Source organism: Stenotrophomonas sp. YJH_SMC_94-11 (assembly GCF_059370435.1).
Genome location: NZ_JCAFTR010000002.1, coordinates 167,170 through 222,533 on the forward strand (window position 1 = coordinate 167,170; position 55,364 = coordinate 222,533).

Below are 55,364 nucleotides of genomic sequence, written 5' to 3' on the forward strand. Positions count from 1 at the left end.
TTCAACAACCGCAAGCTGGCCGACCGCCTGATCCTGTGGCCGCCGGCCGTCGACCGCCATCGCCAGTACGACCGGCTGGTGACCTATGGCTTCATCCACGCCGACTGGTCGCACCTGATCTTCAACATGATCACCCTGTTCTTCTTCGGGGGATTCATCGAGAGCGTGATGGTGCAGTTGACCGGCAGCTACCTGACCTACCCGGCGTTCTACATCGGCGCGCTGCTGGTCTCGATCCTGCCCAGCTACCTGAAGAACCAGAAGAATCCGAACTACCTCAGCCTCGGGGCATCCGGTGCGGTGTCGGCGGTGCTGTTCGCCTTCATCCTGATCAAGCCGTGGTCGATCATCCTGGTGTTCTTCATCCCGGCACCGGCGATCATCTATGCCGCGTTCTACGTCGGCTACAGCATCTGGATGGACAAGCGCGGCGGCGATCGCATCAACCACAGCGCGCACCTGGCAGGTGCGGCGTTCGGCGTGATCTTCATGCTGGCCATGCAGCCGAGCATCTTCAACCACTTCCTGCGCGAACTCTCCAACCCGACCTTCCGCCTGGGCGGCTGAAGCGTGCCGGGGTCGGATCCTGCGGATCCGACCCCGGCGTATCCGGTTTCAGGCCTGGGTCGTGTGGCCGTAGGTATCCAGCAGGCGGGCGAATACTTCCTCGCCGATGCGCTGGAAATCCTGATCCTCGGTCTGCCCTTCCACCGCCAGTTGCAGCAGGCCCTCCAGCAGGGCGCGGTCGGTATCGGAATGGGAATCGCTGGCGTGCATGGGAGCCTCCACGGTGGTGCGCATGATCAATGGTCGCAAGGGTCGTGCCAGCCTGGCCGTACCCCGCCATAGGCGATAGCGGCCGGCGCCCCTCCAGCTTGAGGGCGAAAACTGACGTGAATGGACTGGACTTGCCCCTGTTCAGGCTTCACGCGATCATGGCGCCCGGCTGCGCACCATCCACGCAGTCGCCGCAGGAGACAGTTCCATGGCTTCGGTCACGCCCCCCGGTCTGGCCTACGAGGTCGAACACGATCTGGCCAACCACCGCTTCACCGCCCGTGTGCGAGGACAGCTGGCGGTGCTGGACTACCAGATCAAGCGCAAGCGCATGGTCATCACCCACACCGAGGTGCCCGAGCCGATCGCCGGCCGTGGCATCGCCGGTGAGCTGACCCGCGTGGCACTGCGTTTCGCCCGCGAGCAGAAGTACAAGGTGGTGCCGGCATGTTCCTACGCCGAGGCTTTCCTGCAGCGGCACGAGGAGTACCACGACCTGCTCGTTGGCTGAGTGCCAGCGGGCCACGCTTCAGCCATGGCAGGCGATGATGTACAAACATGAACAGGGGATCCCGATGAAGATTGGAAACAACCGGCCACTGCACGGCAGCGTGCTGGCCGGCGTGGTGGGCGTGCTGTTGCTGGCCGGTTGCCAGCGTGAAAGCGAGCCGGCGCCGGTAACCGACGCGGCGCCCGCCGCCGAAGCCACCGCCGCCGGCGAGACGCCGGCCACGGAAGCGCCGCTGGACCTGCGCGACGTGATCGAAAACAACGAGCGCGAAGTGGTGGGAATCAGCTACCCGGCCGGTATCGACCGCTACCCCGGCCTGGCGCGCGCGCTGCAGAGCTACGCGACGAGTGCACGCAGTGACCTGCAGCAGGCGCTGGACGGGCTGGGCAATGACAAGCCGACCATGCCCTACGAGCTGTCGCTGAGCTTCGAGAAGCTGCTGGAAACCCCGCAGCTGGTGGTGGTCAGTGCCGATGGCAGCCGCTACACCGGTGGCGCCCATGGCGAACCGCTGGTGGCGCGCTTCGTATGGCTGCCGCAGCAGCAGCAGATGCTCAGTGCCGACAAGCTGGTGACCGATGCCAAGGGCTGGAAGGCAATCAGCGATTTCGTCTCCGACCAGCTGCGCGAACGCGTGGCCACGCGGCTCAGCGGCGAGGACATGGACCCGGCCCAACTGCAGGAATCGCTGCGCAACGCATCGCGCATGATCGCCGACGGTACTGGCCCGCAGGCCGACAATTTCAGCCAGTTCCAGCCACTGACCGACGACAAGGGGCAGATCACCGCGCTGCGGTTTGTTTTCCCTCCGTACCAGGTGGGTCCATACTCGGACGGCACCCAGACCGCCGATGTACCGGCGGCGGTGCTGTTGCCGCACGTGGCCAAGGACTACGTGGAGCTGTTCGCACGCGGTTGACCGCAGTCGAGGAGGTGGCGTGGATACAGGGTTGCAGGAGCGGGTCGCCGGCCTGCTCCACGAAGCCGGGGTCCGCATCGGCGGTACCCAGCCACAGGACATCCAGGTGCATGACCCGCGCTTTTTCGCGCGGGTCATGGGCCACGGCTCGCTCGGCCTGGGCGAGAGCTACATGGAAGGGTGGTGGGATGCGAACGTCCTGGATGAATTCCTCGTCCACCTGATGCAGGCGCACCTGGATGAACGGGTGCACGGCTGGCGCGAAGTGGCCGATGCGCTGAAGGCGCGCCTGTTCAACCTGCAGGCGGGGCAGGGCAGCTACGAGGTCGGGCGCCGTCATTACGACCTGGGCAACGATCTCTACCAGGCCATGCTCGGCCAGCGCCTGGTCTACAGCTGTGGCTATTGGCGCAACGCCGATGATCTCGACGCCGCACAGGAAGCCAAGCTCGACCTGGTCTGCCGCAAGCTGGGCCTGCGCCCGGGCCAGCGCGTGCTGGACATCGGCTGCGGTTGGGGCGAAGCACTGAAGTTCGCCGTTGAGCGCTACGGTGTCAGCGGCGTCGGCGTGACGATTTCGCAGGAGCAGGCCGAGTTCGCGCGGAACCTGTGCGCGGGCCTGCCGATCGAGATCCGACTGCAGGACTACCGCGAGCTGGACGAACCGTTCGATGCGATTTTCTCGATCGGCATGTTCGAGCACGTCGGGGACAAGAATTACGCAAGCTTCTTCGAGGTGGCCAAACGCTGCCTGTCACCGCGTGGCCTGCTGCTGTTGCACAGCATCGGCACCAACATCTCCCGGCATCGCACCGATCCGTGGATCGCGCGCTACATCTTCCCCAACTCGATGCTGCCGTCGGCGGTGCAGATCACCCGGGCGTTCGAAGGCCGTTTCGTACTGGAGGACTGGCACAACTTCGGCACCGACTACGACCTGACCCTGCAGGCCTGGCGGCGCAACGTAGAGGCGGCGTGGCCACGGCTGGATGCGCGCTACGACGAGCACTTCCGCCGCATGTGGCGCTTCTACCTGGCCGGGTCGATGGCCACCTTCCGCTGCCGGCACGCGCAGCTGTGGCAGCTGGTGCTATCGCCGGAAGGCGTGCCGGGTGGGTACGTGGCGCCACGGTAGTGTTGCGTCGGGAGAGAGGGATAGATCAGGCCTGATACGACACTCATTGACGTTGACTACGGGTATTGCACGGTCTGCTCTCCGTAAGGGTGCCGACGACGCTAAGCTGTTGGGTCGGCGGCATTACCGCATTCCTGAAGGCGTTGCAGCATGGGTTGGGACATCACCTACCATCCAGTCGCGGACTCGGAAATCCGTGGCCTCTATTTCCGTGCGCTGGAGGACGCGACGCTGGTTGAGCCGCTGCAGCAGCAATTCCGGATCGAGCCGTTCTACATGGAGCAGCTGCAGGAACGCATCGACGAGGCTCGCTCGATCAGCGCAGACGTGCCCTTCGAGAAGGGGCATGCTTTGTACCTGGCGATCGTGGCCGGTCACCTGCGCCGGTATCACTATCTTCGCGGGAGCGCCCTTTCGTTCTTCATCGACGATCCGGTGGTTGCCCGCTATTTCGCGGACTGGCGGCAACTGGTGCTGCCACAGTGGGCGGACGCCGCTGCAGGCAACCACCTGCGCGAAAACTACGGTGGTGGTGTGTTCATCACGCATGACCGGCTGAAGCAGATGCGCGCGGACTACGCCGCGGACAATGACCTGCGCGCGCGTCTGCACGAGCTGTTCTCTGATGGTCGACTGGCCGTGTTCTGGAGCGTTGTCGATGATGCCATCGGCAAGGGATGCGGATTGCTGGAAGCAAGCGAGGTGGTCGAGCCGAATCCGATGGACCTCAACGCATCGACCAGCATGAGCAATCTGCTCAACTGCGCCCCCGATGGCGCGTTGCTGTACGCAGAGGCCGTCGCGGCGCAGCTGGCGCAGTTCGTGCCGGAAACCCTGGATACGGATACGGATACGGATACGGCTCCGGCGGCAACCACGCAGAAACGATGGTGGGAACGATTGTTCCGGCGATGACCTCAACGAAAAAACCGCCCGGTCTCCCGGGCGGTTTTCGTTTCACGCTACCGCGCAGGCGATCAGTTGCCGGCGCCGGTCAGGCCACGCTTTTCCAGCAGCGGTTCGATCTGCGGCTCGTGGCCGGCGAAATCGCGGAACAGCTGCATCGCGTCGACGCTGCCGCCCTTGGACAGCAGGGTGGCACGGAAGTGGTCGCCGTTCTTGCGGCTCAGGCCGCCATTGTCCTTGAACCACTTCTGGGTGTTGGCATCGAGCACTTCCGACCAGATGTAGGCGTAGTAGCCGGCCGAATAGCCGCCCATGATGTGGCTGAAGTACGGGGTCTTGTAACGCGGCGGAACCGGCGCGTAGTAGATGCCGTCCTTTTCCAGCGCGGCGCGCTCGAAGGCCATCACGTCCTTGGCCGCCGGCACCTGGTCCGGGCCGATCTGGTGCCAGTTCTGGTCCAGCATCGCCGCGCCCAGGTATTCGGTGGTGGCGAAGCCCTGGTTGAACTTGGCCGCCGCCAGCACCTTGTCCAGCAGCGCCTGCGGCATCGCCGAACCGTTCTGGTAGTGCTTGGCGTAGTTCTTCAGGATGACCGGGTTGTCCGACCACATCTCGTTGACCTGGGAGGGGAACTCGACGAAGTCACGCGGCACCGAGGTGCCCGAGAAGTACGGGTACTTCACGTTGGAGAACATGCCGTGCAGGGCGTGGCCGAACTCGTGGAAGGTGGTGTTCACCTCGTCCCAGGTCAGCAGGGTCGGCTGGCCGGCCGGCGGCTTCGGAATGTTCAGGTGGTTGGCGACCACCGGCTTGAAGCCGGTCAGCTTGGACTGCGAGACGTAGGAGTTCATCCACGCACCACCGCGCTTGGAGGCGCGTGCATACGGGTCGAAGATGAAGATCGCCAGCTGGCTGCCGTCGGCGTCGAACACGTCGTAGACGGTGACGTCATCGTGGTAGACCGGCAGGTCGGTGCGCTGCTTGAAGGTCAGGCCGAATTCCTGGCCCGCGGCGTAGAACACGCCGTTCTCCAGCACGTTCTTCATTTCGAAGTACGGCTTCAGCTGCGACTCGTCGAAGTTGTACTTGGCCTGGCGCACCTTCTCGCTGTAGAAGGCCCAGTCCCACGGTTCCAGCTTGAACGTCGGCTTGCCGGCGGCCTTCTGTTCCTGGTCGATCATCGCCTGCAGGTCGGCAGCTTCACGCTTGGCGTTGGCCACCGCGGCCGGGGCCAGCTTGCCCAGCATTGCGTTGACCGCTTCGGGGGTCTTGGCGGTCTGGTTGGTCAGGTTGTAGGCGGCGAAGTTCGGGAAGCCCATCAGCTTGGCCTTGTCGGCACGCAGCTGCATGATGCGCGAGACCAGCGCGGTGTTGTCGAACTCACCGCCACGGCTGCCACGGCTGACCGACGCTTCGTAGATCTTCTGGCGCAGGGCGCGGTTGGCCAGGTTGGTCAGCGGCGGCTGGCCGGTGGTGTTGAGCAGGGTGATCACGTACTTGCCGTCCTGGCCGCGGGCTTTGGCGGCTTCGGCGGCGGCGGCGATCTGCTCCTTGGACAGGCCGTCCAGCGCCTTGACGTCGTCGACGGTGATTGCCGAAGCGTTCACTTCCGACTGCACGTTCTGGCTGAACTTGGTGCCGAGGTTGGCCAGCTCGGCGTTCATCTCCTTCAGCTTGGCCTTGTCGGCCTCGGACAGCTTGGCGCCTGCGCGCACGTAGTTGTCGTAGTACTTCTCGACCAGGCGCACGCCTTCGGCGTCCAGGCCCAGCTGGCTGCGGGTGTCATACAGCGCCTGGATGCGGGCGAACAGCTTGCCGTTCAGCGCGATCGCATCGCTGTGCGCGGCGAATTTCGCCGAGTAGTCGGCCTGCAGCTTCTTGCGGGTGTCGTTGGTATCGGCGCCGACCAGGCTGAAGAACACGGTGGTCGCGCGGTCGAGGATGTCACCGCTCTTTTCCAGGGCGATGATGGTGTTGTCGAAGGTCGGCTTGGCCTTGTTGTTGGCGATAGCCTCCACTTCCTTCAGCTGCTGCGCCATGCCGGCGTCGAAGGCCGGGGCGAAGTCGCTGTCCTTGATCCTGTCGAACTGCGGATAATGCAGGGGCAGCGGGCTTTCGGCGAAGAACGGATTGGCCTGCTGGGCATGGGTGCTGGCAGACGGGGTGACGGCGCTGGCCGAGAAGGCGGGCAGGGCAAGGCCAAGGGACATGGCCACGGCAAGGGCAAGGCGGGTGGTCAAGGCAGGGACTCCGGTAAGGCAAACAAGGGCCCGAGGGTAACCCGGCCGGCGGCGCCCGCACTTGTGTCAAAAGGCATGTTGCCGGCTCCGGGCGCGGGTACCATGCATTCACCGCCCACGGCCCGCCCTCATGACCAGCGCTTACGATTTCAGTTTCCGTGACCTCGACGGCCAGCCGCATGCGTTGGCCCGTTATCAGGGCCACCCGTTGCTGCTGGTGAACGTTGCCAGCCGCTGTGGGTTCACCCCGCAGTACACCGGGCTGGAACAGCTGTGGCAGGACTACCGCGAACGCGGCCTGGTGGTGATCGGCTTCCCGTGCAACCAGTTCGGCGCGCAGGAGCCGGGGGACGCGGCGCAGATCCGCCAGTTCTGTTCGCTGGACTATCCGGTCAGCTTTCCGCTGTCGGAGAAGATCGAGGTCAACGGCGAGGGCGCTGATCCGTTGTGGGCCTGGATGACGCACGAAAAGCGTGGCCTGCTCGGCAGTGCCCGCATCAAGTGGAATTTCAGCAAGTTCCTGGTCGATCGCCAGGGGCAGGTGGTGTCGCGGCATGCGCCCACCACCCGGCCGGAGCAGTTGCGCAGCGCGATCGAAGCGCTGCTGTGAGGTAGTGCCGGCCGCTGGCCGGCAACCCCGTGGTGCCAGGAAGAGCCGGCCAGCGGCCGGCACTACCGGTACAGCATCATTTCTCGACGAACGCGCGCTCGAACACGTAGTGGCCCGGTTGGCCGATGCGCGGCGAAACCTGGAAACCCCGGGCATCGAGCACGGTGCGAAGGTCGGCCAGCATCTGCGGGCTGCCGCAGATCATCGCGCGGTCGTTTTCCGGGCTCAGTTCCGGCAGGCCGAGGGTGCGCTGCATCTCGCCGCTCTCCATCAGCTGGGTCAGGCGGCCCTGGTTGGCGAACGGCTCGCGGGTGACGGCCGGGTAGTACAGCAGCTTGTCGCCGATCATCTCGCCGAGGAACTCGTGCTCACGCAGTTCCCTCTCGAAGTAATCGCGGTAGGCCAGGTCCCTTTCGTAGCGCACGCCGTGGCACAGGATCACCTTCTCGAAGCGCTCGTAGGTTTCCGGGTCCTTGATGACCGACAGCCACGGCGCCAGGCCGGTGCCGGTGCCCAGCAGGTACAGGTTCCTGCCGGGATGCAGGTCGCTGATCAGCAGGGTGCCGGTGGGCTTCTTGCCGACCAGTACCTTGTCGCCCGGCTTGATGTGCTGCAGGCGCGAGGTCAGCGGGCCGTCCTGCACCTTGATGCTGAAGAACTCCAGCTGTTCTTCCCAGTTGGCACTGGCAATGGAATAGGCGCGCAGCAGCGGTCGCGCCTCGGTTTCCAGGCCGATCATCACGAACTGGCCGTTCTCGAAGCGGAAGCCGCTGTCGCGGGTGGTGGTGAAGCTGAAGTAGGCATCGGTCCAGTGACGGACCTCAAGCACCGTTTCGGCGCCGAAAGCGGAGGACATGGGCGTATCTATCGAAAGTCGTCGGGGGTAATTCTATCTCAAATGAGACAAGTTCTCATTGGGCGGAACGAGAGGCGTTCTCAGCGGTAACCCGCCGCCTGCAGCTCGAACAGCTCGGCATAGCGGCCGCCCTGCGCCATCAGCTGCGCATGGGTGCCGCTGGCCTCGATCCGGCCATCGGCCAGCACCAGGATGCGGTCGGCCATGCGTACCGAGGAAAAGCGGTGGGAAATCAGTACTGCGGTGCGATTATCCGCCAGTTCCCTGAACCGCTGGAACACCTCGAACTCACTGCGGGCATCCAGCGCTGCCGTTGGCTCATCCAGGATCATCACCTGCGCATTGCGCATCCATGCGCGGGCAATGGCGATCTTCTGCCACTGGCCACCGGACAGGTCCACGCCCTGCTTGAAGCGGCGGCCGATCTGCTGGTCGTAGCCGCCGGGCAGGTCGTCGATGACTTCCTCGGCCATGCCGCGTCGCGCCGCATCAGCGATGCGTGCCTGGTCGTCCATCGCCTCGACCTGGCCGACGCCGATGTTTTCGCCGGCGCTGAGGTTGTAGCGCACGAAGTCCTGGAAGATCACCCCGAGGTTGGCGCGCAGGTCATCCAGGTCGTAATCGCGCAGGTCGCGGCCATCGAGCAGGATGCGGCCTTCGTCCGGTTCGTACAGCCGCGCCAGCAGCTTCACCAGGGTGGTCTTGCCGGCGCCGTTCTCGCCGACCAAGGCCAGCACTTCGCCGGCGTGCAGCTGGAAATCCAGGTGACGCACCGCCCACTGTTCGGCATCGGGGTAGCGGAAGCCGACGTTCTCGAATACGAAGCCCTGGCGGATCGGTTGCGGCACGCGCACGGCCCCATCGCGCGAGTGGATTTCCGGCTGGATCTGGAAGAACGAGAACAGGTCATCCAGGTACAGCGCCTGGCTGGCCACCTGCGAGAAGCCGATCAGCAGGCCTTCCAGCAGCTGGCGCAGGCGCAGGAAGCTGCCGGCGAGGAAGGTCAGGTCGCCGATCGAGAAGTCCCCACGCACCGTGCGCCATGCGATGTAGGCGTAGGCGGTGTAATACCCCAGCGTGCCCAGCGCAGCCAGCAGCGTGCCCCAGAACGCGCGGCGCCGTGCCAGGGCGCGGTTGGCCTGGAACAATGCCACCGACAGGCGCCGGTAGCGCTCCACCAGGAAGCGGTGCAGGTTGTAGATCTTCACTTCCTTGGCCGTTTCCACGCTGGCGCCCAGCTGGCGCAGGTAGTCGAGCTGGCGGCGCTCGGGCGTCCACTGGAAGTTGAGGCTGTAGCCGGCCGCGTTGAAGTGCGATTCGCCGATGAAGGCCGGCACCAGTGCCAGCGCCAGCAGCAGGATCAGCCACGGCGCGTAGACCAGCAGGCCGACGGCGAGGCTGGCCACGGTGATCGCGTCCTGCACCTGGCCGAACAGCTGGCTCATCAGGTTCATCCTGCCCATGGTCTGGCGGCGCGCACGGTCCAGCTTGTCCTGCAGGTCCGGGTCTTCGAAATCCTCCAGGTCCAGCGTCGCGGCGTGTTCCATCAGACGGATGCTGGTGGCGTTGGCGAACAGTTCGGAAAGCAGAACGTCGGCATAGCTGACCAGCCGGCCGAGCAGGTCTGAGGCGATGGCCAGGCCGAATTCCAGTGCCAGCAGGCCCAGCAGTGGATTGAGCAGGCCGCTGGACAGCGCCTCGCCCAGCGGCGGGAAGCCGGCATCGTGCTGGCTCAGGTGCAGGGCGCTGTCGATGATCAGCTTGCCGACGTAGAGCATCGCCACCGGCAGCAGCGCACGGATCAGGCGCAGCCCCAGGCTGGCCAGGGTCAGCGCCGGACTGGTCTTCCAGATCATGCGCAGGAAGGGGGGCAGATTGCGCATCGCCCTGAAGCGCTGGCGCAGGCTGGGTTTCTTCGCGGCGGCAGTAGGCATGCCGCCATTGTGCGCGCGCACGGCGTGCAGATGGGGTCAGATGGGGTCAGATCCCTTTGCAGCGCAAAGGGCTCTGACCCCGCCACCGCGCCTCGGAGTCAGAGCCCTTCGCCATGCGAAGGGATCCGACCCCGCTCTCCGTTACGGCAGCGGTGGCAGCAGTCCCGCACCCAGCCGGTTCCAGGCATTGATCACCGCAATGCCCATGCTCAGGTCGCTGATGCCCTTCGCATCGAAGTGCGGTTCCAGTGCATCGAACGCCGCTTGCGACGGCGCTCCGTCGGTCAAGCGGGTCAGCGCCTCGGCCCAGCCCAGTGCTGCGCGTTCGCGCGCATCGAAGAAGCGGCTTTCGTGCCAGGCGGGCAGGGTGTCCAGCTTGCGCGGCTCGATGCCACCCTTGCGCAGCGCGGTGCCGTGCATGTCCATGCAGTAGCCGCAGCCGTTGAGCTGCGACACGCGCAGGAACACCAGTTCCATCAGGGTCGGGTCGATCGAGCTGTCATGCACCGCCTGGCTGGTGGCCAGCAGGCCCTTGAAGGCCTCGGCGGCCAGGCGGGTGTAGGGGACGCGGGGGAAGGTGTGATCGGACATCGTGGGCTCCACGGCGGCCACGATGGCCGCCTTTCATCACAAGGACGCCGCAGCGTCGCGGTGCGTGACAACCTTCGGCAATTTTTCTGGATTCAGCACGCTGTACACGTTGGCGATGCGACCATCGACCACTTCGATGGTGGTGATCGAGTGCAGGCGGTCACCCTGGAAGCGCAGGATCGCCGGTTCGCCGTTGACGTAGCCCAGCTGCGCCGGGTGCGCCGCGCCGCGGCGGGCGATGGCCCAGAACAGGCGGCCGATGCGTTCGGCGCCCAGCAGGGGCCGTACCGCCGCAGTGACTACGCCACCGCCGTCGGAGACCAGTACCGCATTGGCGTGCAGCAGGGCCTGGATCGCTTCGCTGTCGCCGCGCTGCGAGGCATCCATGAAGCGCGTCAGCAACTGCCGGTGCTGGATGGCATCGGCGTTGAAGCGCTGCCGTCCGGCCTGCAGGCGCTGCCGGGCACGGTGCACCAGCTGCCGGCAGTTGGCTTCGCTGTGGCCGATCAGGTCGGCGATCTCACGGTAGTCGTGGTCGAAGGCCTCCTTCAGCAGGAAGGCGGCGCGTTCTTCGGGGCCGAGCTGTTCGAGCAGGGTCAGGAAGGCGACCGAGACCTCGTCGGCCAGCGCATGCAGCTGGGCCGGGCCGGGCGAGGGGTCAGGCTCCAGGGTGACCGCCAGCGGTTCGGCCAGCCATGGGCCGACATAGTGGACACGCTCGCGCTTGGCCGCTCGCAGGCGGTCCAGGCCGAGCCGGGTGGTGGTGGTGACCAGCCAGGCCTCTGCATCGCGGACGCTGGCGGGATCGGCGCCGGACCAGCGCAGCCAGGCGTCCTGGACCACGTCTTCGGCGTCGGCGCGGCTGCCGAGCAGGCGATAGGCCAGCGCCATCAGGCGCGGGCGGTGGGTCTGGAAAACGGTTTCGGCGTTCATGTGTGCAAGGACGCCGCAGTGGCGCGTGGCGTGACAGAGCGTCGGGGGGAATCTTGCCGGCCAGCGGCCGGCACTACCACCCCGGGACCGGGGGAGGGGGTAAAATGGGCGGATTACCCCCGCCAGCCTCGAGCAAGCGAGCAAGCCGTGACATCGATCAAGCAGGAAGACCTCATCCAGTCCATCGCCGACGCGCTGCAGTACATCTCGTACTACCACCCGGTCGACTACATCAAGAACCTCGCCGCCGCGTACGAGCGCGAGGAGTCGCCGGCCGCGAAGGAAGCGATGGCCCAGATCCTGATCAATTCGCGGATGTGCGCCGAAGGCCACCGTCCGATCTGCCAGGACACCGGCATCGTCACCGTGTTCCTGGAAATCGGCATGGACGTGCGTTGGGATGACGCCACCATGGGCGTGGAAGACATGGCCAATGAAGGCGTTCGCCGCGCCTACATGCATCCGGACAACAAGCTGCGCGCCTCGGTGCTGGCTGATCCGGCCGGCAAGCGGATCAATACCAAGGACAATACCCCGGGCGTGGTCAACGTCAAGGTGGTGCCGGGCAACAAGGTCGACGTCATCGTTGCCGCCAAGGGCGGTGGTTCGGAAGCGAAGACCAAGTTCGCCATGCTCAACCCGTCCGACTCCATCGTCGACTGGGTGCTGAAGACCGTGCCGACCATGGGCGCCGGCTGGTGCCCGCCGGGCATGCTCGGCATCGGCATCGGTGGCACTGCCGAGAAGGCGATGCTGCTGGCCAAGGAGGCGCTGATGGAACCGATCGACATCACCGAGCTGCAGGCCCGTGGTGCCTCCAACCGCATCGAGGAGCTGCGCCTGGAGCTGTATGAGAAGGTCAATGCATTGGGCATCGGTGCGCAGGGCCTGGGCGGCCTGACCACTGTGCTGGACATCAAGATCAACGACTATCCGACCCATGCGGCCAACCTGCCGGTGGCGATGATCCCGAACTGCGCCGCCACCCGCCATGCGCACTTCACCCTGGATGGCAGTGGCCCGGTGATGCTGGACCCGCCGTCGCTGGAAGACTGGCCGAAGCTGACCTATGACGCGTCCAGGGGCACCCGCGTGGACCTGGACACGATCACCCCGGAAGACGTGGCCAGCTGGAAGCCGGGCCAGACCCTGCTGCTCAACGGCAAGCTGCTGACGGGTCGCGATGCCGCGCACAAGCGCATGGTCGACATGCTCAACAAGGGCGAGGAACTGCCGGTCGACCTGAAGGGCCGCTTCATCTATTACGTCGGCCCGGTCGATCCGGTGCGCGACGAAGTGGTGGGCCCGGCCGGCCCGACCACGGCGACCCGCATGGACAAGTTCACCGAGCAGGTGCTGGCGCAGACCGGTCTGCTGGGCATGGTCGGCAAGGCCGAGCGCGGCCCGGCCGCCATCGAGGCGATCAGGAAGCACAAGTCGGCCTACCTGATGGCCGTTGGTGGTTCGGCCTACCTGGTGTCCAAGGCCATCAAAGCCGCCAAGGTGGTCGGTTTCGCCGACCTGGGCATGGAGGCGATCTACGAGTTCACCGTGCAGGACATGCCGGTGACCGTGGCGGTGGATTCCACCGGCGAATCGGTGCACAAGACCGGCCCGCGCGAATGGCAGGCCCGCATCGGCAAGATTCCGGTGGTTGTGGAGTAAGCCCTCCATCCCGGACCAGACAACGGCGCCCCTGTGGCGCCGTTGTTGTGTGGGCAGAAGGATTAACGCGCCTGTAGCCTCTGCTCTGCTACGGTCGGTACACCCTCGCACAGGACGTGTCCATGGCCCTGCATCGGTTCATCGTGGTAGGCGTGCTGCTGGCCCTGGCCGGTTGCAGCACCCCGGCGTCATACGAAGGCGCGGATTTCCCAGCATCCGCGCAATGCCGCGTGCAGTGCCAGGCCGGCTATCGCAGCTGCATGGCGCAGAATGACTCCCTCGGCAGCCGCCAGAGCAACTGCGAGCAGCAGGTGGTGCCGGCGCCGGACAAACGCTGCAAGGACGTGGACAATCCGGACCTGCGCCGTGCCTGCGAACTGAAGACGCACGACTGCGCGATGCGCGCGCCGATGATGTCCTGTGGCGAGCGCCGGGATTCCTGCATGAGCAGCTGCGGCTGAGCAACGATCGCGCGCGTGGGCGCATAATCGGCTGATCCCCCTGCACAGGATCTTCCGCATGAGCACCATGCTGTATGGTTCGACCAGTACCGCCGCGCTGGTCGTGCACTGGCTGCTGATCGAGCTCGGCATCGAGCATGAACTGGTGCTGCTGGATTTCGACGCGCGCGAGCACAAGTCGGCGCAGTACCTGGCGCTCAATCCGGCCGGTGTGGTGCCGACACTGTTGATCGATGGCCTGGTACTGACCGAAGCGGCGGCCATCGCCCTGTACCTGGCCGATCGCCACCCGGAGGCCGGCCTGCTCCCGGTACCGGGCACGCCGCAGCGTGGCGATGCCTATCGCTGGATGTTCTGGTGTGCCAATACGCTGCAGCCGGCCTATCGGGCCTGGTTCTATCCGCATGAAATGGCCGGCCAGGCGAACGTCGAGGCCAGCCGCGAGAGGGCGCGTCAGCGGCTCGAAGCGGCCTGGCAGCACGTTGCCGCTCACCTGCAGGCGCACGGCCCGTACCTGCTGGGCGCCACGCCCTGCGTGGTCGACTACATGCTGGTGATGTTGATGCGCTGGTCGCGCAACATGCCCAGGCCCAGTGACACCTGGCCAGTGCTCAAGGCGCATGCCACCTCGATGAAGGCGCGCCCGGCGTTCGCCGAGGTCTACCGCCGCGAAGGCATCACCGATTGGCGGTAACCAAAAAAGGGGACGGAGGGAATTAAGTCGTTTGTGCACAAACGACTTAATTCCCTCCGTCCCCTTTTTCGGGTTACAGGATCTCCAGCACTGTTTCCGGTGGGCGGCACAGCCGCGTGCCCTTGGTCGTGCGCACCACGGGGCGATTGATCAAGCGGGGATGTTCGCTCATCGCCGCCAGCAGCGTGGCGTCGTCGGCGCCGTCCAGGCCCAGTTCGGCGAACAGCGCCTCCTTGCTGCGTACCAGTTCCTGTGCGTGCAGCCGGGATTCGGCCAGTACCTGGCGCAGCGTGGCTGCGTCCGGCGGGTTGCCCAGGTAGTCGATCACCACCGGCTCGAAGCCCGCATCGCGGATCAGTTTCAGTGCGCCGCGCGAGTTGCTGCAGGCCGGGTTGTGCCAGATCGTCACGTCCATCAGAACCACTCCAGCAGAGACACGCCCACACCCACGTAGGTGGCCTTGTGGTTGTAGTCGATCAGGCTTTCGCCGTAGCCGTCGAAGACCTGCACATGGCCACGCAGCAGGTTGCTGATCGGGAAGCCGTAGTCCAGCTGCAGCGCACCGTGCGAACGGCTTCCGGTGCGCAGTGAATGGCGCGCCATCAGCGAGACCTCATGCCCATTGCGGTTCCAGGTCAGGGTGGCGTCGCCGCGGCCCATGTAATCCTCGATGTCCGGATTGTTGTCTTCGCTGCGGCTTTCCGGAATGCGGTACCAGGGACGCAGCACCAGCGCCCAGTTCTCGCGGTCCAGGCCGATGTTGAGCATGACCCGGTTCCAGCTGCGTGACAGCGGGTCGGCGCGGCCATTGGACTGGTGGTTCAGCGCGATGCCGGTCATGCGCCCGCGCCAGCCACCGATCGAGTAGCCGTTGCGGAACACCATCATCACTTCCGGCTCGTAATTGGTTTCGCGGAACGGGCGCGAATCCTCGCTGTTGTAGGCCTGCCAGCGCGAACTCTGGGTGTAGCCGGCCCAGATGTCGCCGTTGTCGCCGAACAGGTTCTCGACGATCTTGGTCTTGAAGCTGATCTGGAACTTCAGCTCGGCACTGTCGAGTACCTGCGGGGTGGTTACGCTGTTGGCCGGGTTCGGCGAGTGCGGCATGGTGTTGCGATCGCTGGTCCAGAAGGCGGGCAGCAGGTACACCGGCTTGTAGGCGCGCAGTTGGAACGGCCCCAGCTTGGAGTCCTCGGCCAGTTCCCAGCGGCTGTCCAGCAGTGAACCGCGGCCGGCGTTGGCCAGCGCGCTGTCCGGCGTCGCCGGGCGGAACAGGTCGCTCACCCGCTCGCGCAGCTTTTCCTCGCCCTGGCTCACGCGCGCGGTCTGCCGTTCTTCGCGGCGGGCCTGTGCAGCCGCTTCGGCGGCAGCATCAGCGGCGGCGGTAGCCTCCGGGGTATGCCCGAACAGGCGGTCATAGCAGGCCAGCCGGGCCGCGTCGGTGGTAATTGCCGCGCAGGCGGCCGGTGAGGTATCGGCGGTAGGCGCGAACTCCTGCGCAGCCAGCGGTGCACTGGCCAGGGCAAGCGCCAGCGGCGCCAGACGGGGAAACAGCGTGGGGAGGGTCATTGCAGCAGGCCCTTCGATGAATTCGGGAATCACACAGTGTGGCGGCTGTGCCGGATCGCGGCCAGCCCCAGGGTTTATGCACGGTCACAGCGTGCGCGTGGCGTGAAGGCCAGGTGGCTCAGAAGAACCAGGCGAACGCGAACAGGCCCAGCATCGCGATCACAACCGCCAGTTTCAGTGCCAGGCCAAGCAGGATGCCGAGCCAGGTGGCCAGACCGACCCTGGTCGAGCGGCCGAGTTCACGGGTGTGCCAGTACTCGCCGAGCAGGGCACCGACCAGCGGTCCGGCGAACAGGCCGATGGGCATGAAGAACAGGCCGACGATGCTGCCGACGAAGGTTCCCCACAGCGCCTTGCGGCTGGCACCGACACGCTGCGCGCCGACCACCGTGGCCAGCACGTCCACCAGCAGCGAAAGCAGGGTCAGTACCCCAAGCGCGACCAGGGTAGGCCAGCCGACGTGGGCAAAGCCGTCGGCCCAGGCGGCCAGCAGCAGTCCGATGAACACCAGCGGGATGCCCGGGAGGGCCGGCAGGATGATGCCGGCGATGCCTATCAGGACAAAAATGACCGCTAGCAGATACAAGATGAATGAGAGTCCCATGCTGTCCCGTATGGAGTCCGTTTTGGGGTTGACAGTGAAAGATTTTGCCAGTTGCTTTTTCGTTTTGGCCGGGTTAAGTTGCAGTCGCTGAGCTTGGCAAGGTCACCGTGGATCGTGGCCTGATGAAGCAAGATCTTCCCGATCCGCTGCATCGATGCACCTCGCTTCCCCCTTGCTTGTCAGCCGCCCACCAGGCGTTTCCAACAACAAGAGAGAGTCAAAGGGAGTTAGTGAGATGGCTGATCGCGAGACCGGTACCGTAAAGTGGTTCAATGATGCGAAGGGCTTCGGCTTCATCAGCCGGCAGAATGGCGAGGACGTGTTCGTGCACTTCCGCGCCATCGAGACCCAGGGCTTCAAGAGCCTCAAGGAAGGCCAGAGTGTGAGCTTTGAAGTCGTGCAGGGCCAGAAGGGCCTGCAGGCTGACAAGGTCCAGCCGATGTAACACCTGCCGTCCGTCGGCATGAAAAAAGGCCCGCGCAAGCGGGCCTTTTTCTTTGCCTTTGGCCCGCTGCAGGTCAGCGCAGGATGACCTTGCCGTTGACCACGCGCACATAGGTGTTCTCACGGATGCCACCCAGGTCACGCTGGTTGACCACGATGGTGCGGCCATCATCCATGCGCACGCTGATGTCGTAGGTATCGCTGGTCACATTCTTCTGGATCTGGTTGCCGGCCAGGGCGCCACCGACTGCGCCTGCAGCGGCGGCAATGTTCTTGTTGCCACGGCTGCCACCGGTGTGGTCGGAGATTTCATGGCCGGCCACGGCGCCAACGATGCCGCCGAGGATCGCGCCGGTCGCGCTGGGCGCGGTGCGGCCCGAGGGCACGGTGTTGATGCGGGTGACGATGCCACAGTCCGCGCAGCGGCCCTGGTTGTAGCCGCCGTTGTTGCCGTAGCCGCCGTTGTTGTAGCCGTTGTTGTAACCACCGCCACTGTAACCGGGCGAGGTGGCACAACCGGCCAGCGCGAGGGTAGCGATGGCGCTGGCGGCGATGAGCTGGATCTTCATGGGGCGTCTCCTGGCCGTGAAGGCGGGTATGTTGGGTGGTACTGCGTCATGCAGCAGGGTGGACGAATCCTCTCCCTTCGAACGTGAACAACGCGCCAACCACGCACCCGATGCCCGGCTGCAGGATGAACGCGCCTCAGCGGAAATCCTGGTGGCAGGCCCGGCAATCGGCCTGCAGCGTTTCCACGAGCTGGGCCAAGGCCCTGCAGTCGCCTGGCGGTGCAGCCAGCGCCGTGTTGAGGTTGCCGCGAAGTCGGCTGGCGTGCTGCTGGAACTGCGTGCTGTCCTTCAGCCCGGGAAACGCCAGGTCCAGGTCATTGGACAACAGGCGTAGCGCCTGCAGCCGCGGCACGCTGTCGGCCAGGCTGCAGCGGTTCTGCTGCTGGGCCCGCTGCAGCAGCTGCGACTGCCGCTGCATCACCTGCATCAGGCTGTCCGGGAACGGGTCGCGACGCGCCTGCAGGGCGCGGCCTACCATCACCGTGGCGACCAGACCGATCAGCAGGCCCAGGCACAGTACGAACAGGTAGCGATGGGCAGGGGACAGGCGGCGGGGCGGGCTGGCGTTCATGCGGGCTCTCCGGGCGTGCAACGGTGGGTTCGACGCCGGCGTGCTTTGGGCGCTGGCACCTGCACGTTAAAATAGCCCGATGAACGAACAGGTCAAACAACGCTTTGCCGGCATCGAACGGCTGTATGGCGTGGGTGCGCTCGAGCGCCTGCAGGGCAGCCGCGTGGCGGTGGTCGGCATGGGCGGCGTCGGCTCGTGGGTGGTGGAGGCGCTGGCCCGTTCGGCGGTCGGTCATCTGACCCTGATCGATGCCGACGATATCTGCGTGTCCAACACCAACCGGCAGCTGCCGGCGATGGAAGGCAATTACGGGCGCAACAAGGCCGAGGCGATGGCCGAGCGCTGCCGTGCGATCAATCCGGGGATCGACGTCGATGCCGTGCAGGCATTCCTGACGATGTCCAACATGGCTGAGCTGCTGGACCGCGGGTTCGATCTGGTGATCGATGCCTGCGACAGCTTCCGGGTCAAGGTCGAGACGATCGCCTGGTGCCGCCGCCGCAAGCTGCCGCTGCTGACCGTCGGCGCTGCCGGTGGCCGCACCGACCCGACCCTGGTACGTATCCGCGATGTCTCGCGCACCGAGCATGACGCCATGCTGGCGCTGATCCGCAAGAAGCTGCGCAGCGAGTTCAACTTCCCGAAGAACGCCAAGCGCTATTTCGGCGTGCCGGCGGTGTATTCGCTGGAGAATGTGAAGTACCCGCAGGCCGATGGCAGCGTCTGCGGCATTCGTCCGAACCTGGGTGCCGATGCGGCGTTGAAGCTGGACTGCGGCGCCGGTCTGGGCGCGGCGACCCACATCACCGGCGCGTTCGCCTTTGCGGCGGTGGGCAAGGCGCTTGAGATGCTGCTGGAGCCGAAGAAGGCGAAAACCGAGGTGGCCGAGGCCTACGCCGACGCGTGACGGTGGTGCCGGCCGCTGGCCGGCATCGGGTTCGTCGCCGTCGTTACAGCGTGCCGGCCAAGGTCGGGCCCCCGCCGTCAGATTGCCGGCAGCGCGAACAGCCGCCGTGCATTCTCTGTCGTGGCCTGTGCCAGGGCCTCCAGCTCCATTCCGCGCAGCGCGGCCACGTGCCGGGCAATGGTTGCCAGCCGTGCCGGTTCGTTGCGCTGGCCGCGGACCCCTGCGTCGGGCTGGTCAGGCGCGTCGGTTTCCAGCAGCAGCTGCTCCAGCGGCATCCCGCGTACCAGCCGTTGCAGGCGCTGCGCCCGCTCGTAGGTCAGCGGACCGCCAAGGCCCAGCAGGAAGCCGTGCCTGTGCAGTTGCGCGGCCTGTTCGGGGCTGCCGGAAAAACTGTGCACCACGCCGCGCAGGCCGCCGACGCGACGGATCGCGGCGATCACCGCATCCACCGCGCGTCGCGCGTGCACGATCACCGGCAGATCGAATTCTCGGGCCAGTTCCAGGTGGCCGATGAAATACGCCTGTTGAGCCTCGGCATCCAGTCCTTCGACGAAGAAGTCGAGGCCGCATTCGCCGATCGCGCAGGGGCGTTCGCGCTCGATCCACTCGCGCAGCAGTGGCAGGTGCCCAGGCTGGTGATCGGCCAGGAACATCGGGTGCAGGCCGAAGGCCGGGTACAGCCCGGGCGCCTGCTGGCAGACCTCGCGCAGTTTCGGCCAGCTGGCAGCGGTGACCGCTGGCACCACCTGTTGGCGCACACCCACGGCCTGCGCCCGCTCGATCACCGCGGCACGGTCAGGGTCGAACGCGCTCGCGTCGAGATGACAGTGGCTGTCGACCAGCACGCTCAACGCTGTTCCAGCGGCGGTGGCGTGGTGGCGTTGCGGCTCTTCCAGTTCGCCAGCAGCAGCGTGCCGAAGCCCAGCACCAACTCATCGATGAACGGGATCGGGTCCGGGATGAACAGCGTCAGCACGAACAGGCCGGCGGTGAGCTTGAACAGGGTGGGGTAGCGCAGCCGGCGCGCCCATTGCAGTACTGGCAGCAGCATCGGGTTGGCCATGGCGGGGATCCTCGTGGGGAATATGCAAACGCTACCACGGGCCCTGCATTTCCCGATGCTGAATGGGTTACAGCAATGAGCAGGAAATGTGGAGATTCCGTTCAGGCAGCGCGTGCTGCAATCTGTCCCGAGAACGTTGCGGATGGTCCGCAAGGAGCAGGTCATGAAAAGCACAACTACAACTGTCCTGGTCGCAGCGGGCGCGCTGCTGGTTGGTGGCATCGCCACCGCCGCCTTCATGAAGAGTGGCGACCGCTCGCCCGACTCCATCAGCGCCGCAACCCCCAATGGCGAGTCGCGCCTGGTCGATGGCAACGCCACCGACGATGGCGTGCGTGGTGACCAGCTCGACCCGTCCGCGCCGCGCGGGCTGGAATATGCCGATGTGCTGAAGGTCGACCCGATCACCGAGAAGCAGAAGGCCTATGCCACCGTGATCGGCACCGATCCGGTGCGTGAGACCTCCACCACCCAGACTCCGCACGAGGTCTGCCAGGACGTGACGGTGCAGGAACGCCTGCCGGAGCGTGATGGCAACGTCGGCGGTACCGTGGTCGGCGCGGTGGTGGGTGGCCTGCTCGGCAACCAGGTCGGTGGCGGCAACGGCAAGAAGGCCGCGACCGCAGCCGGTGCGGTGGCCGGTGGCTTCATCGGCAACCAGATCGACAAGCGCCATGTGGGCGGCCGCGTTGTCAATCGTACCGAGCGCCAGTGCCACACCGAAACCGCAACGTCCGAGTCGAGCCGCGTCACCGGTTACAACGTGACCTATCGCAACGAAGACGGCACCACCGGCACCATGCGCATGGCCAGCAAGCCGGGCAGCCGCATCGCCATGGGTACCAATGATGTGGTGAAGGGCTACAACGTGACCTATCGCTATGATGGCGCCGAGAAGACCGTGCGCATGGACAACAAGCCGACCAGCGATCGCCTGCCGGTGGTCGATGGCCAGCTGGTCACGCAGACCGCTGCTGCCGGCGCCACTGCGGCAACGCGCCAGTAATCCAGAACACCCTGCTGCACCCGACGGGCCGGCTCATGCCGGCCCGTTTCGTTGTGCGCACGGGCATTGATCCGTGGGCAAAGGGAATCGACCATGATGGATGCCCCCCCCCCTTAGACAAGGAGTCGGCATGAGCATCTTCGACCTGCGCCTGGAAACCGAGCGGCTGATCCTGCGCCCGCTGCTGCGCGAGGACTACGAACCGTACCTGGCATTCTGTGCCGACGAGGAAACGATGCGCACCCTGGGGGGTGTTCAACCGCCCTCGGTGGCATGGCGCGGCTTCTGCAGCCTGGCCGGCGCCTGGCAGCTGTTCGGCTTCTCGATGTTCAGCGTGATCGAGAAATCCAGCGGTGACTGGATCGGCCGGATGGGACCGTGGCAGCCGCAGGACTGGCCTGGAACCGAGGTCGGTTGGGGTATTCGGCATGCCAGCTGGGGCCGGGGCTATGCACCGGAAGCGGCGGTTGCTGCCATCGACTGGGCATTCGACACGCTGGGCTGGGACGAGGTGATCCACACCATCGCCGAGAACAACGACAACTCGAGGGCGGTCGCGCGCAAGCTGGGCAGCACGCTGCTGCGCATGGGAGAGCTGCCGCCGCCGTACAACGACAAGCCGATGCAGATCTGGGGCCAGTCGCGCGAACAATGGCGCCAGCGCGCGCGCTGAGCGTTGCAGGTAGTGCCGGCCGCTGGCCGGCAACCTCGATGTGGCAGGATTCGTGCGATTGCCGGCCAGCGGCCAGCGTTACCGTGGTGCCATGCTGCATCCGCGCTTGGCATTCACCGGCGGGCTTGCCAGACTGCGTGCAGCTGGCCGCCGGCCGGATCCGAGGAAGCAGGCAATGGTGGAAGAGCGCGTCCCGTTGACGGTGCATGGCATGTCGGTGTCCGGCAATTGCCACAAGGTCCGCCTGCTGCTGGAGCAGCTCGGCAGCCGCTACCGCTGGGTGGAAGTGGACAGTGCCCATGGCCAGACCCACACCGCCGAGTTCCTTGCGCTCAATCCCAACGCCAAGGTGCCGTTGATCGTCCGCGACGATGGCCGCGTGTTGACTGAATCCAATGCGATCCTGTTCTGGTTGGCCGAAGGGACGCCCTACCTGCCTACCGACGGTTGGGAACGCGCGCAGGCATTGAGCTGGATGTTCTTCGAGCAGTACACGCACGAGCCCTGCGTGGCGGTAGCGCGCTTCATCCGCGGCTGGACACCGCCCGATTCACCGCGCCGTGCTGAACTGCCACGCCTGCACGAGCGCGCCGCCACCGCGCTGGCGGTGATGGAGCAGCACCTGCGCGAAGCGCAGTGGTTCACCGGCAGCGCATACGGTATCGCCGACATTGCGCTGTTCGCCTATACCGACGTCGCAGGCGAGGGCGGCATCAGCCTGGCGCCCTTCCCGGAAGTGCGCGCCTGGCTGCAGCGCGTGCGCGCGCAGCCGCGCTTCGTGGCGATGCCAGCGGTGACCGCCGAGGTGCGCGCGCGCTTCGAGGCTGCCTGATCCCACAGGGTAGCGCCCGGCGTTGCCGGGTGGAATGCAACAACGACACGGAGGGTGTTCGATGTTTGCTGTGGTTCCAGATCCGATTCCTGCGCGCATGCGCGTGCTCAACCGCGCCGAAGTGTGCGACGCCAATTTCCTCGACGCGGTGCGTGGCTGGCGAGGCACACCGCGCGCACGTCCTGCACCGGACGCGCCGATCCTGCCGGGCAGCTCGCTCAACGCTGCGGCCTTCGGTGAGCTGTTCGATTCCCAGCTGGCCAGCCGCCAGCTGGACCTGATGGCGCGCGTATTGCGCGTGCAGAACAAGGTTTTCTATACCATCGGGTCGTCCGGCCATGAAGGCAACGCGCTGCTGGCGCGGGCCTGCCGGCATACCGACCCCGCATTCCTGCACTATCGCTCCGGCGCCTTCATGGTCGAGCGCTCGCGCCAGGTGCCGGGCATCGACCCGTTGCGCGATGCGGCGCTTTCATTCGCGGCCAGCGCCGATGACCCGGCCAGTGGCGGCCGGCACAAGGTGTGGGGCAGCAAGCCATTGTGGGTATTGCCGCAGACCTCGACCATCGCCTCGCACCTGCCGAAAGCGCTGGGCACCGCGTTGGCCATCGAGAGTGGCAAGCGGCTGGGCCATGCGCTTCCCATTCCGGCCGACAGCATCGTGCTGTGCTCGTTCGGCGACGCCTCGGCCAACCATGCCACTGCGCAGGCCGCATTCAACACCGCGATGTGGGCGGCCTACCAGAAACTGCCGGCGCCAATCCTGTTCGTCTGCGAGGACAACGGGCTGGGCATCTCGGTGAAGACGCCGGACGGCTGGATTGCCGAGCGCTTCAGCCACCAGCCAGGGCTGGACTATTTCTTTGCCGATGGCCTCGACCTGGCCACTGGGCACGCCCAGGTGCAGGCCGCAGTGGACCACTGCCGGCGGACGCGGCGACCGACCTTCCTGCATCTGCGCACCACGCGCCTGATGGGCCACGCCGGCACCGACTTCGAGGTGGAATGGCGTGCATTGCCGGAATTGTGCGCGGCCGAGGCACAGGATCCGCTGTTGCGCTCGGCGCAGATCGCGCTGGAATCGGGCTGGATGGATGCAGCCGCCATCGAAGTGGCCTACGAGACGATGCGCGCGCGCTGCATGGCCGCCGCTGCCGATGCCGAAGGCCGTGCGAAGCTGCAGTCGCTGCAGGAGGTCATGGCGCCATTGGCACCCTATACGCCCGCAGCGGTGCAGGCCGAAGCCCGGCGCGAGGTCGCCGACGAAGCGCGCGAGGCACTCTATGGCGGTACCGAGGCCTTGCCGGAACGACAGGCGCCACGGCATCTCGCGATCCAGATCAACCACGGCCTGCTGGAACTGCTTGCGAAGTATCCGCAGAGCCTGCTGTTCGGCGAGGACGTGGCTCAGAAGGGCGGTGTCTACACCGTCACCAAGGATCTGCTGCGCCGCTTCGGTCCACGCCGGGTGTTCAACACGCTGCTGGATGAAACCATGATCCTGGGCATGGCGCAGGGCCTGGCCAACCTGGGCATGCTGCCGATTCCGGAGATCCAGTACCTGGCCTACCTGCACAACGCCATCGACCAGCTGCGTGGTGAAGCCTGTTCGCTGCAGTTCTTCTCCAACGACCAGTACCGCAACCCGATGCTGGTGCGGGTGGCCGGGCTGGGCTATCAGAAGGGTTTCGGCGGGCACTTCCACAACGACAACTCGATCACCGCGTTGCGCGACATCCCCGGGCTGGTGGTCGGCTGCCCCTCGCGCGGTGACGATGCGGTGATGATGCTGCGCACGCTGGCCGCATTGGCGCGGGTGGATGGGCGCGTGGCGGTGTTCCTGGAGCCGATCGCGCTGTACATGAGCAAGGACCTGCACGAAGCAGGGGATGGCCAGTGGCTGTTCGACTACCCGGCACAGGGCCAGGCGCTGGTGCCGGGCGAGGGCCGGGTGTATGCACCGGAGGCCGGAGACCTGGTGATCTACACCTATGGCAATGGCGTGCCGATGGCGTTGCGCGCGGCGCGGGCGATCGAGCAGCAGCTGGGCTGGCAGGTGCGGGTGGTCGACCTGCGCTGGCTGGTACCGTTGGATGCCGGCTTCATCGCGGCCCAGGCCGCGAGCGCGCGGCGGGTGCTGGTGCTGGACGAAGGCCGCCACAGCGGCGGAGTGGGTGAGGGCGTGGTCACGGCACTGGTCGAGGCCGGCTTTGGTCACCTGCCGCTGCGCCGCGTCTGTGGCGCCGACACCTACACGCCACTGGCAGGGGCAGCAATGTTCGGGCTTCCAAGCGACAATGCGGTGATTGGCGCCGCCCTCGACCTGGCGCAGGAACCCTGATGCATGTGTGGATTGGCGGGAATGTTGTTGCCGGCGCCGCTGGCGTCGGCCGAGGCGCTGCAGGCGCAGGCGCTGGCCATGGGCCAGGCGCTGCACCATCGCGGGCCGGATGATGGCGGCAGCTGGGTCGATGCCGAGGCGGGCATCGCGCTGGCGCATCGACGCCTGAGCATCCTCGACCTGTCCCCGCTGGGCCACCAGCCGATGGCCTCGGCGGACGGCCGCTACGTGATGGCCTACAACGGCGAGGTCTACAATTTCGCGGCCCTGCGTGAACAGCTGGAGCCGCTGGGGCACACCTTCCGTGGCCATTCCGACACCGAAGTACTGCTGGCGGCGATCCTGCAGTGGGGCGTCGAAGACACCCTGCAGCGCTGCAACGGCATGTTCGCCATCGCGCTGTGGGACCGTCAGGATCGTTGCCTGTGGCTGGCCCGCGACCGCGTCGGCAAGAAGCCGCTGTACTACGGCTGGGCCGGCGACGCGCTGGTGTTCGGTTCGGAACTGAAGGCGCTCTGGCAACACCCGGCGTTCGACAACGACATCGACCGCGATGCGCTCACCTTGCTGCTGCGGCTGGATTACATCCCGGCGCCGTACAGTATCCACCAGCGCTGCTACAAGCTGATGCCGGGCCGGGTGCTGCGGCTGGATGCAGCGGCTGTGGCCGCAGGCGCCGCGGCACACCGCCCGGAGCAGGCGCAGCGCCCGTACTGGGATGCGCGTGCACGCATGCAGGCGGCGTTGGCCGCCCCGTTCCAGGGCCGCATCGAGGAGGCCGAGGAACAGCTGGATACGCTGCTGCGCGATGCGGTGGCGCTGCGCATGGTGGCCGACGTGCCGGTCGGCGTGTTCCTGTCCGGCGGCACGGACTCATCGCTGGTGGCAGCGCTGATGCAGGCGCAGAGCGGGCAGCCGGTGCATAGTTTCAGCATCGGCTTCACCGACTCGGGACATGACGAAGCTCCGCTGGCCAGGGAGCTGGCGGCTCATCTCGGCTGTGATCACACCGAGTTGTACGTCAGTGGCGCCGACGCGCTGGCGGTGGTGCCTCAGTTGCCGGCGATGTTCGATGAACCTTTTGCCGATGCGTCGCAGGTGCCGACCGCGCTGGTGGCACGGCTGGCACGGCAGGGCGTGACCGTCGCGCTGTCCGGCGACGGTGGCGATGAGCTGTTCTTCGGCTACACCCGCTATGTACGCGCGCTGCGCAACTGGCAGATGCTCGGACGCGTGCCGGGGCCGCTGCGGCGCTGGATGGGCGCACGCTCGCAGCAGCAGGGCGAGGCCTCGCGGACCGGTGGCCTGGCGGCGCTGCTGGCCGAGACAGGCGCACGTGGCATCGGCGACGTCTACCGCAACCGCATCTCGCGCTGGCGCGACCCTGCCGCAGCGGTACCTGGTGCGCAGGCGGCCGGCAGCTTCTACGACCTGGCCGATCCGCTGCACGGCGCGGGGACACCGGCCGACGCGATGATGCTGGCCGATTTCGTGACCTACCTGCCCGATGACCTGTTGTGCAAGGTCGACCGGACCTCGATGGCGGTCGGCCTGGAGGCGCGCGCGCCATTGCTGGACTGGCGCGTGGCCGAGTTCGCCTGGTCACTGCCGCTGGGCTTCAAGCGCAGTGAGACGACCAGCAAGGTGCTGCTCAAGCGCGTGCTGGGCCGTTACGTGCCGCATTCAATGGTGCACCGTCCCAAGCGCGGTTTTGGCGCACCGGTCAGTGACTGGTTGAAGGGCGACCTGCGACCCTGGGCAGAGGACCTGCTGCAGCCGGCGCGGCTGGAGCGTGAGGGCGTGCTGTCGGCGGCGGCGGTGCAGCCGCTGTGGCAGCAGTTCCTGGGGGGGCAGCGCAAGTGGCATACCCACTTGTGGAACGTGCTGATGTTCCAGGCCTGGCAGGCGCATTGGCGGCAGGCGCGGACCGGCGTGACCGGCGGCTGATCTTCACCGGATGGCACGGGCCTGGCGACTAGGCTGGGCCTCCCGCACCGTGAGGAGTATGTCCCGATGTCCGTCCCCACCATCGCCGTGTTCGTTGGCAGCCTGCGCAAGGATTCCTGCAACCGCAAGCTGGCCCATGCGCTGGAGAAGCTCGCCGGTGATCGCGCGCGCTTCCAGTACGTGCAGATCGGCGATCTGCCGTTGTACGACCAGGATTTCGACGCTGATTATCCGCCGCAGGGCACCCGGCTGAAGGATCAGGTGCGCGCCGCCGACGCGGTGCTGTTCGTGACACCCGAGTACAACCGGTCGGTGCCCGGCGTGCTCAAGAACGCCATCGATATCGGATCGCGCCCGTACGGTGACAGTGCGTTTGCCGGCAAGCCGGCGGCGGTGATCGGCGCCTCCATCGGCCAGATCGGTACCGCCGTGGCCCAGCAGCACCTGCGCAACAGCCTGGCCTTCCTGGACATGCATGTGCTGGGCCAGCCCGAGGCATTCATCCACTTCAAGGACGGCCTGATCGATGCCGATGGCACGATCCACAACGAAGGCACGCAGAAGTTCCTGCAGGGCTACGTGGACCGGTTCCTGGCGTTGATCGCAGTGCACGTCAAGGGCGATTGACGCCGGCGGGGTCAGAGTCCCCTGCGTCGCAGAGGATCCGACCCCGGGGCGTTGATCTGCGATAATGTCCCGCTCGGGCGCCGCAACGGCGCCCGTCGCAGGCAGTGCGACGCTTTCACGCCAGTCTGGCCAGGTACCGGCGGATATCCCCCGTTTTCCCACGGCTTATCCACAGGCTTGTCCATGGCTGCCGGGGTCGGCACATGCCTACACTCGTCTGGCCCACTTTTGCAGGAAACACCGCAGCATGTCCGCTCGTCCCGGCTTCCGTTCCAACCGCAGAGAGCGCGGTGATGGCTTCGATCGCGATCGCGACGAGTCGCGCATCGACCAGTTGCGGGTACCGCCCCATTCGGTGGAAGCCGAGCAGGCGGTGCTGGGTGGCCTGATGCTGGCGCCCGAGGCGTATGACCGTGTCAACGACCAGCTGACCGAAAGCGACTTCTATCGTCGCGATCACCAGATGATCTATCGTGCGATCCGCGAGCTGTCCGAGCGCGAACGGCCGTTCGACGCGGTGACGCTGGGCGAGTGGTTTGAATCGCAGGGCAAGATGGAACTGGTGGGTGACGGCGCCTACCTGATCGAACTGGCCAGTACCACGCCGTCAGCTGCCAACATCGTGGCCTACGCCGAGATCGTGCGCGACAAGGCGGTGCTGCGGCAGCTGATCCAGGTCGGCACCGACATCGTCAACGACGGTTTCCAGCCAGAGGGGCGTGACAGCAGCGAGCTGCTGGCCTCGGCGGAAAAGAGCGTGTTTGCAATCGCCGAACAGGGTGCGCGTGGCCGTACCGATTTCGTGGCCATGCCCGGTGCACTGAAGGATGCCTTCGAGGAGCTGCGCAACCGCTTCGAGAACGGCGGCAACATCACCGGCCTGCCGACCGGTTACAACGATTTCGACGCGATGACCGCTGGCCTGCAGCCGACCGACCTGATCATCCTCGCGGCGCGCCCGGCAATGGGCAAGACCACCTTCGCGCTGAACATCGCCGAGTACGCGGCGATCAAGTCGAAGAAGGGCGTGGCCGTGTTCTCGATGGAAATGTCGGCGTCGCAGCTGGCGATGCGCCTGATTTCCTCCAATGGACGCATCAACGCGCAGCGCCTGCGTACCGGCCAGCTGGAAGACGAGGACTGGAGCCGCGTCACCAGCGCGATCAAGATGCTGAAGGAAACCAAGATCTTCATCGACGACACGCCGGGCGTGTCGCCGGAAGTGCTGCGTTCCAAGTGCCGCCGCCTCAAGCGCGAGCATGACCTGGGCCTGGTGGTGATCGATTACCTGCAGCTGATGAGCGTGCCGGGCAACAGCGAGAACCGCGCGACCGAAATCTCGGAAATCTCGCGTTCGCTGAAGGGCCTGGCCAAGGAACTGAACGTGCCAGTGATCGCGCTGTCGCAGCTCAACCGCTCGCTGGAAACGCGTACCGACAAGCGCCCGGTGATGGCCGACCTTCGCGAATCGGGCGCAATCGAGCAGGACGCGGACATGATCGTGTTCATCTACCGCGACGACTACTACAACAAGGAAAACTCGCCGGACAAGGGCCTGGCCGAAATCATCATCGGCAAGCACCGTGGTGGCCCGACCGGCTCGTGCAAACTGAAGTTCTTCGGTGAGTACACCCGCTTCGACAACCTGGCCCACGACTCGGTCGGTTCGTTCGAATAGCGGTCATGCCGGCCGCTGGCCGGCAACCACCATCGGGCGCTGCAGAGCCAAGGCACCGGCAGGAGCTGCTGTCAGCGCGGGTTCCATGCGGTCGCCACGAAGCGCAGCCGGGCATGGGCGTGGCGTTGCACTGCGCTGGACGGGTTTCATCGCCGCCAGCCCGGTTTCGTCGCAAACTGTTTGCCGGCGCCAGGGTAGGGCGCCAAGGTGTCCGCAGGCGGCAGGGTGCCGTCCCAAGGAGACCGTGATGAAGACCCTGTTCGCGCTCGGTGTGTGGTGCCTGCTGTTCGTACTGTGCTGGCCGCTGGCGATCCTCGCCCTGATCGCCTGGCCGTTCGTGTGGCTGCTGAGCCTGCCGTTCCGACTGGTCGGCATCACCTTCTCGGCGCTGTTCGCCTTCCTGCGCGCGCTGTTCATGCTGCCGGCGCGCATGCTCGGTGGCCGGGCGGTGCCCGCATGAGGGCGCTGGTGCTGGTCGGTCTGGCCCTGTTGGCGGGCCCGCTACAGGCCGCTCCTCCAGCACCGCCTTCGGTGTGGCTGGAGCGCCAGCAGGCAGCCGGTGCCGACGAAGCGAATGCTGCTGGGGCGAAGGCTTCGACGCGGCCCGGGGACAGGGAGCGCTGCCGGGTCACGAAGGAATGGAAGGTCGGCGAGACGGTGGTGCAGCATCGGATCTGTGACGATCCACCGAAGAAGCCCGCTGGAAAGGTGTAGCGCCGAGCCCAATGCTCGGCGCTACAGGAAAATGAGCAACAAAAAACCCCGCCGAGGCGGGGCTTCTTGAATCCGGGTGAAGCCGGCCAGCGGCCGGCACTACTAGGTGGACGATCAGTTCGCTTTGTGGATGGCGCGCTTGCTGACCGCCATCGCGGCGTCGTGGATCACTTCCGACAGCGACGGGTGGGCGTGGCAGATGCGGGCCAGGTCATCGGCCGAGCCGCTGAACTCCATGGTCAGCACGCCTTCGTGCACCAGTTCGGAGACGTTGGCGCCAACCAGGTGCATGCCGAGGATGCGATCGGTTTCGGCATGGGCCAGGATCTTCACGAACCCCGCCGGCTCGATCATCGCTACGGCACGGCCGTTGGCGGCGAACGGGAAGCTGCCGGCCTTGTACGGAATGCCCTCGGCCTTCAGCTGGGCTTCGGTCTTGCCGACCCAGGCCAGTTCCGGCTCGGTGTAGATGACCCACGGGATGGTGTCGAAGTTGACGTGGCCCGGCAGGCCGGCGATCAGCTCAGCCACCGCGATGCCTTCCTCGAAGCCCTTGTGCGCCAGCATCGGGCCGCGCACGCAGTCGCCGACCGCCCACACGCCGTTGACGCCGGTGTGGCAGTGCGCGTCGACTTCGATCTGGCCGCGCTCGTTGACCTTGACGCCGGTGCCTTCGGCCAGCAGGCCCTTGGTGGCGGCGCGACGGCCGACGGCCACCAGCAGCTTGTCCACGGTCAGGGTCTTTTCGCCTTCCGCGTCAGTGTAGGTGACGATGACTTCCTTCTTCTTGCCCTTGCCGGTGATCTCGGTCTTGGAAACCTTGGCATTGAGCTTGATGTCCAGGCCCTGTTTCTTGAATTCCTTGGCAGCGGCCTTGGCCACTTCGGCGTCGGCAGCCGCCAGGAACTCCGGCATGGCCTCAAGGATGGTGACTTCAGCGCCCAGGCGCTTCCACACGCTGCCCAGTTCCAGGCCGATCACGCCGGCACCGATCACCGCCAGCCGGTTCGGCACTTCGGTGAAGTCCAGGCCGCCGACGTTGTCGACGATGGTCTCGCCGTCGAACTGGGCGAACGGCAGTTCGATCGAATCCGAACCGGCCGCGATGATGACGTTGGTGCCCTTCAGCTCGATTTCCGAACCGTCGTGCTGCTTCACCTTGACCACGTTGCCCGGCTGCAGCTGGCCGAAGCCGTAGTAGGCGGCGACCTTGTTGGCCTTGAACAGCATGCCGATGCCGCCGGTGAACTGCTTGACGATCTTGTCCTTGCGGCCAATCATCGCCTCGACGTCAATCTTGGCATCCTTGAAGCTGATGCCGTGGTCGCCAAAGATGTGGCCCATGTTCCAGAACTGGCGCGAGGAATCGAGCAGCGCCTTGGACGGGATGCAGCCCACGCGCAGGCAGGTGCCGCCGAGGGCCGGCTTGCCGTCCTTGCCCAGCGCTGCGTCGATGCAGGCGGTCTTCAGGCCCAGCTGGGCCGCGCGGATGGCAGCGTGGTAACCGGCCGGGCCGGCACCGATGACGACGACGTCGAATTGTTCAGCCATTGAATTATTCCTTGATGCATTACCAGAACCCCTCCGCGCAGGCGCGGAGGGGCGGGAGGTTTCTTACAGGCCGAACAGCATGCGGCCCGGGTTTTCCAGCTGGTTCTTGATGTCCACCAGGAACTGCACCGAGTCCTTGCCGTCGATGATGCGGTGGTCGTAGGACAGCGCCAGGTACATCATCGGCGCGATCACGACCTGGCCGTTCTGGGCGATCGGACGCTCCTTGATGGCGTGCATGCCCAGGATGGCGCTCTGCGGCGGGTTGATGATCGGGGTCGACAGCAGCGAACCGAAGGTGCCGCCGTTGGTCACGGTGAAGGTGCCGCCCTGCAGTTCTTCCAGGCCCAGCTTGCCGTCACGTGCCTTCTTGGCGTAGTCGGCGATGGTCTTCTCGATGTCGGCGAACGACATGCGCTCGACGTTGCGCAGGACCGGCGTGACCAGGCCCTTCTCGGTCGACACGGCGATCGAGATGTCCGAGTAGCCGTGGTAGATGATGTCGTCGCCGTCGATCGAGGCGTTGACCAGCGGGAAGCGCTGCAGCGCGTTGGCAGCGGCCTTCACGAAGAAGCTCATGAAGCCCAGCTTGATGCCGTGGGCCTTGACGAACTCGTCCTGCAGCTCCTTGCGCGCCGCCGACACCTTGGACAGGTCGACTTCGTTGAAGGTGGTCAGCATGGCGGTGGAGTTCTTCGACTCCATCAGGCGCTCGGCGATGCGCTTGCGGATGCGGGTCATCGGCACGCGCTCTTCCGGACGTGCACCACCGGCCTTGCCGGCGCCGCCGTTGCGGGCGAAGTTGACGATGTCTTCCTTGGTCACTGCACCACGACGGCCGGTGCCGTCGACGTCGGCCGGGTTCACGCCTTCGGTGATGGCGGTGAAGCGGGCGCCCGGCGGCAGGGTGTCGGCGGCCGACTTGGCAGCCGGAGCCGGAGCGGCGGCAGCGGCCGGAGCAGCGGCGGCCGGTGCGGCTTCAGCCTTCTTCTCTTCAGCGGCCGGGGCCGGAGCCGCAGCCACGGCGCCTTCTTCGATGATCGCCACGACCTGGCTGGAGGTCACGGTATCGCCTTCCTTGAACTTGATTTCCTTCAGCACGCCGTCAACCGGCGACGGCACTTCCAGCACGACCTTGTCGGTTTCCAGGTCAAGCAGGTTTTCGTCGCGCTTGACGGCGTCGCCCACCTTCTTGTGCCAGGTGGCGATGGTGCCGTCGGCGACGGATTCGGGCAGTACCGGGGCTTTGACTTCGGTGGCCATTGCGGGAGCTTCCTGGTTTGTCTTCTAAATAGGGGGAGGATTATTCAGCGAACGTGTCGTTGAACGGGTTGACCAGTGCGTCGGCAATCAGCTGCTGCTGTTCGCGGACGTGGTCAGCCATGTGACCGGCAGCCGGCGACGCCGAACGTGCGCGACCGGCGTAGTGCAGGTTCTGGCCATCGGCCAGGCAGAACTGCAGGTGGTGGCGGATCTGGTACCACGCGCCCTGGTTCTGCGGTTCTTCCTGCGTCCACACCACGTCGGTGGCCTTGCCGTACTTCTTCAGCTCGGCAGCCAGCAGCGCACGCGGGAACGGATACAGCTGCTCCACGCGGATGATCGCCACGTCGTCCTGGCCACGCTTGGTCTGGTCTTCCAGCAGGTCGTAGTAGACCTTGCCCGAGCACAGCACCACGCGCTTGACCTTCTTGGCATCGGCATTGGCGTCGCCGATCAGGTGCTGGAACTCGCCATTGGCCAGTTCGTCCAGGGTCGACACGGCCAGCTTGTGGCGCAGCAGCGACTTCGGCGACATCACCACCAGCGGCTTGCGGGTGGTCATGTGCAGCTGGCGACGCAGCATGTGGAAGGCCTGCGCCGGGGTCGACGGCACGACAACCAGCATGTTCTCCAGGGCGCACAGCTGCAGGAAGCGCTCCAGGCGCGCCGAGCTGTGTTCCGGGCCTTGTCCTTCATAGCCATGCGGCAGCAGCAGGGTCAGGCCGGAAATGCGGCCCCACTTGGCTTCACCGGCGGCGATGAACTGGTCGATCACCACCTGGGCACCGTTGGCGAAGTCGCCGAACTGGCCTTCCCAGATGCACAGCGTGTTCGGATCGGTGGTGGAGAAACCGTACTCGTAGGCCATCACCGCTTCTTCGCTCAGCAGCGAGTCGATGACGGTGGCCTTCTCCGGCGAATCCACCAGCTGCCGCAGCGGCATGTAGTAGTTGTCGGTCTTCTGGTCGTGCAGGATCGCATGGCGGTGCGTGAACGTACCGCGGCCGACGTCCTGGCCTACCAGGCGCAGCGCGTGGCCTTCGTCGAGCAGGGTGGCGTAGGCCAGGTTCTCGGCAAAGCCCCAGTCGCCCGCGATCTCGCCGGCGGCCATCTTGCGGCGGTCGTCGTAGACCTTGGCCACGCGCGAGTGCAGCTGCACTTCGTCCGGGATGGTGTTGATCAGCTTGGCCAGCTCGACCAGCTTGTTCTTCTCGACCTTGGTCGAGACCGGGTCGGACAGCTTGCCTTCCAGCAGCTTCGGCCAATCGACGAACAGCGGGCTGGTCGGCGGAGTCTTCTCGACCTTGGCCAGCTCGGTGGTCACTTCACCGGCGTCCAGCTTCTCGCGGTAGGCATCGACCATGGCCTTGCCGGCACCGGCAGCGATCACGCCCGCCTTTTCCAACTGCTCGGCATACATCTCGCGGGTGGTCGGGTGCTTGCGGATCACCTGGTACATCAGCGGCTGGGTGATCGCCGGCTCGTCGGCCTCGTTGTGGCCCCAACGGCGGTAGCACATCAGGTCGATGACCACGTCCTTGGCGAACTTCTGGCGGAACTCGAAGGCCAGCTGCGCGGCGAACACGACGGCTTCCGGATCATCGCCGTTCACGTGCAGCACCGGGGCGGCGATCATCTTCGCCACGTCGGTGGCATAGCGCGTGGAGCGCGTATCCAGCGGGTTGGAAGTGGTGAAGCCGACCTGGTTGTTGACGACGATGTGCACGGTGCCGCCGACGGCGAAGCCGCGGGCCTGCGACATCTGGAACAGCTCCATGACCACGCCCTGGCCGGAGAAGGCCGCGTCGCCGTGGATCAGGATCGGCATGACCTGCTTGCGTGCGGTGTCCTTGCGGCGCTCCTGGCGCGAACGCACGGAACCGGCCACGACCGGGTCGGCGATTTCCAGGTGCGACGGGTTGAACGCCAGCGCCAGGTGCACCGGGCCACCGTCGGTGGCCACGTCGGCGGAGAAGCCCATGTGGTACTTCACGTCGCCGGCCGACGCGTGCTCGTCGTGCTCGAACTTGCCTTCGAATTCGTCGAACAGCTTGCGCGGGTTCTTGCCCAGGGTGTTGACCAGCACGTTCAGGCGGCCGCGGTGGGCCATGCCGATCACCACGTCCTTGACGCCATCCTTGCCGGCGCTGCGGATGATGGTGTCCATCATCGGGATCAGCGAGTCGCCGCCTTCCAGCGAGAAGCGCTTCTGGCCGACGTACTTGGTGTGCAAGTAGCGCTCCAGGCCTTCGGCCGCGGTCAGGCGCTCCAGGGTGCGGCGCTGGGTGTCAGCGTCCAGCTGGTAGTTGCCACCGGCCGCTTCCAGCTTCCTGTAGATCCACTGGCGTTGCTCGACCTCGGAGATGTGCATGAACTCCGCACCGATCGAGCCGGTGTAGGTCGCCTTCAGGCGTGCGAGCAGGTCGCGCAGCTTCATGCGCGGCTGGCCGCCGACGCCGCCGGTGCTGAACTCGCTGTTGAGATCGGCATCGGACAGGCTGTGGAACGGCAGGCCCAGGTCCGGGGTGTTCACCGGCGCGGCCAGGCCCAGCGGATCGAGGCGGGCGTCCAGGTGGCCGCGCGAGCGGTAGGCGGTGATCAGACGACCGACATTGCGCTCGCGCTCGTCGCCCGCACCGGTGCCGGTGCCAGCTTTCAGCGCATCCTTGGCCGCGTCCGCGATGTGGGAGATGACGGCCGAGTGCGGAATGTCACCTGCTTCGCGGCCCTTGAAGCCGTCGAAGTAGGTTTTCCATTTGGGATCGACACTATCCGGGGAGACCAGGTACTGCTCGTACAGGTCCTCGACATAGGAGGCGTTGCCGCCGGCGAGTTGCGAAGATTGCGCAAACTGCTTCAGTTGATTGTCCACGATGGAGGGTGTTGATTCGCTTTGTGGGGTATGGCTTCAGAAGGACCCGGCAGGAAGATGAATAGCCCTGCGCGGGCGCGTTCAAACAGCCAAATTGTACCCCCAACGGGACACGAAGGGGCACCACTGCGGGCATCCCACGTCCGCCGGTGCCGGTTCCAGACAGGTTGGGTCAGCGGCGCCGGCTCAGATGCCGAGCGCGCGCAGTTCGCTGCAATCGCGCGAACGGTCCCAGACGCGCTGCAATTGCTGCCCGAACGGCTGCGAACGTGCCGGCAGCGCGATACCGGCCTCGCCGTCGAGGCGATGGCCGATCAGACGAAAGTAGAAGTCGCCCGCATCGTTGAGCAGGCAGGAAGAGGCCAGCGCGCGGTCGACCGGGTCGCTGACCTCGCGGAACCGGATCACGCTTGGCAAGCGCTGGGCCAGCGCCAGCAGCGGTGCCCCGGCAGAGGCGATCGCAGCGGCATCGTGCACGATCACCCGCAGCTGCTTGTCGTGGCGGGCGGTGACGAAGCGGCGCAGGGCGGCCTGCACCGGCGCCGCGTCGAGCAGTCCCGGGTCCAGCTGGCGGCTGTGCAGCCACAGCTGGCGGCGGGCGCGGTGGACGATGGCCGTGGTGATGGCCACCGCCTCGGCGCGGCGGTCGATCGCGCTGGTCGTGCCCAGCCGGCGGCGCATCTGCTGGTGGCCGATGCCGGCCTCCTCGAACGCCTCGCCTTCCGGCAGGAAGCCCTGGCGGGCATAGAAATCGCGGGCGGGCAGCTGGGCGTGCAGGTGCAGCTCGGCCAGGCCGAGCCTGCGCCCGGCCTCGACCAGTGCCTCCAGCAGGGCCTCACCGACCCCGTGGCTGCGATGGCTGACCAGCACGGCCATACGGCCGATGCGGCCGTCCGGGGCCAGCCGGCCGGTGCCGACCGGCTGGTTGTCACTGTCCAGTGCCAGCACATGGACGCTGACCGGGTCCAGCGCATCGCGTTCCAGTTCCGCGGCGATGCCCTGTTCCTGCACGAACACGCGTTGGCGCACGTCGTGGATGGCAACGTGGGCGTCGGCGTGGCTGACCTGCTGGACCCGGATCATGGTGAGGGCTCAGGCCCGGCCAGTGCTGTCGTCTTCGTCGTCGTCCTCGAAGTTGACGATGACCTCGATACCGTCGTCGTGCACGGTCACGGAGTGGACATCGTCGGACACCGCGTCGGCGTCGATCGCGTCGACGCGGTCACGGCCTTCGACCACTTCGCCGAGGACCACGGCGTCTTCGCCGTCGTCCTCCTCTTCAGCGTCGTACACCTCGTTCGGATCGATCAGCTGGAACACGCCACCGACCAGCAGCTGCTGGAGCACGGCACGGCCCTTGTCGGACAGGCCGCGATAGGCGGCGGCGTCGAGCTGCTCGGCACCGGCCAGGCGCTGGGCGTCCTTCACCGGCAGCGCGAAGTCCTGGCCGCTGACGTACAGGCTGGCGCCGCGCTTGGCCCGGCGCCAGGCCAGGCGTGCCCACGGGTGGCGCTGCAGCAGCAGGCCGGAGGCCAGCGCCTGGACCACTTCCTCCGGTGCCGGTGCGGCCTGGTGGGCCATCACTTCGCCGGCGGCGCGGTAGGTGGTGATGAAGCGACCGAACCAGTCACCCAGCTTGTCCGGGTCGTTCATGCGGATGGCGTTGAGCGCGGTGATCACCCGCGCCATCGCCACCGTGTCGATTTCGTTCGGGTCGGCCGGCACCTTGAGGTCGGCATCCTGGTAACGGATGTTCTCGTCGGCATCGGCGATCAGGGTGTCGAGGTAGTCGCTGATCAGCTCGGCCGAGGACGGCGCGCGCATGCCGAAGGAGAACGTCAGGCAGGGATCCTCGGCGACGCCGTGGTGCGGCACGTTCGGCGGCAGGTACAACATGTCGCCCGGCGCCAGCACCCAGTCGTGGGTCGGCTTGAACACCTTCAGCAGCTTCAGTTCCACGTCCGGGCGGAAGCCCAGCGGTGGCTGCTTGCCCTTGATCGATTCGCTGGCGTCGATCTGCCAGCGGCGGTGGCCGTGGGCCTGCAGCAGGAACACGTCGTACTGGTCGACATGGGCGCCGACCGAGCCGCCGGTGGCGGCGAAGCTGATCATCACGTCATCCATGCGCCAACGCGGCAGGAAGCTGAAGTGCTCGATCAGGGCGCGCACGTCCGGGTCCCACTTGTCCACGTCCTGCACCAGCAGGGTCCAGTCGTGGTTGGGCAGGGCGGGGAACACGTCTTCCTGGAACGGGCCGGTGCGCACGCGCCAGCCGTCCCGGGTCTTGTCGTGCTCGATGAGGCGCGCCAGCACGCCTTCCTCGCAGGCCAGCCCGGCCAGGTCTTCCGGCTGCACCGGGGTCTGGAAGTTGGGGAAGGCGTTGCGGATCAGCAGCGGGCGTTTCTGCCAGAAGTCGCGCAGGAAGGTGGCCGGCGCCATGCCCAGCGGCTGGCCTGGGCGGGCGGTGACTTCAATGAGCGGAGCGGAGGACTTGCGGGCGGCCATGGGGGGAATCCTTGCAGCGGAAAGCGGGAGGGGCGGCGTGGCGGGCCGCCAAGGTCTCCATTGTCCGCCGTTCGTGGGGATTGCGCACGTGCGGTGGTTTGTCGCGGGGTGTCCGGCCAACGGCGGAGCCCCTCGTGGCGGGGGCTGGGTGGGTCGCTGAAAGCAAAAGCCGGGTTTGGCCGGGCGGGTGGGCTGCGCGGGGGACGCTGCAAGTACGTCCCTGTAAGCTTGGCCGCCGCATCCATGCGGCGGACACCCCCGCGCAGCCCACCCGCCCGGCCCCTGACAGTTTCCTGCGCGGCCCGCCACGGAATGAAAGAAGAAAATCAAAGGCAAAAGCGGGTCGCGCGCTCCGCTTGCTCATGCCCTTGTAGAGCCGAGCCCACGCTCGGCTTGCTTTTGCCCACGCGAAAATCAGCCGAGCACGGGCTCGGCTCTACAAAAGACGCTCAAACAAAGAGGGACGCGGCGAAGCCGCGTCCCTCTCTCAAATTCCGTCCCGACAACCCAACGCTCTTCGATCCGTCCCCGGGAATCTGTCAGAGGTGGGGCGGGAGGGGCCAGCGGGACCGTTGGCGCCATGGATGGCGCCATCGAGCCCCCATGGAAGGGTTCACGGCGTGTCCCGCTGGCCCCTCCCGCCCCGCCCAGCTCGCAGCAATCCAGAGCCTGGATCGCTGTTGCTGTTGCTGTTGCCTGCCGCAGGCAGCGCCCGCGGCCGCCGCCGCAAGCAAACCCCTTAGATCTTCTTCGCCAGCGCCTCGGCCAGGCCGGTGTAGCTGCCCGGGGTCATCTCGAGCAGACGCTGCTTCGCATCCGCCGGCAGCTCCAGCCCCTGCACGAACGCACGCATCGACTCGGCCGTGATGCCCTGGCCGCGGGTCAGCGCCTTCAGCTGCTCGTACGGGTTCGGCAGGCCATGGCGGCGCATCACCGTCTGCACGGCCTCGGCCAGCACTTCCCAGGCCGCATCCAGATCCGCATCCAGGCGCTGCGGGTTCACTTCCAGCTTGCCCAGGCCCTTGGCCAGCGAATCCAGTGCCACCTGGCTGTGGCCGAACGCGGTGCCCAGCGCACGTAGCACGGTGGAATCGGTCAGGTCACGCTGCCAGCGGCTGATCGGCAGCTTCGCGCTGAAGTGCTCGAACAGGGCGTTGGCGATGCCGAAATTGCCTTCCGCATTCTCGAAGTCGATCGGATTGACCTTGTGCGGCATCGTCGACGAGCCGACTTCGCCTTCCTTCAGGCGCTGCTTGAAGTAGCCCAGCGAGATGTAGCCCCAGATGTCGCGGGCCAGGTCGATCAGGATGATGTTGGCGCGGCGCGCGGCATCACCGATCTCGGCGACGTTGTCGTGCGGCTCGATCTGCGTGGTGTACGGGTTGAACACCAGGCCCAGGCCGGTCACGAAGCGCTCGGCGAAGGCCGGCCAATCCACGTCCGGGTAGCTGGCCACGTGCGCGTTGTAGTTGCCGACCGCACCGTTGATCTTGCCGGTCAGTTCGACCGCGGCGATCTGCCGGCGCTGGCGCTCCAGGCGGGCGACCACGTTGGCCAGCTCCTTGCCCAGCGTGGTCGGCGAGGCGGTCTGGCCATGGGTGCGCGACAGCATCGGCTGGCCGGCCTGGGCGTGGGCCAGGGTGCGCAGGGTGCTGGCGATGCCGTCCAGGGTCGGCAGCAGCACTTCACGGCGGGCCTGTTCCAGCATCAGGCCGTAGCTGAGATTGTTGATGTCCTCGCTGGTGCAGGCGAAATGCACGAATTCCAGCGCCGGGGCCAGCTCTGCGTCATCCTTCAGCTGTTCCTTGATGAAGTACTCCACCGCCTTGACGTCATGGTTGGTGGTGCGCTCGATCTCCTTCACGCGTGCAGCCTGGGCCGGGCTGAAGCTGGCGGCCAGGGCGCGCAGGCGGGCGACGGCGGCGTCGGAGAACGGGGCCAGTTCGACGATGCCCGGCTCGGCGGCCAGCGCCAGCAGCCATTCCACCTCGACCGTGATGCGGGCCTTGATCAGGCCGTACTCGGAGAAGATCGGGCGCAGGGCGTCGACCTTGCCGGCATAGCGGCCATCGAGCGGGGACAGGGCGAGCAGGGCGGAATCGGACATGTCGGCAGGGCTGGGGCGAGCGGCGGGGGCCATATTCTACGACGTGCCGGGCAGGCGTGCCCTGTAGAGCCGAGCCTACGCTCGGCTGCTCCGGGTAATCCTGCGCCCACGGGCCAGCCGAGCGCAGGCTCGGCTCTACAACACGGCCCTGCGGATGAAACGATCTGGCCCGCGCTCGTCATCCCACGCTGCGGGCAAGGGAGTATCGTTGGCGCAGCCGCCAGCCCGGGAAGCGACACCCTGCCAGCCGCCGCTTCCCTTTCCCCAACTGAAGTAGTGCGGAGTTGATGCAATGAGCAAAGCTGCAAGCAAGGGTTTCAGAATCGAACACGACAGCATGGGCGAGCTGCAGGTGCCTGCCGACGCCCTGTGGGGCGCGCAGACCCAGCGTGCCGTGCAGAACTTCCCGGTGTCGGGCCAGCGCATGCCGCGCGGTTTCATCCGTGCCCTGGGCCTGGTCAAGGGCGCCGCTGCGGGCGTCAACGCGGAGCTGGGCCATCTGCCGAAGAACGTGGCCAAGGCCATCCAGACCGCTGCCGCCGAAGTGGCCGCCGGCAACTGGGATGCGCAGTTCCCGATCGATGTCTACCAGACCGGTTCGGGCACGTCGTCGAACATGAATGCCAATGAGGTCATCGCCACACTGGCCAACCGTGCCGGCAAGGCGGGCAAGACCGCCGTGCACCCCAATGACCACGTTAACCAGGGGCAGAGCTCCAACGACGTGATTCCGACCGCGCTGCGCGTGTCGGCGGTGTTGGCGACGCATGAGCAGCTGCTGCCGGCGCTGGTGCACCTGCGCAAGACCCTGGACAAGAAGGGCCGCAGCCTGCGCAAGGTGGTCAAGACCGGCCGTACCCACCTGATGGACGCGATGCCACTGACCTTCGAGCAGGAGTTCGGCGCATGGTCGGCACAGCTGGCCTCGGCGCAGGAGCGGATCGAAGACAGCCTCAGGCGCGTGCGCCGCCTGCCGCTGGGTGGCACCGCCATCGGCACCGGCATCAATGCCGACCCGCGCTTCGGCGCGCAGGTGGCCAAGGCACTGAAGCAACAGACCGGTTTCAAGTTCGACAGCGCCGAGAACAAGTTCGAGGGCCTGGCCGCGCAGGATGATGCCGTGGAACTGTCGGGCCAGCTCAATGCACTGGCCGTGGCGCTGATCAAGATCGCCAATGATCTTCGCTGGATGAATGCCGGTCCGCTGGCCGGGCTGGGCGAGATCGAACTGCCGGCGCTGCAGCCGGGCAGCTCGATCATGCCGGGCAAGGTCAACCCGGTGATTCCGGAAGCGACCGTGATGGCCTGCGCGCAGGTGATCGGCCACCACACGGCAATCACCGTGGCCGGGCAGACCGGAAACTTCCAGCTCAACGTCACCCTGCCGCTGATCGCGGTGAACCTGCTCGATGGCATCGGCCTGCTGGCCAATGTGTCGCGGCTGCTGGCCGACAGCGCGATCGCCGGGTTGAAAGTGCGCGAGGACCGTGTGGCCGAAGCGCTGGCGCGCAATCCGATCCTGGTCACGGCATTGAATCCGATCATCGGCTACGAGAAGGCCGCGGCCATCGCCAAGCGTGCCTACAAGGAACAACGCCCGGTGCTGGACGTGGCACTGGAAGACAGCGGGCTGGAGGAGGCCGAATTGCGGCGCCTGCTGGATCCGACCGCACTGACCGCAGGTGGCATCCAGGCTGGCGGTGGTGGCGCCGGCGGTTGATCTGCTGGTTGTAGAGCCGAGCCCATGCTCGGCTCAGGTTCCGGGCAGCAGCCGAGCATGGGCTCGGCTCTACAAAAGGAAACGCCGCCCTGGGGCGGCGTTTCTGCTTCAGCGACGGTCGGCGACGATGTTGCCGAACGTGTCGGTGTAATCCTTGAACTCGGGTATGCGCTGGATCAGGTCCGCCGGAATCACTTCCATGCCCTCCGGCGGCTGGATCTTCACCGGTTGCATGTTGGGATCGGCCGGAGCGGCGACCAGGGTGTTCTGGCGCAGCACCTGCAGCTTGCCGAACATCGTCTGCAGCATCTGCTTCTGCCCCTGGTCCAGCGGGATCTGGATCTCGTCCACCTTCATCGTGCCATCGCCGAGGATGATGATGTTCGGTGCCGGCGGGCGACGCACGGTCACCATGCCTTCGCTGACGGAAATCTTGGGCTTGCCGCGCTCGGCGCGGTGGTTGCGGTAATCCTTGTCACAGCCGACCAGGCCCAGGCAGAGCAGGGCGGCCAGCAGCAGGAACAACTTCTTCATGGCATTCGGTTCGGGGGCGTCCGGGCCCGCCATTGTAAGCCGGCCGGCGCACGACGGCCGGCAGCGGGACGCCGCTGCCGGCCGGGTGCGCTGATCTGTCACAGGCCTAGCGCTGGACCACGGTGTCCTTGCCGCAGTCGTCGACGTCACTCTGGTCCATCGTTGCGTAGGGCTTGAACGCCGGCAGCGATGCGGCCAGGGCCTGCTGGCTGGCCAGCATCGCCGGCAGGCGCTCGCAGATGCGCTTTGCCTGGGCCTCGATCTTCGCCGCCTTGGCGTTGATCCGCTTCTCGATGCCATCGCTGTCGCCACTGAAGATGCCCTTCAGCGCTTCGCTGGCAGCATCGGTGCCGAGTTTGGCGCCGGCCAGGCCGATCTCCATGCCTTCATTCGCCACGGCCACCACCTGGCTGCGGTATGCCAGCAGCTGGCGGCGCTGGTTGGCGTCGGCCGGTACATCTTTGCCGTCGATCAGCAGACGGCCGTCGGGGGTGATCTCGGCCTGTGGCTGGTTGGAGGAAGAAATCCTGATGTTGCCCTCGGTGATTTCCTTGCGGGCATCGTCCATGGCCTCCTTGATGGTCTGGCCGACGCCGCTGGTGGCCTCGGCGACGCTCTTGCCGATGGTCTTGTCGGGTGCGGAAGAAGTGCCGCCGCAGGCGATCAGCGGCAGGCACAGCAGGGTGGCAGGCAGCACGCGCAGCAGATTCATGGCAGTTTCCTCGATCGATCCGTTAGCGGTTACTTTTTACGGGGCAGGGTGACGGTGCCACTGACGTTGCGGTGGCCGACATCGCCGCTGCCGCTGTGGTCGACGGTCAGGCTGCCGCGCACGCCATCGACCTGGATGTCCCCCGAGCCGTGGCTGCGCACATGCACATTGCCGCCGATGTCGGACAGATCAACATCGCCCGAGCCGACCACACCGACCTCGACGTTGCCTTGCACGCGCTTGAACCCGATGTCGCCGGAACCGACCGTGTCCAGTCGTGCGTTGCCGCGGACATCGCTGATCTTCAGGTCACCCGAACCGACAGTGCCGGTGACCGCATCGCCACCGATGTTGCGCACCTTGACGTCGCCGGAACCCAGCGAAAGCAGGTTCAGCGAACTGCCGCCATCAATGTCCAGGTCGCCCGAACCCACCGCTGCGTGGATGCTGCCGCGGGTGCCACGCACGATGGCATCACCGGAGCCGACATCCACGCTCAGCGACTGCGCGTTGTCCACGCTGGCGTCGCCGGAGCCGACCTTCAGCTGCAGGGGCAGGTTGTCCGGCACGCTGCCACGGATGTCCAGCCAGGCGTAGCTGCTGCCCAGGCTGATGCTGCTGTCGCGGCCCTCGCGGCGCAGGCTCACCACCAGCTTGTCGCCCACCCTGCGCTGGTCCAGTACCAGCTGGTCCAGCCATTCCTGGCTGGACGCGCAGGCGCGGCCATCGAGCTGGCCAGTGCCCTTGCCGGCGACGACCTTCAGGTCGTGCTGGTTGACCTCGAGCACCACAGCCCTGGCACCGGCCACATCCAGCTTCAGCGTGCGGGCGGCGGTGAACTTGCAGTTCGGAGCATCGGCGGCCAGCGCCGACAGCGGCAACAGCAACAACGCAGAACAGGCGAGCAGGGAACGCATGGGTGGTGCCTCCGGGTGGATGGAATCAGATCTCGCCGGCGCGCTTGCGCAGACGGATGGCAAGGACGATGAACACGGCGCCGACGGCGGCGCCGATCCACAGTTCCGGCATCGCCAGTGACTTCAGCTGCGAGGCCGGCGACATCAGGCTGACCACCGATTCGAGGTCGCGACGCGTGCCTTCCTCGGCGCTGAGGCGATACACCAGGTCCGTGCCCGGTACGCCGCCCAGCAGCAGCCGGCCAACGATGTTCTGCCAGAACCAGCCCGTGGTCAGGCCGATCAGCGGCATCACCTTGGTCGTGCTGACGATGACGCCGGCGAACAGCGGCAGCATCACCGCCCACAGGAACGGCTTGCTGCGGGCCCAGGCCGAGCACAGCAGCAGCCAGCCGGCGGTGGGCAGGGCCCACAGGGCGTAGACCGGGATCCAGGCCAGGTGGCCGGCGGCCAGGGTCAGCGGGCTGGCGGGGCCCCAGATCAGGGTCATTGGGCTGCCGCCGTGCATCAGCGCGACGATGCTGATCACCAGCATGAAGCCGAACATGGTGATGATGCCGGCGATCACCGCGATCAGCGGGGCCATGATCAGTGCGCTGATCACCTTGGACAGCACGGTCTGGGTATCCGACAGCGGCAGTGACTTCCAGAACAGGATGCTGCGGTCGCGGCGGTCGTCGTACAGGGCACCCAGGCAGTAGAAAAACACCACGAAGGCCAGTACCAGGAACGGCCAGGCCGAGCTGAGCACCAGGGTCAGGTCGAGGCCGTTGCCGAGGTCAGCCAGGTCCTTGGCACTGATGTCGCGGGTCAGCAGGGCCAGGTCCAGGCCGTTGATGTTCACGTCTTCGCCGTCGATGTGCAGGCCACCATCACGCGCGGCCCGGTGCAGGGCGAACAGGCCGAAGGCGATGCCGATGGTGCTCATCACCAGCGAGATCAGGCCGGCGATCAACGGTGCATACAGGAAACCGCCACGGTTCTCCCAGTACTCGCGCTTGAGCAGCCAGCGCAGGGTGCCCATCGGGCTGACGGGGTGGTTGACGGCATTCATGCGTAGGTCCCCTTCATGATGGCGACGAACAGATCGGCCAAGCCCGGGCTGCGGGTCTCGCCAAGGGTGGAGAGCTGGGTGCGCGGCACGCCATCGAACAGCATCACGGTCTTTCCGAACGCCAGGCTGCGCTCGTCGATCGGCTTCAGCGCACGCGCGGTCTCCAGCTGGTCGGCGTTGACCAGCAGCTCGGTGTAGCGCTGGCCGACGTCGTCCATGTCCGCGTCGAGCACGATGCGGCCATCACGGATGAACATGACGTCGCTGAGGATGTGCTCGATCTCTTCCACCTGATGGGTGGTGACGATGATGGTCTTCTGTTCGTCGAAGTAGTCCTCCAGCAGGCGCTGGTAGAACTCCTTGCGATAGAGGATGTCCAGGCCGAGAGTGGGCTCGTCCAGCACCAGGATGCGGGCGTCGATGGCCATCACCAGCGCCAGGTGCAGCTGCACGATCATGCCCTTGGACAGTTCGCGCACGCGCTGCTTCGGTTGCAGCTTGGTATTGGCCAGGAAGCGCTCGCAGCGGGCCCGGTCGAAGCGCGGGTGCACGCCGGCGACGAAGTCGATCGCCTCGCGCACCTTCAGCCAGCGCGGCAGCACGGCGACGTCGGCGATGAAGCAGATGTCATTCATCAGCTCGTCGCGATGCAGTCGCGGATCGCGGCCGAGCACGCTCAGGTCGCCTTCCACCGAGGTGAGGCCGAGGATGGCCTTCAGTGCGGTGGTCTTGCCGGCGCCGTTGGGGCCGATCAAGCCGACGATGCGCCCGCTCGGAATGCTGAAGCTGGCGTTGTCGAGGGCTACCGTGGTCCTGTAGGCCTTGCGCAGGCCTTGCGCGGTGATGACGGGTTCGCTTGCAGTGCTGTTCATCAGACGTTCCCCTGGGGCAGCAATTCGTCGAGGCTCAGGCCCAGGCGCTGAATGCGCTCCAGCACCGCGGGCCATTCTTCGTTGAGGAAGCGCTCGCGCTCGCTGCTGCGCAGCTGCGTGGCCGCCTGCTCGGTCATGAACATGCCCAGGCCGCGGCGCTTCTCGACCAGGCCTTCATCGGCCAGTTCCTGGTAGGCGCGCGAAACGGTGATGGGGTTGAGTTGATAGTCGGCGGCCACCTGGCGCACCGAAGGCAGGGCATCGCCCGGCTTCAGGATTCCGTCGAGCATCATGGCGATCACGCGCTCCTTCAATTGACGGTAGATGGGAGCGCCGTCGCTCCACTGGATGTCGCTCATATTCAGCTCCGTGGGGTCAGCGGCTGGGCGAACGAGAAATACGGCATGGACAGGGAGCTGTGCAGCCGACGCGGGGGAGGGGGGGAGGAATCGGCGTTCCCGGCCGGTGCAGCGGTTGCGTCCTGCGCACTGTCGGGAGAGGCGGGGGTGGTGGGCGTGGCCAGCCAGGCCAGCACGATCAGGGTCGAAACAGCAGCGGCCGCGGGTGCGGTGAGGTTGCGACGGATGCGGGCGTTCATGGCTTCCCCCTGTCTCAGGTGACTGGTGTTGTATGCAACTATAACACCGGCACGCCTGGGTGCAACCCCCTGCCGTCCCCAACTGATGGCAGGGGTGGTCGAATTGCTGAAATATCCTCTTATCCATTTGATTGGAAAGGGAAATAAATTTGATGTGCGGGCTGATCCAGTTCCGCCTGCCATTCAGTGTTGTCCATGCTATGTCATCACTGCGCCGTCGTTGGTAAGGCCAGCGGGAAGACGCCACGCCGCGCAAAGCCGCTGGCGCTTGCCGCAACAGGTGCCGCAACAGGTGCCGCAACAGGGGGAGGCGGGGGGGCGGTGCTATAGTTCGGCCGATTCCCGGCCGCTACCGGCCGGCCCTGTGAATGGCTACCGCGGACCGCTCTCGATGCCCCTGCCGACCGTTATCCCGCGCCGCCTGCGCGGCCTGTCCCTGCTGACCCTGCTGGTGGCCGGCCTGGCCGGTTCCTCCCATGTGCTGGCGGCCGATCTGCTGGACCTGGAGTACCGCCCACTCGCGAGCAAGCAGCAGGTCAACCTGCAGCAGCGCTACCACGGGCAGGTACTGCTGGTGGTCAATACCGCAAGCAAGTGCGGCTATACCCCTCAGTACGAAGGCCTGGAGGCGCTGCAGAAGCGTTATGCCGGCCGCGGCTTTGCCGTGCTCGGTTTCCCGTCCAACGATTTCAAGGGCCAGGAGCCCGGTGACGAAAAGCAGATCCAGGATTTCTGCACGCTCACCTACGGCGTCAGGTTCCCGATGTTCGAGAAGGTGCATGTCGTCGGTGCACAGGCCACGCCGCTGTACCAGAGGCTGACCGCGGCCACCGGCGTGGCGCCGGGCTGGAACTTCCACAAGTACCTGGTCGGCCGCGATGGCAAGGTCATTGCCCAGTTCGCCAGCAAGGTAACGCCGGACGATCCGCAGCTGACCGCCGCCATCGACAAGGCGCTGGCCGCAGCCGCCACGCATTGATATCCGGCACGGATGCCTCGACATCGACGGCATGCGTGCGACAATGTTTCTTTTCGCGCCGACGTCGGCGCCCAGACACTTCCAGGAATGCAGCGAATGAAGATGGGAATGCGCGGCGCCGCGGCGTCGGTTCTGATTCTGGCGATGGGCACTTCGGGTGTCGCTCTGTCGCAACAACCGGCTGCCCCCGCAGCCGCCAAGGAGACCGCAACCTTGAATTCCCCCAAGCAGAAGCTCGGCTACGCCATCGGCCTTGATGTCGCCAAGTCGTTCACCCCGATCGCCGATGAGATCGATGTGGCCGCGCTGCGCACTGCCGTGGAGCGTTCGTTCGAAGGCCTGCAGCCGCAGATCACCCAGGAACAGGCCAAGGCCACCGATGCCGCGTTGCGCCAGGTCGTGATGGCCCGCAGTGGCCAGCAGGTGCCGGGCATGGCGCCGGGTTCGCAGCCGCCGAAGGTCGATCGCGTCAAAGTGTCGCAGATGATCGGTTCGTACTCGGTCGGCCCGTCGCTGGCACAGCTGAAGGACGACATCGATGTCGCCTCGCTGTTTGACGCGATCAGCACAGGTCTGAGCAAGGGCCAGCCGAAGATGACGGAAGCTGACGCGACCGCCACCATCCAGGCCTTCATGGGCAGCAAGCAGGCCGAGATGCAGGCCAAGGCCGCCGCCGCTGCGCAGACCAACCGCGAGGAAGGCAACGCGTTCCTGGCCAAGAACAAGACCCAGCCGGGCGTAGTGACCACCCCGTCTGGCCTGCAGTACCAGATCATCCGCCCGGGTAGCGGCGAGCGCCCGCTGCCGAGCAGCAAGGTGCGCGTGAACTACGAAGGCAAGCTGCTCAACGGCACTGTGTTTGACAGCTCCTATGGTCGCCAGCCGGCCGAGTTCGGCCTGGACCAGGTGATCAAGGGCTGGACCGAAGGCGTCGCGCTGATGCCGGTCGGTTCGAAGTACCGCTTCTGGATCCCGGGTGAGCTGGCTTACGGTGAGAACGGCACCCCGGGTGGCCCGATCGGCCCGAACGCGACTCTGACCTTCGACGTCGAGCTGCTGGGCGTCCTGCCGTAAGCGACCACGGAGCCTGCACGGACATGCGCGTTGCGATTTTCGGTACCGGTTATGTAGGGCTGGTGACCGGTACCTGCCTGGCCGACGTCGGCCACCAGGTGGTCTGCGTCGATATCGACCAGGCCAAGGTCGATGGCCTCAACCAGGGCATCATCCCGATCTATGAGCCGGGCCTGGAGCCGATGGTGAAGGCCAACCACGCCGCGTCGCGGCTGGCGTTCACCACCGATGCCGCGGCCGCGATCGGCCACGGCCAGGTCGTGTTCATCGCCGTCGGCACGCCGCCGGACGAGGATGGCAGTGCCGATCTGCAGTACGTGCTGGCTGTGGCCCGCACCATCGGGCGGCACATGAGCGTGCCGACCGTGGTGGTCAACAAGTCGACGGTGCCGGTGGGCACCGCCGACAAGGTGCGTGCCGCCATTGCCGCAGAGTTGGCGGCACGTGGCGCGGACATCGCCTTCGATGTGGTGTCCAACCCGGAATTCCTGAAGGAAGGCGACGCTGTCGCCGACTGCATGCGCCCGGATCGCATCATCATCGGCGCGACCAGCGCCGAGTCGGTGGCGGTGATGCGGCGCCTGTACGCACCGTTCAACCGCAACCACGACCGCGTGGTGGAAATGGACGTGCGTTCGGCGGAGCTGACCAAGTACGCCGCCAACGCGATGCTGGCGACCAAGATCTCGTTCATGAACGAAATCGCCAACATCGCCGAACGTGTCGGCGCCGATGTCGAGCAGGTCCGCCAGGGCATTGGCTCGGATCCGCGCATCGGCTGGCATTTCATCTACCCGGGCGCCGGTTACGGCGGCTCGTGCTTCCCCAAGGATGTGCAGGCGCTGGCCCGCACCGCGCAGCAGGCCGGCCTGGAGCCGAAGCTGCTGAACGCCGTGGAAGCGGTCAACGATGCGCAGAAGGGCCATCTGTTCGCTCTCATCCAGCGTCATTACGACAAGGGTGAAGACGAAGGTGTGCGTGGCAAGACCTTTGCCGTGTGGGGCCTGGCGTTCAAGCCGAACACCGATGACATGCGCGAAGCCTCCAGCCGTCGCCTGCTGGCGCAGTTGTGGGAAGGCGGCGCGACGGTGCGTGCCTACGATCCGGAAGCGATGCACGAGTCGCAGCGCATCTTCGGCGAGCGCGATGATCTGGTGTTCTGCAGCAGTGCAGACGAGGCGCTGCAGGGGGCCGATGCACTGGTCGTGGTGACCGAGTGGAAGCAGTTCCGCAGCCCCGATTTCCAGATGCTGCGCGAGCAGTTGAAGGACGCGGTGGTGTTCGACGGCCGCAACCTGTACGAGCCGGCGGATGTGGAAGCGGCGGGCCTGGCGTACTACGGCATTGGCCGGGGGCGCTCGCTGCATGTCTGATCTGCTTACAACCGAACGCGAGCAGGCGCTGGAAGCGCGCCTGGTCGAACTGGAAATGCGCGTGTCCTTCCAGGAACAGGCGCTGGCCGAACTGAGCGATGCGCTGGCCGATGCCCGCATGCAGGGCATGCGCAACGCCGACGTGCTGCGCGTGCTGCTGGAAGACCTGGGCAAGGTCCGCAACGCGCTGAATTCTTCCGATCCGGCGAGCGAACCGCCGCCGCCGCACTACTGATCCGAATCCTATGAGCGATACCCTCCGCGACCAGCTGATGGGCCTGGGCTTCAAGCCTGCGCCCAAGCCCGAGCGCAAGAATGATGGCCCCCGCCGTGATGGTCGCCCGCAGGGCAAGGGTGGCAACGGCAATGGAAAGCCGCAGGGCGCTGGCAAGGGCGAGCACAAGCCCGGCGAGCGTCGTGGGCATGGCCACGGCGGCCCGGGCAAGCCCGGCCAGTCACGTGGCCCAGGCCAGCAGGGCCCGCGCAAGCCGCGCAGCGCCGAAGAGATGGACCTGGCCAAGGCCTACGCCATCCGCGCGCAGAAGGAAAAGGAAGAGCGCATCGAGACCGAGCGCCTGAAGCAGGAAGAGGCGCGTGTGCGCCGCGAGGCCAAGGCCAAGCTGGAAGAACTGCTGAAGGACAAGAGCCTGAACTCGGAAGCGGCCGATATCGCCCGCCACTTCCCATATGGCGGCAAGATCAAGCGCATCTATGTGACCGCCGAACAGCTGACCGCGCTCAATGCCGGCGAGCTTGGGGTGGTCCAGCTCAATGGCCGCTACCTGCTGGTGACCGCCGAGGTGCTGGCGCAGTCCGAGGCGGTGTTCGCCGCGTCGGTGGCGCTGAAGGTCGATCCGAATGCGCCGGCCGAGGAGGATCCGTACGCGGACCCGCAATACCAGGTGCCGGACGACCTGGTCTGGTAATGGACTGAGTTGCCTGCCACGCCCGCCGACGTGGCAGTTGGGGGAGGGGCAGGATGACGGCTGATGCAGGGCGCGGTTACGTACCGCACATCGATGGACTGCGCGCGATCGCCGTATTGGCGGTGATCGTGTTCCACCTGGATCCGGCCTGGCTCCCGGGTGGCTTCACCGGCGTGGACGTGTTCTTCGTCATTTCCGGTTTCGTGGTGAGTGCTTCGGTGCACCGCCTGCCGCCACTGTCGCTGGGGGCATCGACGCTGCGCTTCTACGCGCGCCGCATCCGCCGTATCGCTCCGGCCCTGGTTGCCTGCCTGATGGTCACCGCGGTGGCCAGCGTGCTGTTCATCCCCGAATCGTGGTTGAGCGAGGCCAGTGACAAGACCGGGCTGATGGCCTTCTTCGGCTTCAGCAACTGGGTGTTGGCCGCGGTGGGCAACGACTACTTCGCGCCCAAGGCCGAGTTCAATCCCTATACCCACACCTGGTCGCTGGGTGTGGAAGAGCAGTTCTACCTGCTGTTTCCGCTGCTGTTCCTGGCCTGGGCACGGGGCGCGCGTGGGCGCTGGCTCAGCGTGGGCCTGTTCGCGCTGGTCAGCGTCGCATCGCTGCTGCATGCGGCGGTACTGGGCCTGCGCGAGGCCCCGCCTTCCTGGGCCTTCTACGCAACGACCACGCGGTTGTGGCAGCTGGGCGCAGGTGTGCTGCTGTTCCAGCTGTTGCACGTGCGCGCATCGCTCGATCCACTGACCCAGCGCTCGCTGGCCCGCAGCAGGTGGGTGTTCTCGCTGCTGGCCGCGCTGTCGCTGGCCCTGCTGGGCTGGGCGCTGTGGACGGCGCGCGCCGGGCATTCACCTTGGCCGGACGGCCTGCTGCCGGCCTTCGCGACGGCGGGCCTGCTGTGGGCCCTGCACAACCATCCGCAGGCCTGGATCGGCCGCGTGCTGGCCTGCGCGCCCATGCGCCGCATCGGCCTGCTGTCCTACTCGCTGTACCTCTGGCATTGGCCGGTGTTCGTGCTGATGCGCTGGACCGTGGGCCTGGATACGCCGCTGCAGATGCTTCTTGCGATGCTGTTGGTGGGCGTGTTGTCCTGGCTGTCGTGGCGCTGGGTGGAACAGCCTTTCCGTGGCCCGTTGGCGCCGCGGGCGACTTCGCTGCGCTGGGTGGTGATGGGGGCGCTAGTGTTGGTAGGTGCCGGCGGGATCCAGTTCGGCCTCTATCGCGAGGCGCACTGGATTTCGTTGAGCACGGTCACCCGACATCCTGCCGACTGGTATCCGGAAGGTCGCGGTGCGGCGGCTGACTATCCCGGTTGCGAACTGGTGGCAGGCAAGCATCCGTTCGCTGGCGGCAATGCCCGCTCATTCGCGCGTCGCGCATGTGACCACGCGCGGGTCGAGGGTTTCCCGCAACGGATCTTCGTCGCCGGTGACTCGCATGCGATGGCATATACCGAACTGTTGAGACGCGTAGCCCTTGAGACGGGCGCTACCGTGATCCTGTACGGGCGCGGTGGTTGCCCGCAGGTAAGCCTGCAGCGATGGCGGGGGGCTGGTGGTGGCTGCAGCGACTACGATGCTGCCGTGCGCGCCGACATCCAGCACCAGGCACGGGCAGGCGATGCGGTAGTGCTGGTGTCGCTGCGCATGCCGCGCCTGTCCGACCAGTACATCCTCTTCGATGCTGCCGAGAAGCTGGCGGATGAACGATCGCCGCGTGCGGCTGAACTGCGCTCGGCCGAGGTGCCCGAGGAGATCGCGCTGTGGAAGCCTGTGGCCGAACAGGGCGTGCGTATCGTGCTGGAAGCGCCCAAGCCGGTATTGCCGGCACCGCCGTATCGCTGTTCAGACACCTTCAACGCCAGGAACGCCATTTGTCGCAATGGTGTCGACAGCACCCGCGCGGACATGGATGCGCTGCGTGCACCGATGCTGGGCAGCCTGCAGCAGGTGGTTGATGGCCTGCCCGGCGCAGTGATGTGGGATCCGCTGCCGGTGTTGTGCGATGCCACCCTGTGCCCGGCACAGCGCGATGGCCGGCCGCTGTACTTCGATGGCGATCACCTTAGTGGCTATGGCAACCGCGTGCTGCTGCCGTCGCTGCTGCAGGTACTGCGGCAGCACTGAAGCGGGGCAGAGCGCTCAACCCGTGCGTGCGCCGCTGCGCCGCGCACGGATCAACGGCAGGCTCAGCGCGAAGAAGCACAGCAGCGCACCGACCAGCGCGAAGCCGCTGCCGGCCAGGAACGCGGTGCGGCCGTCGTCGATCTTCCACAGTTGGCCGGCAATGAGCGCGCCCAGCACACCGCCGACACCGGACGAAAAGCCGTACAGCAGTCCTTGGCCGTGGCCGTTGAGACGACCGGGAAAGCAGGTCGCCAGCATCTGCATCGCTGCAGCGAAGAACGCGGCAAAGCCCAGCGCGTGCGCGGTCTGCGCCAGCAGCATCACCGGCAGGTTCTCCGGGAACAGTGCTGTCACAGCCCAGCGCAGGCAGGAACTGACCAGCGCGATCAGCAGCATCCAGCTGGCGTCGTAGCGGCGGAAGAAGCGGCCGATGGTGAAGAACACGCCCACTTCGAAGACCACGCCGATGGTCCACAGCAGGCCGAGGGTGGAGGTACGGTAACCGTGATGGTCCATGTAGACCGAAAAGAACGTGTAGTACGGGCCGAACGACAGCTGTTCCATGAAGGCGGCCAGGAAGAACGCCAGCACCGGCGGCCGGCGCACGATCTGCCAGAAGCCGCTGGCGTCACCCGCAGTCTTGCCGATGCCGCGCGCGTAGTGATTGCTGAAGGCCGAGGCAACCAGCAGCACGAACAGGGGCAGCATCATCCACGGCAACAATCCGGCGTGGTTGCCGGCGCCATCGCCTTCGATCAGCCAGCCGAACAAGGTGACCACGGCGATGAAGCCGAGCGAACCCCAGACCCGGATCAACCCGTAACGATGGCTGTCGTTGCCCAGGTGGGTGAGGGTGATCGACTCGAACTGCGGCATCACCGCGTTGTAGAAGAAGCAGAACACGATCATCGCCGGGTACATCCACGGCTGCGGCAGTGGCAGCAGGAAGGCAGCGAAGCTGAGCAGGGTCAGCACGCAGCCGACGCGCAGCAGGCGGATCGGCCGCGGTGATGCGGCCGCCAGCGAGGTCCAGGTACTGGGTGCGATCACGCGGGTGGCGTACCACAGGCCCATCATCACGCTGATCGCGGTCACGCTCATGCCGCGCGCGGTCAGGAACAGGCTCCAGTACGGCGTGAACGCGCCGAGCGCCGCGTAGTAGAACAGGTAGAAACTTGAGAGGCGGGCAACGGGAACGGTCATCGCGGGAATAATGCACGGTAGCGCCGGGCCATGCCCGGCGGACGGGAGATGACGCCGGGCATGGCCCGGCGCTACCGCCTCATTCGGGGTCGTAGTCGAGGTTGGAGGCCAGCCAGCGTTCGGCTTGGGCGCGGTCCACGCCCTTGCGCCGGGCATAGTCGGTGACCTGTTCGCGGCTGAGCCGCCCGACCACGAAGTACTGGCTCTGCGGATGGCTGAAGTAGTAGCCCGAGACAGCGGCCGTGGGCAGCATCGCGAAGCTCTCGGTCAGTTCCATGCCCGCGTTCTTCTCAGCCTGCAGCAGGTCGAACAGGCGGCGCTTCTCGCTGTGCTCGGGGCAGGCCGGGTAGCCCGGTGCCGGACGGATGCCGCGGTACTGCTCGTCGATCAGGGCCTCGTTGTCCAGCGTCTCGGCGCGGTCGTAGCCCCAGAATTCGGTGCGCACGCGCTGGTGCAGGCGCTCGGCCAGCGCCTCGGCGAAGCGGTCGGCCAGTGCTTTCAGCAGGATCGCGTTGTAATCGTCATGCTCGGCCTCGAAGCGCGCGACGTGGGCGTCGATGCCGATGCCGGCGGTGACAGCGAACGCGCCGATCCAGTCCTGCTTTCCGCTGTCGGCCGGTGCAATGAAATCGGCCAGGCAGAAATCCGGGCGTTCGGCTGGCTTGTCCACCTGCTGGCGCAGGAAGTGCAGGGTGGTTTCGCCCTGTGCGTGCTGCACGCGGACATCGTCGCCGATGCTGTTGGCCGGCCACAGGCCGAACACGGCCTTGGCCGTCAGCCACTTCTCGCCGACGATGCGCTCGAGCATCGCACGGGCATCCTTGTACAGCTCGCTGGCCTGGGTACCGACGATCCCGTCGGTGAGGATCGCCGGGAACTTGCCGGCCAGCTCCCAGGCCTGGAAGAACGGCGTCCAGTCGATGTAGTCGACCAGTTCGGCCAGGGGATAGTCGTCGAACACGTGCAGGCCGGGCTGATTCGGTGTCGGCGGAGTGTAGTTGTCCCAGCCGCCATGGAATTTCTGCGCGCGCGCATGTTCCAGTGTGACCAGGCGCTTGGCGTCGCCCCGGTTGCGGTGGCGTGCGCGGATTTCGGCATAGTCGGCTTCGTTGGCGGCAACGAAGGCCTCGCGCAGATCACGCGAGATCAGCGACTGCGCCACGCCAACCGCGCGCGACGCATCCTTCACCCACACTGTCGG

At 66.2% G+C, this 55,364-nt stretch carries 55 protein-coding genes (2 of these 55 only partly in view); 27 read left to right on the top strand and 28 right to left on the bottom strand.

Annotation, left to right across the window (positions count from 1 at the left end; translation table 11 throughout):
* Nucleotides 1-567 carry the 3' portion of a rhomboid family intramembrane serine protease gene (locus tag AC5P74_RS05020; RefSeq protein ID WP_005417591.1) on the top strand. The gene continues 57 nt to the left of window position 1, outside the view, so the window shows 567 of its 624 coding nt (coding positions 58-624); the start codon falls outside the window, past its left edge; the stop codon is at nt 565-567.
* Nucleotides 568-615: 48 nt separating this feature from the next.
* Here AC5P74_RS05020 and AC5P74_RS05025 read toward each other — a convergent pair whose 3' ends face one another.
* Nucleotides 616-777: a hypothetical protein gene (locus tag AC5P74_RS05025; protein WP_162911592.1), complete on the bottom strand. Its 162-nt coding sequence runs from the start codon at nt 775-777 to the stop codon at nt 616-618.
* Between the two features lie 208 nt (nt 778-985).
* On the opposite strand from AC5P74_RS05025, the gene AC5P74_RS05030 reads away from it, so the two are divergent.
* From AC5P74_RS05030 to AC5P74_RS05045, 4 genes are all read left to right on the top strand, one after another.
* Nucleotides 986-1,288: a GNAT family N-acetyltransferase gene (locus AC5P74_RS05030; protein WP_005417588.1), complete on the top strand. Its 303-nt coding sequence runs from the start codon at nt 986-988 to the stop codon at nt 1,286-1,288.
* 37 nt (nt 1,289-1,325) lie between these two features.
* Nucleotides 1,326-2,207 (top strand): DUF3298 and DUF4163 domain-containing protein, encoded by an 882-nt coding sequence (locus AC5P74_RS05035; RefSeq protein ID WP_005417582.1) that lies wholly within the window; start codon nt 1,326-1,328, stop codon nt 2,205-2,207.
* Between the two features lie 19 nt (nt 2,208-2,226).
* Complete coding sequence (gene cfa, locus AC5P74_RS05040) at nt 2,227-3,342, top strand: cyclopropane fatty acyl phospholipid synthase (protein WP_171957289.1); 1,116 nt, start codon at nt 2,227-2,229, stop codon at nt 3,340-3,342.
* 150 nt (nt 3,343-3,492) lie between these two features.
* Nucleotides 3,493-4,257 carry a hypothetical protein gene (locus AC5P74_RS05045; RefSeq protein ID WP_495204839.1) on the top strand — a complete coding sequence of 255 codons (765 nt, stop codon included), beginning with the start codon at nt 3,493-3,495 and terminating at the stop codon, nt 4,255-4,257.
* 62 nt (nt 4,258-4,319) lie between these two features.
* On the opposite strand, the gene AC5P74_RS05050 is transcribed toward AC5P74_RS05045, so the two are convergent.
* Nucleotides 4,320-6,488: a M3 family metallopeptidase gene (locus AC5P74_RS05050; protein ID WP_171957291.1), complete on the bottom strand. Its 2,169-nt coding sequence runs from the start codon at nt 6,486-6,488 to the stop codon at nt 4,320-4,322.
* Nucleotides 6,489-6,618: 130 nt separating this feature from the next.
* Between AC5P74_RS05050 and AC5P74_RS05055 the strand changes: the two genes are divergently transcribed.
* A complete protein-coding gene (locus tag AC5P74_RS05055; protein WP_346607543.1) occupies nt 6,619-7,098 on the top strand; it encodes a glutathione peroxidase in 480 nt (159 codons plus the stop codon).
* Between the two features lie 76 nt (nt 7,099-7,174).
* Here the strand turns inward: AC5P74_RS05055 and AC5P74_RS05060 are convergent, their stop codons facing one another.
* The 4 genes from AC5P74_RS05060 to AC5P74_RS05075 form a co-directional block, all read right to left on the bottom strand.
* Nucleotides 7,175-7,954, bottom strand: coding sequence for a ferredoxin--NADP reductase (locus AC5P74_RS05060; protein WP_346607542.1), 780 nt, complete (start codon nt 7,952-7,954; stop codon nt 7,175-7,177).
* A gap of 80 nt (nt 7,955-8,034) precedes the next feature.
* Complete coding sequence (locus AC5P74_RS05065) at nt 8,035-9,888, bottom strand: ABC transporter ATP-binding protein (protein WP_346607541.1); 1,854 nt, start codon at nt 9,886-9,888, stop codon at nt 8,035-8,037.
* Between the two features lie 141 nt (nt 9,889-10,029).
* A complete protein-coding gene (locus AC5P74_RS05070; RefSeq protein WP_053497828.1) occupies nt 10,030-10,479 on the bottom strand; it encodes a carboxymuconolactone decarboxylase family protein in 450 nt (149 codons plus the stop codon).
* Nucleotides 10,480-10,515: 36 nt separating this feature from the next.
* A complete protein-coding gene (locus AC5P74_RS05075; protein WP_346607540.1) occupies nt 10,516-11,412 on the bottom strand; it encodes an RNA polymerase sigma-70 factor in 897 nt (298 codons plus the stop codon).
* Nucleotides 11,413-11,559: 147 nt separating this feature from the next.
* On the opposite strand from AC5P74_RS05075, the gene AC5P74_RS05080 reads away from it, so the two are divergent.
* The 3 genes from AC5P74_RS05080 (at nt 11,560) to AC5P74_RS05090 (ending at nt 14,232) form a co-directional block, all read left to right on the top strand.
* On the top strand, nt 11,560-13,077 hold the full coding sequence (locus AC5P74_RS05080; RefSeq protein ID WP_053497826.1) for a fumarate hydratase: 1,518 nt from the start codon (nt 11,560-11,562) through the stop codon (nt 13,075-13,077).
* Nucleotides 13,078-13,199: 122 nt separating this feature from the next.
* Nucleotides 13,200-13,538 (top strand): hypothetical protein, encoded by a 339-nt coding sequence (locus AC5P74_RS05085; RefSeq protein ID WP_005417563.1) that lies wholly within the window; start codon nt 13,200-13,202, stop codon nt 13,536-13,538.
* 58 nt (nt 13,539-13,596) lie between these two features.
* A complete protein-coding gene (locus tag AC5P74_RS05090) occupies nt 13,597-14,232 on the top strand; it encodes a glutathione S-transferase family protein (RefSeq protein WP_053497824.1) in 636 nt (211 codons plus the stop codon).
* Nucleotides 14,233-14,305: 73 nt separating this feature from the next.
* Here AC5P74_RS05090 and arsC read toward each other — a convergent pair whose 3' ends face one another.
* The 3 genes from arsC to AC5P74_RS05105 all read right to left on the bottom strand — a co-directional run bounded on the left by arsC (nt 14,306) and on the right by AC5P74_RS05105 (nt 16,405).
* Complete coding sequence (gene arsC / locus AC5P74_RS05095) at nt 14,306-14,647, bottom strand: arsenate reductase (glutaredoxin) (RefSeq protein ID WP_005417554.1); 342 nt, start codon at nt 14,645-14,647, stop codon at nt 14,306-14,308.
* A complete protein-coding gene (locus AC5P74_RS05100) occupies nt 14,647-15,801 on the bottom strand; it encodes a phospholipase A (RefSeq protein ID WP_070490493.1) in 1,155 nt (384 codons plus the stop codon). Before AC5P74_RS05100 ends, arsC begins: the two co-directional genes overlap by 1 nt.
* A 118-nt stretch (nt 15,802-15,919) precedes the next feature.
* A complete protein-coding gene (locus tag AC5P74_RS05105) occupies nt 15,920-16,405 on the bottom strand; it encodes a DUF456 domain-containing protein (protein ID WP_005417547.1) in 486 nt (161 codons plus the stop codon).
* A gap of 235 nt (nt 16,406-16,640) precedes the next feature.
* On the opposite strand from AC5P74_RS05105, the gene AC5P74_RS05110 reads away from it, so the two are divergent.
* Complete coding sequence (locus AC5P74_RS05110) at nt 16,641-16,850, top strand: cold-shock protein (protein ID WP_005417546.1); 210 nt, start codon at nt 16,641-16,643, stop codon at nt 16,848-16,850.
* Between the two features lie 73 nt (nt 16,851-16,923).
* Here AC5P74_RS05110 and AC5P74_RS05115 read toward each other — a convergent pair whose 3' ends face one another.
* Complete coding sequence (locus AC5P74_RS05115) at nt 16,924-17,418, bottom strand: glycine zipper 2TM domain-containing protein (protein WP_005417545.1); 495 nt, start codon at nt 17,416-17,418, stop codon at nt 16,924-16,926.
* A 136-nt stretch (nt 17,419-17,554) separates the two neighbouring features.
* A complete protein-coding gene (locus AC5P74_RS05120) occupies nt 17,555-17,989 on the bottom strand; it encodes a cytochrome c (protein WP_005417544.1) in 435 nt (144 codons plus the stop codon).
* A gap of 79 nt (nt 17,990-18,068) precedes the next feature.
* Here AC5P74_RS05120 and AC5P74_RS05125 point away from each other — a divergent pair, with 79 nt between their 5' ends.
* Nucleotides 18,069-18,896, top strand: coding sequence for a tRNA threonylcarbamoyladenosine dehydratase (locus AC5P74_RS05125; RefSeq protein WP_065178298.1), 828 nt, complete (start codon nt 18,069-18,071; stop codon nt 18,894-18,896).
* A gap of 77 nt (nt 18,897-18,973) precedes the next feature.
* Here AC5P74_RS05125 and AC5P74_RS05130 read toward each other — a convergent pair whose 3' ends face one another.
* A complete protein-coding gene (locus AC5P74_RS05130) occupies nt 18,974-19,747 on the bottom strand; it encodes a TatD family hydrolase (RefSeq protein ID WP_206619997.1) in 774 nt (257 codons plus the stop codon).
* Nucleotides 19,744-19,959, bottom strand: coding sequence for a DUF6116 family protein (locus AC5P74_RS05135; RefSeq protein WP_005417541.1), 216 nt, complete (start codon nt 19,957-19,959; stop codon nt 19,744-19,746). Before AC5P74_RS05135 ends, AC5P74_RS05130 begins: the two co-directional genes overlap by 4 nt.
* A 163-nt stretch (nt 19,960-20,122) precedes the next feature.
* On the opposite strand from AC5P74_RS05135, the gene AC5P74_RS05140 reads away from it, so the two are divergent.
* From AC5P74_RS05140 to AC5P74_RS05180, 9 genes are all read left to right on the top strand, one after another.
* Nucleotides 20,123-20,965, top strand: a complete 843-nt coding sequence (locus AC5P74_RS05140) for a glycine zipper 2TM domain-containing protein (protein ID WP_053499871.1) — start codon at nt 20,123-20,125, stop codon at nt 20,963-20,965.
* Nucleotides 20,966-21,095: 130 nt separating this feature from the next.
* Complete coding sequence (locus AC5P74_RS05145) at nt 21,096-21,638, top strand: GNAT family N-acetyltransferase (protein ID WP_049410531.1); 543 nt, start codon at nt 21,096-21,098, stop codon at nt 21,636-21,638.
* A gap of 175 nt (nt 21,639-21,813) precedes the next feature.
* Complete coding sequence (locus tag AC5P74_RS05150) at nt 21,814-22,470, top strand: glutathione S-transferase family protein (RefSeq protein WP_032954328.1); 657 nt, start codon at nt 21,814-21,816, stop codon at nt 22,468-22,470.
* A gap of 61 nt (nt 22,471-22,531) precedes the next feature.
* Nucleotides 22,532-24,811, top strand: coding sequence for a transketolase C-terminal domain-containing protein (locus tag AC5P74_RS05155; RefSeq protein WP_346607539.1), 2,280 nt, complete (start codon nt 22,532-22,534; stop codon nt 24,809-24,811).
* 3 nt (nt 24,812-24,814) lie between these two features.
* The gene (gene asnB / locus AC5P74_RS05160) at nt 24,815-26,758 is read left to right on the top strand and encodes an asparagine synthase (glutamine-hydrolyzing) (protein WP_346607538.1); all 1,944 of its coding nucleotides are present in this window, start codon (nt 24,815-24,817) and stop codon (nt 26,756-26,758) included.
* A 66-nt stretch (nt 26,759-26,824) separates the two neighbouring features.
* On the top strand, nt 26,825-27,385 hold the full coding sequence (locus AC5P74_RS05165; protein WP_049410520.1) for an NADPH-dependent FMN reductase: 561 nt from the start codon (nt 26,825-26,827) through the stop codon (nt 27,383-27,385).
* Nucleotides 27,386-27,632: 247 nt separating this feature from the next.
* Nucleotides 27,633-29,063, top strand: coding sequence for a replicative DNA helicase (locus AC5P74_RS05170; RefSeq protein ID WP_005417526.1), 1,431 nt, complete (start codon nt 27,633-27,635; stop codon nt 29,061-29,063).
* Between the two features lie 247 nt (nt 29,064-29,310).
* The gene (locus AC5P74_RS05175) at nt 29,311-29,523 is read left to right on the top strand and encodes a hypothetical protein (protein ID WP_005417525.1); all 213 of its coding nucleotides are present in this window, start codon (nt 29,311-29,313) and stop codon (nt 29,521-29,523) included.
* Nucleotides 29,520-29,777, top strand: a complete 258-nt coding sequence (locus AC5P74_RS05180) for a hypothetical protein (RefSeq protein ID WP_080375107.1) — start codon at nt 29,520-29,522, stop codon at nt 29,775-29,777. The genes AC5P74_RS05175 and AC5P74_RS05180 overlap by 4 nt, the downstream gene beginning before the upstream one ends.
* Before the next feature lie 114 nt (nt 29,778-29,891).
* Here the strand turns inward: AC5P74_RS05180 and lpdA are convergent, their stop codons facing one another.
* The 6 genes from lpdA to purB all read right to left on the bottom strand — a co-directional run bounded on the left by lpdA (nt 29,892) and on the right by purB (nt 40,075).
* Nucleotides 29,892-31,328 (bottom strand): dihydrolipoyl dehydrogenase, encoded by a 1,437-nt coding sequence (lpdA, locus tag AC5P74_RS05185; RefSeq protein WP_495204838.1) that lies wholly within the window; start codon nt 31,326-31,328, stop codon nt 29,892-29,894.
* A 63-nt stretch (nt 31,329-31,391) separates the two neighbouring features.
* Nucleotides 31,392-32,591 carry a dihydrolipoyllysine-residue succinyltransferase gene (gene sucB / locus AC5P74_RS05190; protein WP_053499860.1) on the bottom strand — a complete coding sequence of 400 codons (1,200 nt, stop codon included), beginning with the start codon at nt 32,589-32,591 and terminating at the stop codon, nt 31,392-31,394.
* A 40-nt stretch (nt 32,592-32,631) separates the two neighbouring features.
* Nucleotides 32,632-35,463: a 2-oxoglutarate dehydrogenase E1 component gene (locus AC5P74_RS05195; RefSeq protein WP_206619995.1), complete on the bottom strand. Its 2,832-nt coding sequence runs from the start codon at nt 35,461-35,463 to the stop codon at nt 32,632-32,634.
* 186 nt (nt 35,464-35,649) lie between these two features.
* A complete protein-coding gene (locus AC5P74_RS05200; protein ID WP_346607537.1) occupies nt 35,650-36,546 on the bottom strand; it encodes a GNAT family N-acetyltransferase in 897 nt (298 codons plus the stop codon).
* 9 nt (nt 36,547-36,555) lie between these two features.
* Nucleotides 36,556-37,968, bottom strand: a complete 1,413-nt coding sequence (locus tag AC5P74_RS05205; RefSeq protein WP_346607536.1) for a ribosomal protein uL16 3-hydroxylase — start codon at nt 37,966-37,968, stop codon at nt 36,556-36,558.
* 739 nt (nt 37,969-38,707) lie between these two features.
* Complete coding sequence (purB, locus tag AC5P74_RS05210) at nt 38,708-40,075, bottom strand: adenylosuccinate lyase (RefSeq protein ID WP_171957303.1); 1,368 nt, start codon at nt 40,073-40,075, stop codon at nt 38,708-38,710.
* 292 nt (nt 40,076-40,367) lie between these two features.
* Here purB and AC5P74_RS05215 point away from each other — a divergent pair, with 292 nt between their 5' ends.
* Nucleotides 40,368-41,795, top strand: a complete 1,428-nt coding sequence (locus AC5P74_RS05215) for a class II fumarate hydratase (RefSeq protein ID WP_005417504.1) — start codon at nt 40,368-40,370, stop codon at nt 41,793-41,795.
* Between the two features lie 108 nt (nt 41,796-41,903).
* Here AC5P74_RS05215 and AC5P74_RS05220 read toward each other — a convergent pair whose 3' ends face one another.
* The 7 genes from AC5P74_RS05220 to AC5P74_RS05250 all read right to left on the bottom strand — a co-directional run bounded on the left by AC5P74_RS05220 (nt 41,904) and on the right by AC5P74_RS05250 (nt 46,482).
* The gene (locus tag AC5P74_RS05220) at nt 41,904-42,329 is read right to left on the bottom strand and encodes a hypothetical protein (RefSeq protein WP_053499474.1); all 426 of its coding nucleotides are present in this window, start codon (nt 42,327-42,329) and stop codon (nt 41,904-41,906) included.
* A gap of 106 nt (nt 42,330-42,435) precedes the next feature.
* Nucleotides 42,436-43,041, bottom strand: coding sequence for a DUF2884 family protein (locus AC5P74_RS05225; protein WP_206621095.1), 606 nt, complete (start codon nt 43,039-43,041; stop codon nt 42,436-42,438).
* Nucleotides 43,042-43,070: 29 nt separating this feature from the next.
* Complete coding sequence (locus AC5P74_RS05230) at nt 43,071-43,958, bottom strand: GIN domain-containing protein (protein ID WP_070490448.1); 888 nt, start codon at nt 43,956-43,958, stop codon at nt 43,071-43,073.
* A gap of 25 nt (nt 43,959-43,983) precedes the next feature.
* Complete coding sequence (locus AC5P74_RS05235) at nt 43,984-45,012, bottom strand: ABC-2 transporter permease (RefSeq protein WP_346608062.1); 1,029 nt, start codon at nt 45,010-45,012, stop codon at nt 43,984-43,986.
* A complete protein-coding gene (locus AC5P74_RS05240; RefSeq protein ID WP_053499451.1) occupies nt 45,009-45,884 on the bottom strand; it encodes an ABC transporter ATP-binding protein in 876 nt (291 codons plus the stop codon). The genes AC5P74_RS05235 and AC5P74_RS05240 overlap by 4 nt, the downstream gene beginning before the upstream one ends.
* Nucleotides 45,884-46,243 carry a GntR family transcriptional regulator gene (locus AC5P74_RS05245; RefSeq protein WP_005417481.1) on the bottom strand — a complete coding sequence of 120 codons (360 nt, stop codon included), beginning with the start codon at nt 46,241-46,243 and terminating at the stop codon, nt 45,884-45,886. The genes AC5P74_RS05240 and AC5P74_RS05245 overlap by 1 nt, the downstream gene beginning before the upstream one ends.
* Before the next feature lie 2 nt (nt 46,244-46,245).
* Complete coding sequence (locus AC5P74_RS05250) at nt 46,246-46,482, bottom strand: hypothetical protein (protein WP_032954303.1); 237 nt, start codon at nt 46,480-46,482, stop codon at nt 46,246-46,248.
* Between the two features lie 391 nt (nt 46,483-46,873).
* Here AC5P74_RS05250 and AC5P74_RS05255 point away from each other — a divergent pair, with 391 nt between their 5' ends.
* The 6 genes from AC5P74_RS05255 (at nt 46,874) to AC5P74_RS05280 (ending at nt 52,960) form a co-directional block, all read left to right on the top strand.
* Complete coding sequence (locus AC5P74_RS05255) at nt 46,874-47,461, top strand: glutathione peroxidase (protein ID WP_053499455.1); 588 nt, start codon at nt 46,874-46,876, stop codon at nt 47,459-47,461.
* A gap of 96 nt (nt 47,462-47,557) precedes the next feature.
* Complete coding sequence (locus AC5P74_RS05260) at nt 47,558-48,535, top strand: FKBP-type peptidyl-prolyl cis-trans isomerase (RefSeq protein ID WP_014037761.1); 978 nt, start codon at nt 47,558-47,560, stop codon at nt 48,533-48,535.
* 23 nt (nt 48,536-48,558) lie between these two features.
* Nucleotides 48,559-49,908: a UDP-glucose dehydrogenase family protein gene (locus tag AC5P74_RS05265; RefSeq protein ID WP_053499456.1), complete on the top strand. Its 1,350-nt coding sequence runs from the start codon at nt 48,559-48,561 to the stop codon at nt 49,906-49,908.
* Nucleotides 49,901-50,143, top strand: coding sequence for a SlyX family protein (locus AC5P74_RS05270; RefSeq protein WP_495204837.1), 243 nt, complete (start codon nt 49,901-49,903; stop codon nt 50,141-50,143). Before AC5P74_RS05265 ends, AC5P74_RS05270 begins: the two co-directional genes overlap by 8 nt.
* 10 nt (nt 50,144-50,153) lie before the next feature.
* Entirely contained in the window at nt 50,154-50,834 is a 681-nt protein-coding gene (locus AC5P74_RS05275; RefSeq protein WP_005417446.1) for a DUF2058 domain-containing protein, read from the top strand.
* 53 nt (nt 50,835-50,887) lie between these two features.
* Nucleotides 50,888-52,960 (top strand): acyltransferase family protein, encoded by a 2,073-nt coding sequence (locus AC5P74_RS05280; protein ID WP_053499460.1) that lies wholly within the window; start codon nt 50,888-50,890, stop codon nt 52,958-52,960.
* 15 nt (nt 52,961-52,975) lie between these two features.
* Here AC5P74_RS05280 and AC5P74_RS05285 read toward each other — a convergent pair whose 3' ends face one another.
* Together AC5P74_RS05285 and metH are read right to left on the bottom strand one after the other, a co-directional pair.
* The gene (locus AC5P74_RS05285; protein ID WP_053499462.1) at nt 52,976-54,163 is read right to left on the bottom strand and encodes an MFS transporter; all 1,188 of its coding nucleotides are present in this window, start codon (nt 54,161-54,163) and stop codon (nt 52,976-52,978) included.
* 79 nt (nt 54,164-54,242) lie between these two features.
* A protein-coding gene (gene metH, locus AC5P74_RS05290) for a methionine synthase (protein WP_206620449.1) crosses the window boundary here: on the bottom strand, nt 54,243-55,364 show its 3' portion. Its footprint extends 1,563 nt past the window's final position; 1,122 of the gene's 2,685 nt are visible here — the last part of the coding sequence; its start codon lies beyond the right edge, outside the window; its stop codon occupies nt 54,243-54,245.

Bases quoted from the DNA above. Each gene is read 5' to 3' on its own strand.
- AC5P74_RS05090 (WP_053497824.1), top strand. From the start codon at position 13,597: ATGAGCACCATGCTGTATGGTTCGACCAGTACCGCCGCGCTGGTCGTG.
- AC5P74_RS05260 (WP_014037761.1), top strand. From the start codon at position 47,558: ATGAAGATGGGAATGCGCGGCGCCGCGGCGTCGGTTCTGATTCTGGCG.
- AC5P74_RS05125 (WP_065178298.1), top strand. From the start codon at position 18,069: ATGAACGAACAGGTCAAACAACGCTTTGCCGGCATCGAACGGCTGTAT.
- AC5P74_RS05065 (WP_346607541.1), bottom strand. From the start codon at position 9,888: ATGCCTACTGCCGCCGCGAAGAAACCCAGCCTGCGCCAGCGCTTCAGG.
- AC5P74_RS05055 (WP_346607543.1), top strand. From the start codon at position 6,619: ATGACCAGCGCTTACGATTTCAGTTTCCGTGACCTCGACGGCCAGCCG.
- AC5P74_RS05120 (WP_005417544.1), bottom strand. From the start codon at position 17,989: ATGAACGCCAGCCCGCCCCGCCGCCTGTCCCCTGCCCATCGCTACCTG.
- AC5P74_RS05150 (WP_032954328.1), top strand. From the start codon at position 21,814: ATGGTGGAAGAGCGCGTCCCGTTGACGGTGCATGGCATGTCGGTGTCC.
- AC5P74_RS05165 (WP_049410520.1), top strand. From the start codon at position 26,825: ATGTCCGTCCCCACCATCGCCGTGTTCGTTGGCAGCCTGCGCAAGGAT.
- AC5P74_RS05230 (WP_070490448.1), bottom strand. From the start codon at position 43,958: ATGCGTTCCCTGCTCGCCTGTTCTGCGTTGTTGCTGTTGCCGCTGTCG.
- AC5P74_RS05215 (WP_005417504.1), top strand. From the start codon at position 40,368: ATGAGCAAAGCTGCAAGCAAGGGTTTCAGAATCGAACACGACAGCATG.
- AC5P74_RS05250 (WP_032954303.1), bottom strand. From the start codon at position 46,482: ATGAACGCCCGCATCCGTCGCAACCTCACCGCACCCGCGGCCGCTGCT.
- AC5P74_RS05270 (WP_495204837.1), top strand. From the start codon at position 49,901: ATGTCTGATCTGCTTACAACCGAACGCGAGCAGGCGCTGGAAGCGCGC.
- AC5P74_RS05275 (WP_005417446.1), top strand. From the start codon at position 50,154: ATGAGCGATACCCTCCGCGACCAGCTGATGGGCCTGGGCTTCAAGCCT.
- AC5P74_RS05140 (WP_053499871.1), top strand. From the start codon at position 20,123: ATGAAAAGCACAACTACAACTGTCCTGGTCGCAGCGGGCGCGCTGCTG.
- sucB (WP_053499860.1), bottom strand. From the start codon at position 32,591: ATGGCCACCGAAGTCAAAGCCCCGGTACTGCCCGAATCCGTCGCCGAC.
- AC5P74_RS05060 (WP_346607542.1), bottom strand. From the start codon at position 7,954: ATGTCCTCCGCTTTCGGCGCCGAAACGGTGCTTGAGGTCCGTCACTGG.
- AC5P74_RS05145 (WP_049410531.1), top strand. From the start codon at position 21,096: ATGAGCATCTTCGACCTGCGCCTGGAAACCGAGCGGCTGATCCTGCGC.
- AC5P74_RS05155 (WP_346607539.1), top strand. From the start codon at position 22,532: ATGTTTGCTGTGGTTCCAGATCCGATTCCTGCGCGCATGCGCGTGCTC.
- AC5P74_RS05105 (WP_005417547.1), bottom strand. From the start codon at position 16,405: ATGGGACTCTCATTCATCTTGTATCTGCTAGCGGTCATTTTTGTCCTG.
- AC5P74_RS05180 (WP_080375107.1), top strand. From the start codon at position 29,520: ATGAGGGCGCTGGTGCTGGTCGGTCTGGCCCTGTTGGCGGGCCCGCTA.
- AC5P74_RS05045 (WP_495204839.1), top strand. From the start codon at position 3,493: ATGGGTTGGGACATCACCTACCATCCAGTCGCGGACTCGGAAATCCGT.
- AC5P74_RS05110 (WP_005417546.1), top strand. From the start codon at position 16,641: ATGGCTGATCGCGAGACCGGTACCGTAAAGTGGTTCAATGATGCGAAG.
- AC5P74_RS05075 (WP_346607540.1), bottom strand. From the start codon at position 11,412: ATGAACGCCGAAACCGTTTTCCAGACCCACCGCCCGCGCCTGATGGCG.
- arsC (WP_005417554.1), bottom strand. From the start codon at position 14,647: ATGGACGTGACGATCTGGCACAACCCGGCCTGCAGCAACTCGCGCGGC.
- AC5P74_RS05220 (WP_053499474.1), bottom strand. From the start codon at position 42,329: ATGAAGAAGTTGTTCCTGCTGCTGGCCGCCCTGCTCTGCCTGGGCCTG.
- AC5P74_RS05170 (WP_005417526.1), top strand. From the start codon at position 27,633: ATGTCCGCTCGTCCCGGCTTCCGTTCCAACCGCAGAGAGCGCGGTGAT.
- lpdA (WP_495204838.1), bottom strand. From the start codon at position 31,328: ATGGCTGAACAATTCGACGTCGTCGTCATCGGTGCCGGCCCGGCCGGT.
- AC5P74_RS05285 (WP_053499462.1), bottom strand. From the start codon at position 54,163: ATGACCGTTCCCGTTGCCCGCCTCTCAAGTTTCTACCTGTTCTACTAC.
- AC5P74_RS05085 (WP_005417563.1), top strand. From the start codon at position 13,200: ATGGCCCTGCATCGGTTCATCGTGGTAGGCGTGCTGCTGGCCCTGGCC.
- AC5P74_RS05115 (WP_005417545.1), bottom strand. From the start codon at position 17,418: ATGAAGATCCAGCTCATCGCCGCCAGCGCCATCGCTACCCTCGCGCTG.
- AC5P74_RS05100 (WP_070490493.1), bottom strand. From the start codon at position 15,801: ATGACCCTCCCCACGCTGTTTCCCCGTCTGGCGCCGCTGGCGCTTGCC.
- AC5P74_RS05265 (WP_053499456.1), top strand. From the start codon at position 48,559: ATGCGCGTTGCGATTTTCGGTACCGGTTATGTAGGGCTGGTGACCGGT.
- AC5P74_RS05225 (WP_206621095.1), bottom strand. From the start codon at position 43,041: ATGAATCTGCTGCGCGTGCTGCCTGCCACCCTGCTGTGCCTGCCGCTG.
- AC5P74_RS05025 (WP_162911592.1), bottom strand. From the start codon at position 777: ATGCACGCCAGCGATTCCCATTCCGATACCGACCGCGCCCTGCTGGAG.
- purB (WP_171957303.1), bottom strand. From the start codon at position 40,075: ATGTCCGATTCCGCCCTGCTCGCCCTGTCCCCGCTCGATGGCCGCTAT.
- AC5P74_RS05035 (WP_005417582.1), top strand. From the start codon at position 1,326: ATGTACAAACATGAACAGGGGATCCCGATGAAGATTGGAAACAACCGG.
- AC5P74_RS05205 (WP_346607536.1), bottom strand. From the start codon at position 37,968: ATGGCCGCCCGCAAGTCCTCCGCTCCGCTCATTGAAGTCACCGCCCGC.
- AC5P74_RS05030 (WP_005417588.1), top strand. From the start codon at position 986: ATGGCTTCGGTCACGCCCCCCGGTCTGGCCTACGAGGTCGAACACGAT.
- AC5P74_RS05200 (WP_346607537.1), bottom strand. From the start codon at position 36,546: ATGATCCGGGTCCAGCAGGTCAGCCACGCCGACGCCCACGTTGCCATC.
- AC5P74_RS05280 (WP_053499460.1), top strand. From the start codon at position 50,888: ATGACGGCTGATGCAGGGCGCGGTTACGTACCGCACATCGATGGACTG.
- AC5P74_RS05135 (WP_005417541.1), bottom strand. From the start codon at position 19,959: ATGGCCAACCCGATGCTGCTGCCAGTACTGCAATGGGCGCGCCGGCTG.
- AC5P74_RS05070 (WP_053497828.1), bottom strand. From the start codon at position 10,479: ATGTCCGATCACACCTTCCCCCGCGTCCCCTACACCCGCCTGGCCGCC.
- asnB (WP_346607538.1), top strand. From the start codon at position 24,815: ATGTGTGGATTGGCGGGAATGTTGTTGCCGGCGCCGCTGGCGTCGGCC.
- AC5P74_RS05240 (WP_053499451.1), bottom strand. From the start codon at position 45,884: ATGAACAGCACTGCAAGCGAACCCGTCATCACCGCGCAAGGCCTGCGC.
- AC5P74_RS05235 (WP_346608062.1), bottom strand. From the start codon at position 45,012: ATGAATGCCGTCAACCACCCCGTCAGCCCGATGGGCACCCTGCGCTGG.
- AC5P74_RS05255 (WP_053499455.1), top strand. From the start codon at position 46,874: ATGCCCCTGCCGACCGTTATCCCGCGCCGCCTGCGCGGCCTGTCCCTG.
- AC5P74_RS05175 (WP_005417525.1), top strand. From the start codon at position 29,311: ATGAAGACCCTGTTCGCGCTCGGTGTGTGGTGCCTGCTGTTCGTACTG.
- AC5P74_RS05245 (WP_005417481.1), bottom strand. From the start codon at position 46,243: ATGAGCGACATCCAGTGGAGCGACGGCGCTCCCATCTACCGTCAATTG.